We start from the raw sequence: 57,311 nt of genomic DNA on the forward strand, positions 1-57,311 counted from the left end.
ACCAGCTGCCCTGTACCAGCTGCCCTGTACCAGCTGCCCTGTACCAGCTGCCCTGTACCAGCTGCCCTGTACCAGCTGCCCTGTACCAGCTGCCCTGTACCAGCTGCCCTATACCGGTTGTCCTGCACCCGGGCACCCGGGCACCCCGGGCAGCCGGAGAGCCGTGGATCAGAAGGGTGGTGGTTCGTCGGCTGGAGGTTGGGGTGGCGTGGTGGGTTGGATGATGGGTCCGCGGGCGGGTGGGACGGTGGTGTGGCGGTGCCCGGTCGGCGTAGTCAGGGTGATGGAGCCGTCGGGGTGGTTGGTGGTGGTCCAGCCCCAGGCCGGGGTGTCCTTGATGACGTGATGGTACTCGCAGTACGGCGCCATCCCCGCCAGGCTCGTCGTCCCCGACCGGGCGAACGGGGTGCCATGGTCACGGTCGCATTCCCGCGACGTCCGGTTGCAGCCCGGCCAGGCGCAGACCGGATGCCGGGCCAGCAGGGTCTCGGTGACCAGGGTGCCGGGGTCGTGGCGGGTGGTGGAGGCCTCCAGCACGGCGCCGTTGATGGGATCGGTGAGGAGCCGGCGCCAGGTGCCGTCGGCCGCGATCCGCCGCGCCATGTCGGCCGGGATCGGCCCGTAGCCGGTCAGTTCGGCGGGGTCGTCGTCGAGACCGAGCAGGGTCGAGAACGGGACGACGACCTCGATGTGCGGGCGGCGTTTGTGCTGGTCGGGCAGCCGCCGGCCGAGCCAGTCCAGCCCGTTGCGCAGCACGTGCTCGAACAGGTCGGCCACCGCATCAGCCCGCCGCTGATCCACATTCCGCCGATCCTTGTCCCGTTCTGGTTGCGGGTCGTGGTCTGGAGGTGAGCCGGTCGCCCGTGGATCCGGATGGCTGCCCGGGTCGGTGAACGGTCCGGCAGTGCCGCCGCCGGGGGTGGAGGTGGTGGTGTCGGCGCTGGTGGTGCCGGTGCCCGCAGCGGAGGCGGTATCTGCGTCGCCGGTGTCCGCGGCGGAGGTAGTGGTTCCGCTGGTGGAGGCGGTGTCTGCGGTGGCGGTGTCTGCGGAGCCGGATCCCGTGGAGGTGGCGGTGGCTGCCGAGCCCGTGCCCGTCGAGCCAGTATCCGTCGAGCCCGCGCCGGTGGCGCCGGTGCCCGTGGAGCCGGTGCCGGTGGAGCCAGGACCCGTGGAGCCATGACCCGGGGCGGACGCGGTGCCGGGGCCGGGGGTGGTGGGGGTGTGGCGTTTGGCGAGGGTGGCCAGGGCCTGGATGACGACCCAGATCTGCTGGATCTTGTCGGCGGTGTTGACGATCCATAGACCGGCCATCCCGTCCGCGAGCGGGACGATCTTGCAGCAGCGCTCGTCAACCGCCTTGCGGTGCCGGTCGGCCTTCTTCTTGGCGTCGTACTTCGCGACCTGGATGCCCAGAGACTTCAACAGGTTCGCATGGGTCTGACCGGCGGCGCGCTTCAGCACATGCGCCTCGACCGCGCGAGCCTGAGCCTCGGTCAGCTCCCGGGTCTTGGTGGAGATCGCGATCGCCTTCGACAGGCTGATCGCGCCGCACCGCAACGCCGAATGGGTCGCGGTCAGGGTGGAGGTCAGGTGCAGCGCGGTGTCGATGTGGTTGCCGACGGTCTCCGGCGACACCTTCAATGCGAGCGCGATCTCGGCCGCCCAGCTGCGTTCGGGGTCCACCGGACGACCGGCCGTGTCGATCTGGCTGGGGCGGGGGATGTCGCTGGACTGGGCCTGGCGCTGCCGCCAGAACGACGCGATCGCCTCCAGCCGGATCGACTCCGACCACGCCGTCTGCCGGGCGGTGGCCTTGATCAACTCGACCAACGCCATCGGCGACAGGGTCGTCGCCCGGACCTGCTCCAACGCCGCGGCCAGCTCGGCGCCAGGAGGCAGGAACACCCACGCCGGCGCATCCAGCTCCAGCAGAAAGCGTTCGGCCTCGTTCTGGTCGGCGAGGGCCCACTCCTGCCACTCGAACGCCTCCACCCGCGACATCCGATAGCAGTCGACGGTGTCGTAGAAGTCGGTCTCGTCGATCAACACCGGACCACCCACCGCCTCCGGGTCGTCGGGTGGGATCAGCAGCCCGGCAGCGTCCAGGGCGTCCAGTTCCGCGGCGAGGTCGTGTTCGCCGTAGCCCGAGTTGACCGTGATCGCGTTCATGTGTCTAGATTAGAACGCATGTTCGATTCAGCCAAATCGGAGGCGGCTCGCGAGAAGGGAGGAACCGCTTGTCCAGGTTGAGGTTTCTTGGCTATTGGTTGCTCGCGGCAAGCATCATGGAGGCTGCTGACAGTGAGCTCAGCGCGGAATTATCCGGCTTTGTCGGCGAGAGGAGATAGCGTGACCGGGGTGAGCAGACTTCCGCGGAGTACGGCCGAAGACCAGGGTTTGTCGAGTGGGGCGCTGGACGCGTTTGTCGCGGCGCTGGATTCGTCGGGCCAGGAGATCCAGACGTTGATGGTGCTGCGGCACGGACACGTCGTGCGCGAGGAGGAGTGGTCGCCGTACCGGCTGGCCGATCCGCATCTGTTGTTCTCGGTGTCGAAGAGCTTCACCTCGATCGGCATCGGGCTGGCGATCGAGGCGGGGTTGCTGTCGCTCGACGACAAGGTGATCTCGTTCTTCCCCGACGAGTTGCCGGATCAGGTCGGCGACAACCTGGCCGCGATGGAGATCCGGCACCTGCTGACGATGACGACCGGGCACGACCAGGACACCGTCGAGCGGCTCAGCAAGGATCGCCGGATGGTCGGGATCTTCCTCGGCCTGGAGGTCGAGCACGAGCCGGGCACGGTGTTCGTCTACAACAGCGGCGCGACGTACATGCTGTCCGCGATCCTGCAGAAGCTGACCGGCGAGCGGTTGCTCGACTTCCTCCGGCCCCGGCTGTTCGAACCACTGGGTGCGACCGAGGCGACCTGGGAGGTGTCGAGGGAAGGCATCACCACCGGCGGCTGGGGTCTGAGCCTGAATACCGAGTCGCTGGCCAGGTTCGGTCAGCTGTTGCTGCAGCGCGGCCAATGGGAAGGTCGGCAGCTGCTGCCGGCCGAGTGGATCGACGCGGCAACCTCGAAGCAGGTCGACAACAGCAACCAGGACAACCCGGACTGGCAGCAGGGGTACGGGTACCAGTTCTGGCGGTCGCGGCACGGCGGCTATCGCGGCGATGGAGCCTTCGGGCAGTACTGCCTGGTCTTCCCCGAGCACGACGCCGCCGTCATCATCACCAGCGCGGGCTTCGACATGCAGGAGACCCTGGATGTCGTCTGGGAGCACTTCCTGCCCGTCCTGGAAGGTGCCGCCCCGACCGAGGCCCGGCAGGTCGGCCCGCTGCTGATCGCCCCGCCGAGCGGCGGCGTACCGAGCGACGTACAAAGCGGCGTACCGAGCGGCGTACAAGGCGGCGTACCGAGCAGCGTACAAGGCGGCGTACCGAGCGGTGGTGCCGGGCGGACCTACCGATTCGAGGAGAACCACGCAGGGCTGACCGCGGTGCGGCTCGACGCCGACGGCACTGGCACGTTCACCTTCGGGCCGGTCGCGGCCGGCGAGTTGGCCGCCAGCGGTTCGCAGGAGATCACCATCGCGCCCGGCAGCTGGGAAGAGCAGGCCTACCTGCTGCGCGAGCCGAAGCAACGCATCGTCACCAACGCATACAGCGAGGGCAGCACCTTCGTCGCGACCATCCGGCTGCTGGAGACGCCGTATGTGATCACCCTCGCCTGCCGCCCGACCGGCGACGCCCTCACCGTGGACCTGAAGTTCAACGTCGCGTTCGGCCCGACGGAGGTCCAGCTGGTCTCGGTGTGATCCAAGTCACGTCACAGACCGGGCCGTCGCCCGTGTCCCCGGGTTGTCACAACGAGACGGAGGATCGAAATGAAGGTCTTGGTTGCAGGAGCGACCGGCGGTCTGGGACAGGCACTGGTACCGAAACTGGTCGCGGCCGGACATGAGGTGACCGGGATGATCCGGTCCGAGTCGGGCGCGCCCGGGGTCCGTGCCCAGGGCGCCGACGTGGTGCTCGCCGACGGCCTCGATGCCGCCGCGGTGAAGGCCGCGGTCACGGGCGTCCAGCCGGAGGTCGTGGTCCACCAGATGACCGCGCTCAGGGGCGGGATCGATTTCAAGCACTTCGACGACAGCTTCGCGGTGACCAACCGGTTGCGCACCGAGGGCCTGGATCATCTGCTCGAGGCTTCGCAGGCAGTCGGCGTACGGCGGATCGTCGTCCAGGGGTACGCCGGCTGGAACCTCCAGCACGGCGGATCGCCGACCAAGACCGAGAGCGACCCGCTGGACCCGAATCCGGTTCCGGTGACCCGGAAGACGATGGAGGGCCTGAAGTACGTGGAGTCGCGCGTCACCAGCGCCACCGGGATCGAAGGCGTCGTACTGCGGTACGCGGCCTTCTACGGTCCGACCGGCGCCATCGGCAAGGGTGGTGAGATTGTGGAGATGATCCGCAAGCGCAGGCTGCCGTTGATCGGTGACGGCAGCGGCGTGTGGTCCTTCATCCACTACGACGACGCGGCCGACGCGACCGTCAAGGCGATCGAGAGTTCGGCCACCGGCGTGTACCAGATCGCCGACGACGACCCGGCGCCCGCGTCGGTCTGGCTGCCCGAGTTCGCCCGCATCCTCGGTGCCAAGCCGCCCTGGCATGTCCCCGCCTGGGTGGGCCGGCTCGCGGTCGGCGATGCCGGGGTCGCCGCCTTCACCCAGATCCGTGGCGTCGACAACAGCCTCGCCAAGCACACCTTCGACTGGCAGCCCGGCTACGCCTCCTGGCGCGAGGGCTTCGGGCACGGCCTCTGAGAGCGCGAGGGCTTTCGGCACGGCCTGTGAAATATGTTGCCTAGAGCAACAAACAGTTTACAGCACTGTTACAAAGATCGTCGGCAGCGGAAACAGCCTGGCCCTGAACTGATGATGACCCGCTGAGATGGCGGGGCGCCCCTAGGGTTCCGCTGCCGGCGACGGCAGGCCTGGTCCGAGAGGGGAGGCGGCGCCAGGCACCACGGCGCCGCTCCACGGCGGGACAAAAGCCCGGGAGGCCTTGATGGCCCGGGCTGCCGTGTGCGTTCCGGGCGACTCTGCGGAGGCCGGAATGACAGCAACCCCCGACCCACTGACCGCGGACGTGACCAGCGCCGATGATCTCGGCGACTTCGGCTATGTCCAGCAACTCTCCCGCCGTGTCGGCACCTATGCTTCGTTCGCCGCCGGCTTCTCGTTCGTCTCGATCCTGACCACGGTGTTCCAGCTCTTCGGGCTGGGCTTCGGCATCGGCGGCACGGCGTTCTTCTGGACCTGGCCGGCCGTGCTCGCAGGGCAGCTGCTGGTGGCGCTTTGCTTCGCCGAGCTGGCGGCTCGCTATCCCCTGTCGGGCGCGATCTACCAGTGGGCCCGGCGCCTCGGCGGTGCCGTCGTCGGCTGGTTCGCGGGCTGGACGATGGTGATCGCGCAGATCGTCACGCTGGCGACCGCGGCCATCGCCCTGCAGGTCATGCTGCCCGCGGTCTGGGACGGTTTCCAGCTCGTCGGCACCGATCCCACCCTCTCCTCGCGGGACGGTGCCGCGAACGCCGTCGTGCTCGGCTGCCTACTTCTCGTCGGTACCACCGTGCTGAACGCAACCAGCGTCCGAGTCACCTCGATCGTGAACTCCGTCGGCGTCACCTGTGAACTCGTCGGCGTCGTCCTGATCGTCATCCTGCTGACCGGTCAGGCCGAACGCGGCCCGTCCGTCGTCCTGCACACGACCAACCTCGACAGCACCACGGGGTACGTCGTACCGCTGCTGATCTCCGCGTTGATGGCGGCCTACGTCCTGGTCGGATTCGACAGTGCGGGCGAGCTTTCCGAGGAGACGCACAAGCCGCGCGCCACCACGCCGAGGACGATCCTCCGCGCGGTGATCGCCTCCGGGATCGGCGGCGCCTTCCTCATCATCGCCGCGTTGATGGCCGCTCCCTCGCTCGACGACGGGACGCTCGCCGCGCAGGGCCTGCCGTACGTGCTCACCAGTCAGCTCGGCACGACGACCGGAAAACTGTTGCTGCTCGATGTCGCGCTGGCGGTCTGCGTCTGCACCCTCGCGATCCAGACGGCGGCCGCCCGGATGATCTTCTCGATGGCCCGCGACAACGTCCTGCCGTTCTCGGCCGAACTGCGCCAAGTGTCCCCACGAACCGGTACGCCGGTCGCGGCGACCGTCGTACCAGGTGTGCTCGCGGCCGTCTGCCTGCTGGTCAACGTCGGCAACGCCGGGTTGTTCCTCGGGCTGGCCAGTGTCTGCATCATGCTGCTCTACGTGGCGTATCTGATGGTCACCACGCCACTGCTGATCCAGCGCCTGAAGGGGAATCCGCCGACGGCCGGAACGGATGAGGATGGCCGCAAGCTCTTCTCGTTGGGCCGATGGGGCCTGGTCGTCAACGTGCTCGCGGTCGCGTACGGGCTCGGGATGGCGATCAACCTGGGCTGGCCGCGCGCCGAGGTGTACGACCCCGCGGGCGAGGGCTGGTATCTGCACTACCTCCCGCTGATCGTGCTCGCGGTCGTCGCGATCGGCGGCCTGCTCGCGTACCGGTTCCAGCGCACCCGGTACCACGAGTCGATCGGACTCACCGTCTCGCCAGCGGCGGTTGTCGAGGGAGCCGGCGCGTGATCCACGACATCCCGGGCGGGGCGGCGTGGTCCGCTCCCGTCCGGGCCGGACGCGTGCTCACCTTGACCGCCCTCGCGGACGGCGCCAACGCCTCGGTACTGATCATCGGCGCGGACCGGCTCGACCGCCTCAACATCCCGGACACGCTGAAGTCGCAGATGTCGGCCTGCATCCGGCCGGCCATGGTGCTGATGTCGGACCGCGGTACTGCGCTGGCGACCGTGCTCGAGTCGAGTCTGGAGTGGCACGACTGCCTGACCGGGTTCGGTCACGACCGGCACCTGGAACGGTTCGGCCCTTCCAGTTACGCGCAGGACGGGAACGGCTGGCGTCGGTCGGCACGGCTCGGCCTGATCAGCGAACTCACCAAACACGGCTTCGGCGAGGGCAACCTCCACGGCTGCATCAACTTCTTCTCGAAGGTCGGGATCAGCGACGACTCCCGCGCATCGCTGGCCTACCTTCCTGACCACTCCGCAGCAGGTGACACTGTTGAGCTGCGGAGCGAACAGGATCTGCTGATCTTCGTCAGCACGGCACCGCATCCGCTGTCGATGGAGCCGTACGCGCCGGCCGGCGTACGAGTGGAAACGGCACTCGCGACCGAAGAGCCGGACCTCAAGCTGCGCGACGAGGGTTACCGGGCGCTGGAGCAGACCAGGGGGTTGCTCACATGACTCTCGACTCGACTGTTCAACCCGGCGACGGCGGGCTCGTACCGGTACCGGCGGGAGGACGGCTGCGGATCGTCGACCTGCACGGCAACCAGGCCGTCGACACGCTCGTCTACGACGCACACGACATCGACAACCGCTACTCGGCCTTCGACACGATCCGCGAACAGGCCGCGGTCTACCTGACCACCGGTTCGACCTTGTTGTCGAGCCGGCTGGACGAGCTCGCCGTGATCACCGACGACACGTGTGGCCGCCACGACACCGTCGGCGGCGCGTGTTCCCAGGAGAGCAACGTGATCCGGTACGGCGAGTTCACCCGGCACCAGCACGCCTGCCGGCAGACCTTCCTGCGGTACGGCGCTCCGGCCGGTATCGGTCAGCGGCAGCTCACCCACAACATCAACTTCTTCATGAATGTCCCCGTCGGCTCCGGCGGTGAGCTGAGATTCGACGACGGCCTGTCCGCACCAGGACGACATGTCGAGCTCACCGCGAGCCGCGATCTGCTCGTGCTGATCAGCAACTGTCCTCAGCTGAACAATCCGTGCAACGGCTGGAACCCGACGCCGATCCAGTTGCTGGGCTGGTGGTGAGAATGGCGACCATCACCGTCGTCGCACCCGGTACCCAGACCACTGTCCAGGACGTGACCGGACGGCCCGGGATGTGGGATGTCGGTGTACCGCCTTCCGGTGCCGCGGACGAGCTGACCTTCGCGCTCCTCACCGCCGCTGTGGGGAATCCCGCGACGGCCGCGGGCCTGGAGTGTGTCCTCATCGGCCCGGTGCTGACCAGCGACACCGATCGACTGATCTGTGTCGGCGGCGCGGCCACCCGGGCCACCATCGACGACCGGCCGATTCGCCCCGGCGAGGTGGTTCGGTGGCCGGCCGGATCGGTCCTCGATGTCGGCCCGCTCGACGGACCCGGCATGCGCGGCTACGTCACGTTCGAGGGTGGTCTGGATGTCGATCGGACGCTGGGCAGCCGGTCGACTTTCGTCCTCGGCGGATTCGGTGGTCACGACGGCCGCCCACTCGCGGCAGGTGATCGGCTCCCGCTGGGCCGGCGCGAGAACCTGCTCAGCCCGACCCCGGTCGAGTTGCCCGTCTTGCGGGACAGCTGGCAACTGCGAGTGATTCCAGGTCCCCACGGCGCACCGGACCACCTCACCACAGAGGGCGTGGAGGCGTTCTTCGCGACCGCTTGGACGGTGGATCACCGGTCCGATCGCACGGGGGTCCGGTTGAGCGGTCCGATCCCGGAATGGGCCCGGACCGACGGTGGCGAGGCTGGTTTGCATCCGTCCAACGTGCACGACTCCGCCTACCCGGTCGGCGGCATCATGCTCTCCGGCGACACCCCGGTCATCGTCGGCAAGGACGGGCCGTCGCTCGGCGGATTCGTCGTACCGGCGGTGGTGATCGAGGCCGATCGGTGGATGCTCGGGCAACTGCGTCCGGGTGACTCCGTTCACCTGGTTCCGGTGACGGTCGAGGATGCCGCCGAGGCGATCCGGGTACGCCGGTTGTGGCTGGCCGACCTTCGTCAGGAGCCCGTGCCGGTCGTGAGTCGGGTCAGCGGACCCGAGCGCCCGGTCGTCCTGGAAAAGGCCGATGCCGGGGCAACCGCACCGGCGTACGAGATCAGGTGTGCCGGTGAGCGGCACCTGCTGGTGGAGGCGGGGCCGGCGGAACTCGATCTGACAGTCCGGGTCTGGATCCACCTGCTGGCCCAGGCGTTGCGGCACGACCTGCCCGACGGTGTGACCGAGATCGTCGAAGGGGTCCGGTCGTTGCTGGTGGCAACTGACTCGGCGCGGCTCGGGCTGGCCTCGTTGGCCGGGCACCTGGTCCGGCTGGCTTCACAGCTGGACGATCCGGCCACCGTAGTGCTGCCCGCTCGTGAGGTGACGTTGCCCATTGCATTCGACCACCCGGAGGCGCACGAGGCGATGCGGCGGTACTCGACGTCGGTCCGGCCGGACGCTCCCTGGTGCCCGGACAACGTGGAGTTCATCCGCCGGGTCAACGATCTGCCGCGCCGGGACGAGGTGTTCGAGATCATCGCCGCGGCGACGTACCTGGTGGTCGGTCTGGGCGATGTCTACCTCGGCGCGCCGGTCGCGGTGCCGGTCGATCCGCGGCACCGGCTGGTGACGACGAAGTACAACCCGGCCCGGACCTGGACCCCGCAGAACGCGGTCGGCATCGGCGGCATCTACCTGTGTGTGTACGGGATGGAAGGGCCGGGCGGCTATCAACTGGTCGGGCGGACCGTCCCGGTGTGGCGGCTGACCCGGCAGGACGAACAACCCTGGCTGCTCCGGCAGTTCGACCTGATCAGATTCACTCCGGTGACCGCGGCGGAACTCGCGCTGGAACGCGCCGAGATCAAGGCGGGACGCGCGGACCTCCGGGTCAGCCCCGCCACCTTCTCGATCGCCGACGTGCACCGGATCGAACAGGAGGCACCTGTGGAACTGGCCGCGGTCCGGGCGAAACGACGAGCCGCCTTCGAGGCCGAGCGGGCGAGGTGGGGAGCATGACCGTCTGGATCAGCCGAGTGGACCCGATCGAACCCGCGCCCGGCCCGCTGTACGGGCTGACGATGGCGCTCAAGGACAACATCGACCTGGCCGGCGTTCCGACCACGGCCGGCGACCCTCGAAATACGGAGCGGGCCACCAGCAACGCCTTCGTGGTCGACCGGCTGATCGAGGCGGGTGCGGTACCGCTGGGGAAGACGAACCTCGACCAGTACGCGACCGGTCTCGTCGGCACCCGGTCGCCGTACGGGGCGTGCCATTCGGTGTACTCCGACCAGCACATCTCGGGCGGTTCGAGTTCGGGCAGCGCGGTCGCGGTCGCCACGGGTGCTGTTGATTTTGCACTCGGGACTGATACCGCCGGGAGTGGTCGGGTGCCGGCCGCGTTCAACGGGCTGGTCGGGATCAAGCCGAGCCGCGGACTCGCGTCCACCAGCGGCGTGGTGCCGGCCTGCCGATCACTGGACTGCGTCACCGTGATGGCGCGCTCGGTCAGTACGGCTCGTCAGGTGTTCGACGTGATGGTCGCGTACGACGCTGAGGACCCTTACGCGCGGCGGGCCTCTTCTCTCCCGCACAGTAAGTCGACTGAGCCCGTGATCGGTGTGCCGGATGCGCCACTGGGGCTCGATCCTCTGCATGAACGGGCGTGGGAGCAGGCGCTCAACCAGGCCAAGCGACTCGGCACAGTGGTGACCGTGGATGTCGGGCCGCTGCTGGAGGCCGCCGATCTCCTGTACTCCGGACCGTGGCTGGCCGAACGCTGGCTGGCTTTCGGCGACAAGATGGACGACGACCCGGCCGTGGATCCGACCGTACGCGCGATCGTCCGGAAGGGCGCTGAGCCGACCGCATCGGACGCGTTCGCGGGGTTCTACCGACTCGCCGAGCTGGCCAGGTCGAGCGAATCACTGTGGTCCCAGCTGGATGCACTGCTGTTGCCGGTTACGGAGATGCATCCGACCTTGGCCGAGGTCGCGGCCGATCCGATCGGCGTGAACAGCCGGCTCGGTCGCTTCACCAACATGGTCAACCTGCTCGATCTCTGCGCTGTCGCCTTCCCCGGTCCGATGCGAGACGACGGGCTGCCGTTCGGCGTACAACTGCTGGCGCCGGCCGGGCATGACGACCTGGTGATCGACCTGGCGGCCACCTGGTGTGGCGAGCCCGTCGATCCGTTGATCGCCGTCGCGGGAGCGCACCTGACCGGCCAGCCGCTCAACCACGAGCTCGTACGGCGTGGCGCGCGGCCGGCGTTCGAGACCAGGACGGCGGGCGACTACCGGATGTACCTGCTGGACGGTCCGATTCCTCGCCCTGGGCTGACTCGGGCGGTTTCGGCGGCCGCAGGGCCTGGTATCGAGGTGGAGGTGTGGAGTCTGCCGGCAGCTGAGTTGGCCGGGTTCGCGGCGACGATCGCGCCTCCGTTGGCGATCGGTCCGCTCGAGCTTTCGGACGGGCGGCAGGTCCTCGGGTTCGTGTGCACCGCCGATGGGGCCGATCCACGGAACGACATCACGGAGTACGGGGGGTGGCGCGCGTACCTCGGCACTACGCTCTAGGTCGTGACCATCTCCGCCGCCGAGCAGGCCGTCCTGGACCGGATCGATGAGACCTGGCTGGTGGAGCTCACCCAGTCGTTGCTCCAGGCAACCGGTCAGAATCCGCCGGGCGACGAGGCGGCGACTGTCGCAGTGCTCAGTGCTGCGGCCGCCGGGCTCGGCCTTGAGGTTGCGGAGAGTGAGGTCGAGCCGGGGCGCGCCAACCTGAGCATCACCTTGCCTGGGGGCGACGGTCCGGGCCTCTTGTTGCTGGGGCACACGGACGTCGTGCCGGTCGGCGAGGGCTGGACGAGGCCGCCCTTCGGCGGTGTGGTCGAGGGCGGGCGGATCTACGGTCGCGGCGCATCCGACATGAAGGGCGGGCTGGCCGCATCGCTCGCCGCGCTGGCCGCGCTGCGTGGTATCGGGCTGGGTGGCGTCGGGCTCAGCGGACCCGTCGAGCTTGCCGCACTCGTCGACGAGGAGGAGACCGGCAAAGGCATCCGCTCGTACGTCGAATCCGCGGGCCGGCCGTTCCTCGGCTGCATCACCGCCGAACCCACGGATCTGCAGACCATCATCGGCGCGCGCGGCGACTCGTACCTCCGCGTGGAAGTGCACGGACGCGCTTGTCACGCGGGCAACCCGGACGGCGGCGCGAACGCGATCTACGGCGCGGCCACCGTGGTCGCGGAGATCGAACGACTCCACGCCGAACTGGCGAAGACCCCACATCCCCTACTCGGTCCGGCGACCTGGAGCGTCGGCCAGATCCAAGGCGGCACCGGCGGTTCGATCGTGCCGGCCGAATGCGTCGTGGTGGCCGATCGGCGGCTGCTCCCGGGCGAATCACCCGCCGCGGTGCTCGACGATCTCCGGCAACTCGTCGCGGGTCTGCGGTTGGAGGATCGCGGCCTGACGGTCGAGCTCGCGATGCCGATGGAGATGCCCGCGTTCGAGACGCCTGCCGATGCCACGCTGGTGCGGATCACGGACGCCGCCCTCGCCGACGCCGGTGGTCCTCGTCTTCCGCTCGGTGGATGGACGGCCGCGTGTGACGGCGGATTCGTGGCCCGCGACCTCGGCGTACCGGTGGTCGTCCTCGGTCCTGGCTCGGTCACCACGCAGGCTCATCGGGCCGACGAATCGGTCGGGGTCGAAGAGCTGCTGATCGCGGCGCGGGTATATGCCCTGACCGCTCTCCGCTTGCTCAGCTGATGCGGCTCAGCTGGTTCGGCGGGGGAAGAAGTCGGAGCCGCTGACGTACTCCATCGCCTTGACGAATTCGGGGTCGACCATCCGGGCGTACGTCTCCTCCTCGGTCAGGTCGTGCAACCGGGTCTGGACCCAGTAAAGGTTGCCGAACGGGTCGCGCACCCGGCCGACCTTGTCGCCGAAGAACAGCTCGGTCACCTCGGTCACGGACGTCCCGCCCGCGGCGACCGCCTGCCGATGGACCTCGTCCGCGTCCTCGACGTACAGCCGCAGGAAGGCCGGCGTCGGCGGCCAGTCGGGCCTCGCGTCGAACATCATCACGATCGCGTTCCCGATCCGCATCTCGGCGTGCCCGACCACACCGTTGTCATCGACGACCCGGGCGATCTCCTCCGCGCCGAACGCGGCCGTCAGCCACTCCATCAACGCGATCGTGTCCTTCGAGATGATCCACGGCGTCACGGTCGTGTAGCCATCTGGGATCGGCATTTTCGGCTCCTCGGTCTCGTTGTTCGACGGTTCCGACTCTAGGAGCAGTAGCGGCCAGGTTCTGTCCGCTACTTACCGAGTTCGCGGGTCCTCGCCGCTCGCCTCTCGAAGACCTCGGTACGCCGCGCCGCGGACGCGGCGAGCGCGCGCTCACGATCGGCAGGCGCGAGGTGATCGACGTACAGCAGCCCGTGGAGATGCTGGGTCTCGTGCACCAGGCAACGCGCGAAGTAGTCGGTCCCATCGAGCGTGATGGGCTCCCCTTCCAGGTCGAACCCGTGCACGGTCGCCCGGGCGGGACGCGGGAGCAGGGCATACGCGCCGGGGACCGAGAGGCATCCCTCGCTGCCGTTCTGGTCGCCGAAGAGGCCGGCGGAAGCCTCGACTCGCGGGTTGAAGACATGGCCGAGATGCCGGGTGCCGTCTTCGTCGGTGAGGTCGTAGACGAACAACCGGGCGTCGACGCCGACCTGGTTCGCGGCGAGGCCGACACCCTCGGCGATCCACATCGTGGCGAACATGTCGTCGATCAGCGTGGCCCACCTGTCCGCACCGAACTCGGTCACCGGCCGGCACGGGTGATGCAGGATCGGCTCGCCGTACTCGGTGATCCGCAGCGGGTTGCCGCGCCGGACCTCGTCGGTGATCTGCGGGAGACGGCGGGCCGGCCGGCCTTGGAGCAGGGTTCGCATGCAGAGATGCTACTTTGCAAAGTTTCTAGTTTGCAAAGTCGTTGCTAGGATCCACGCATGCCCGGACAACGCCGCACCGATCGACGGCACGTCCATGGTCACCCGCTGCGAGACGCACTGCTTGAGCTGATCGACCGCGATGGATCCACGACGTCGACCGTGGCGGCGCAGGAGTTGGGCGAGAGCACGGGATCGTGTTCGTTCCACCTTCGCCGGCTGGAAGCGCTCGGGCTGATTGAGCCGGTCCCCGACGCGGCCGGGCGAATCAAGCCATGGCGACGCGCGATCGAGGCGGAGTCAACGCTCAACCGGGAACTGGAGGACGTCGCCTACGCGACCTGGCTCGGTGAGCGAACCTCCCCCGGCCAGGACTTCGCCTTCAGCGAGGTCGTGTCCCTGACCGAGGGTCAACTCGTCGAACTCCGCGCCCGCCTGCGCCGCGTCGTCCAGGACTACGTCGGCGAGGTCGACGACGACGAGACCACCTCGACCGCAGTGATCATCCGGGCCTTCCCGATGCAGCACTAGCCGGACTCACGTGCAGGCCGGCGGCGAGAAGCTGGGCGAGATGTTGGGCACGCCGAGGAGTGCCGTGCGCGATCTGAGTCCGGCAACTGAACCCGTCGGCGACGATCGCGGTCGACTCCGCAGCCTCCCGAACCGCGGGCAGCAGGACCCGCTCACCGACCGCCTTCGACACGGCGTAATGCTCTCGCTCAAAACCGAAGTTCCCCGCCAGACCACAGCATCCCGAGTCCGGGACGACCGCCTCGATCCCGGCCGCGGCCATCACCGACCGATCGGCATCGAACCCGAGAACCGCATGCTGATGGCAATGCGTCTGCACCAACGCCTCTCCCCCGACGTTCGGCGGCTGCCACCCCGACCGTTGGACGAACTCCGCAAACGTGTACGTCGATCCGGCCGCCGCAGCAGCGAGGTTGTCCCCGGGCAACAGGTCCAGGGCGTCATGGCGTAGGGCCGCAGTACAACTCGGCTCCAGCCCGACGATCGGCGTACCGGCGGCCAGGTGCGGCGCCAAGTTCGCCAGTGAACGCCTCAGCACGCGCTTGGCCATACCCAGTTGGCCAGTGGAGATCCAGGTCAGCCCGCAGCAGACTGGCTTGTCCGGCAGCACAACCTCGTACCCGGCCGCCTCCAGCACCTCGACCGCGGCCCGGCCGATCTCCGGGGCCAGGTGATCCGTGAGCGTATCCGGCCAGAGCACGACCTTGCCGCGACCACCCTCGGCCTGCTTGCCCCTGGCAACGAACCAGGACGTGAAGGTCTGCTCGGCGAACGCCGGAATCTCCCGCTCCGGCGCGATCCCGCCCAGCCGCTTCACCAACGACAGGCGAGCGAGCCGGTTCACGAGCCTTGGCGCCCGCGACGCGATCCGGGACCACAGCGGCAGCCATCCCATCGACCAGTGCGACATCGGCCGAGCCCAGGGGCGACGGGCGTAGTGGTGATGGGTGAACTCGGACTTGTATGTCGCCATGTCCACGTTGACCGGACAGTCCGACAGGCAGCCCTTGCAGGACAAGCAGAGATCCAGCGCGTCCCGTACCTCGGTCGAACGCCAGCCGTCCGTGACGAGCTCCCCTTCGAGCATCTCCCACAACAGATGGGCCCGGCCGCGCGTCGAGTGCAACTCCTCGCGCGTCACCTGGTAGCTCGGGCACATCACCCCGCCCGAACTCTGCCGGCACTTGCCGATCCCGGCACACCGCCGCTGCGCCTGCGCGAAGTCGTGGTTGTCGTCGGCATACGCGAACACGGTCAGCAGCTCGCGATCCTTCGCCGCGCCGACGTGCCGGATCCCCACGTCCAGCGGCGGTGGATCCACGATCACGCCGGGATTCAGCACGCGGCCCGGGTCCCAGATGTCCTTCATCTCCGCGAACAGCCGCACCCCGTCCACGCCGTACATGCGACTGAGCAGTTCGGACCGCGCCCGCCCGTCACCGTGTTCGCCAGACACAGAGCCGCCCAGCGACACGACAAGATCCGTCGCCTGTTCGACGAAGGTCCGGTATGTCGCAAGCCCGCGCTGGCTGAACAAGTCGAAATCGATCCGCATGTGCATGCAGCCCTCGCCGAAATGCCCGTACGACGCTCCGGAGAGCCCGTGTCGGCCGAGTAGCTCATCCAGTCCGTGCAAGTACGCACCGAGTCGCTCGGGTGGAACCGCCGCGTCCTCCCAACCACCCCACGCCTCGGCTCCGTCGGCGCGGCGAGTCGCCAGCCCGGCCGCGTCCGTCCGGCATCGCCACAACACCTTCTGCGCGGCCGGATCGGTCACCAGCGAGGCAGTTGCGGGCGAGCCCGAGTCGCGCAGTTCCTCGAGCATCTTCTGCGCAGCGAGAACGGCATCGGCATGATCCGCCCCACCCACCTCCACCAGCAACCAGGCGCGTCCCGCCGGTAGGCCCGCCTCGATGGCGGCGTCCCGGACCTCGGCGGGTAGCCGATCGACCAGGTCGAGGTTGATCGACTCCATCGTGAGCGGACCGTGCCGCAGGACGACCGGCACACAGTCGGCCGACGAGATCGAGTCGCCGAAGCCGAGCACGCACAACACCTTCGCCGCCGGCAACGGAGTCAGCGCGACCGTCGCCTGCAGCGTCCCGGCGAACCCGCCCTCGCTGCCGCACAGCAGCCGCGCCACGTCGTACCCGTTCTCCGGCAGCAACCGGTGCAACGCGTAGCCCGAGATCTGCCGGCTGAACCGACCGAACCGCCGCCGGATGACCAGCTCGTGCTCGTCGACGAAGGACTGCAGCCGCCGATGCAGGTCTCCTTCCCGTCCTGGCCGTTTGGCCAGTTCGTCTCTGTTGCCGATAGCATCCACCGTGCAGCGGGTGCCGTCGGCCAGGACCAGGTCGAGCGAGCGGACGTTGTCGGACGTGGTGCCCCAGGCAACGGAATGCGCACCGCACGCGTTGTTCGCGATCATCCCGCCGAGCGTCGCGCGACTCCCGGACGACGGATCGGCTCCGAACGCGAGACCGTACGGCCGGGCCGCGGCAAGCAGGTCGGTGAGAACCACACCCGGCTCGACGATCGCAGTACGGGATGTTGGGTCGATGCCGAGGATCCGGTTGACGTTCCTGGATGCGTCGATGACGACACCTCCGATCGCGTTGCCGGCCATGGACGTACCGCCACCGCGCAGCGTCACCGGCGCCCCCGCTCGGGCGGTCAGCGTGACGGCCGTGGCGAGATCCTCCTGGTCCGCGGGTACGACGACCAGGTCGGGCACGGCGCGGTAGTTCGAGCCGTCGGTCGCGTAGAGAGCCCGGCTGCGCGTGTCGTCGCCGACCGGCCCACGCAGAGCCCCTCGAAGCTCCTGCGCGAGCCGGCGGACGTCGTACGAGGCTGGTGTGGACATCGCCGCCAATCTACCTACCGCGACGGAACGGCGTGCTGGTGCTAGTGCTTGACCGGCGCGAAGAGTTCGAGCTGGATGTTGTCCCGGTCGCGGAACACCAGCACCGACGCGTACGGCTCGTCCGCGATCGGTGACTGGGTGAGCGGCTTGTCCGCTGTGTCGGCGCGGATCACCCCATTGGCCTCGAGGTGCTCCTGCCACAGTTCGAGTTCCTCCCGGCTGCCGATGGTGAAGCCGGCGTGATCGAGTCCGGTGGTGGTTTCCGCGGCGAGCCCACCGTCGTTCGTGTCGTGGCGGTGCAGCGCGATCATCAGCTGCTGATCGGCATCGGCGAGGATCCGCCCGACGCCGCCCTGGTGCGGGATGTCCATCACCGGATGGACGTCGAAGACCTCGCCATACCACTGGACGCTGGCGTCCAGGTCGGTCACGGTCAACGCGAGGTGGTGAAGCCTGGCTCGGCCTGCTGTGGACATGGTTGTCCCCCTTTACGAACTGGTCCCCGCGAACTCCGCGAGGAACATCCCGATGACGTCGTCGACGAGCCGGCTCCACCGGTCGCCACCAGGGTCGTTCGAGACCTGCTGGTCGACCAGGCCGGTCGTGACGGCGGTCCAGATGTCGAGGTACCGCGGATCGTGCACGCCGTTGCGTGCGAGGAGCTCGCGAGTGACCTCCAGGGCCTGGACGGCGAGCTCATAGGACTCCGCCGACGGGGTGAACCCGGGGACGGAGTGCTGGAACAGAAGCTGGTAACGCGGTACGTCGGACACGCAGAACTCGACGAAGGCGGCTGTCTCGGTCCGCAGGTCCTGGCGTGGGTCGTCGGTCGCCGGCAACCCGGCCTTGAGGTCGACGAAGCTCTGCGCGGCCTCGGCGAACATCGCGTCGAGGATTGCGTTCTTCGACTCGAAGTAGGCGTAGACGGTCGGCGTGGTGATCCCGGCCCGTTTGGCCAGCTCCCGCAGCGACAACGCGCCCAGCCCGACCTCCCGGACCAGTTCCCAGGCGGCCGCGAGCACCGCGGCCCGGGCACTCTCCCGCCGGGCCTCGTGCCAGGTCCCCCCAGCCGGCTTCTTTAACATAGTTCGGATTATTTGCACACTGTCTAAATCTTGTCAACGACTCGGCCTTGCGCGGGCGGGATTTGCGCTTGAAGCCGTCGGATTTTGACCCTGACACTGTGTCAGGGCCTACACCTGAGGCATGACAGAGAACGAGTTCAGCTCAGCCACCGAGCTCGCCGCGGAGATCCGGCAGGGCAAGGCGTCGTCGCGGGACGTGACGGCGGCTCTGCTCGACCGGATCGCGGCGGACTCGACCATCAACGCCGTTGTCGAGACCCGGGCCGAGTTCGCCCTGGCCGCCGCCGAGACCGCGGATCGCGCCGTCGCGTCCGGCCGCGAGCTCGGCCCACTGCACGGCGTGCCGATGACGGTCAAGGAGGCGATCAACGTCGCCGGGCTGCACACGACCTGGGGCAACCCAGACTTCGCCTCGTATGTGGCCGACGAGGACGCCCTGGTCGTCCGCCGGCTCCAGGACGCGGGCGCGATCGTGATCGGCAAGACCAACGCGCACGAGATGCTCTCCGACTTCGGCCAGACCGACAACGAGATCTACGGCCGGACGAACAACCCCGTCGATCCCACCCGGACGCCGGGCGGCTCGAGTGGTGGGAGCGCCGCCGCGCTGGCCGCCGGACTGACCAATCTGGAGTACGGGTCCGATCTTGCCGGGTCGATCCGGCTGCCGGCGAGCTACTGCGGGGTGTATGGGCTGCGACCGACAGCCGGAGTCGTTCCACTGAAGGGGTTCCAGCCACCCGGACCGCCGGCGCTGGAGACCGAATTCCCCCCGTTGTCGGCGATCGGGCCGATGGCTCGCTCGGCGGCGGATCTGCGGACCGCCTTGACTGTCACGGGTGGTCCCGCGACAGCGCCAGGCGCTTGGCGGTTGCAGCCCTCGCGACACCGCCGGCTGCCGGACTTCCGGATCGGCGTCGTTCTGGACCATCCGTATGCGCCGGTGTCCGGTGACGTGGGTGATGTGTTGTCGGCGTTGGTGGACGACCTGGCTCGCCGTGGCGTGAAGATCTTCGAAGGCTGGCCGGAAGGCGTCGATGCCGGGGCGCAGGCCGAGGCGTTCGGGTTCCAGATGGAGCTGTTCTTCGCCTTGTACGGTTCGGATCCGGACTTCGCGTCGCTCGGCGAGGTGATCGAGCAGGAGCATCGGCGGATGGCGGCTCGGTCGGCCTGGCAACGGTTCTTCGGCGAGGTGGACGCGTTCCTGTGCGCGACGAGTTTTACCGCGGCGTTCCCGCACGACAGCAGATCGTTCGACGAACGGACCATCACCACGACGGCCGGCGAACAGCCCTACGCGGCGCAGGGTTTCTGGATCGCACCCGCTGCGTACACCGGTCTGCCCGCGCTGAGCATGCCGGCCGGCGCCACCGCCGACGGGTTGCCGGTCGGCCTGCAGGTGATCGGCGATATCCACAACGACGACACGATCATCAGCTTCGCCGAGCTGGTAGCTGATTGACTCATCTCAGCTCGGAGGAGCGGGCCAGCACGGAGGGAGCGGGGCATGTTCACCATCGGGGATTTCGCCAGGTACGGCCGGGTGTCGGTGCGGATGCTGCGGCACTACGACGCGATCGGCTTGCTGAGACCTGCCCGCGTCGACCCGACCACGGGCTACCGCCACTACGATGTCGGCCAGCTGTGGGACCTCAACCAGATCGTCGCGCTCAAGGAGCTCGGTTTCTCGCTCGAACAGGTCCGCACGATGCGCGACCAGAAGGTCGGCACCGATGAGGTTCGCACCATGCTCACGGTCCGCCAGAGCGAACTGGAGTCGGAGGTCGCCGAGCGGCGCGAACGCCTCGCCCAGGTCGAGACCCGGCTCCGCGCGCTCCAGATCGGCACGAAGTCCGATGCGTTCGACGTCGTGATCAAGACCTTGGACGCGATCCGCCTGGTCGCCCTGAGCACTACCGCGGCCAGCTTCACCCCCGAAGACATCGGCCCGGTCGTGCACCCCCTCTGCGCCGAGCTTGGCCGCCGGCTGGCCGAATCCACGGTCCGCCCGGTCGGCCGCCTGATCTGCTACTACGAACGAACGCCGGACAACGAGGACGAGGTCCAGGTCCACGCTGCGGTGCCCGCCGACGTCCGGCCGGGCGACGACCTCAACGGCATGGAGGTCACCGATCTCCCCGCGACCCGGGCCGCGACAACCATCCACCGAGGCCCGATGACCGCCGTACTGCCCGCCTGGCAAGCTCTTGGCCGCTGGGTGGACGACAACGGGCACCATCCGAACGGGCCCTCGCGGGAGTTCTACCTCCACTGTCCCGACGACCAGTCCGCCTGGATCACCGAGCTCCAGGAACCCATCGCCTGACCCTCAGCCTTGCTGGCGCGCCAGAGAAGCCAGACCTGCGGTGATGACCTGGATGCCGAATTCGAAGCGTTCGTCTCCGCTGCCGCCGGAGGTGAGGGCGCCGGCCAGGGCGATAGTGATCGGGAACCGCTGGGGGTCCAGCGAGTTGAAGTAGGAGCGGAGTTCGGAGACGAATCCCTCGATATCGTCCTCGGTCCACTCCCAGGTGCGTTGCACGCTCTCCTCGAAGGCGACCGCGGTGACGTACAGCGGGATGAGGTCGACAGCCCAGGCGGCGGCCTGGTCCGGCAGGTTGCCCGCCTTCAAGATCGCGAGGAACCGCTCGGTGCTGAGCATCGCCTGCTCCCCCAGCGGTATCTGCCCGATCGCGGCCCGGGCCACCCCTGGATAGGCGCGCATCACCCGCAGCATCTCGCGCATGGACGCCTTCAGCTGCTCCTGCCAGTTGTCCGGATCTGGCTCCGGGAACTCCATCTCCCGCGCCGCCCGGTTGACGAGCAGGTTGTCGAGCTCCTGCTTGTTCGCGACGTGCGCGTAGAGCGACGCCGGGCCGGTGCCGAGCGCCTGCGCCACCTTGCGCATGGACACCGCCTCGTACCCCTGCTCGACCAGCATCCGCATCGCCGTGTCCACGATCCGCTCCCGGCTGAGCGGCTCGCGCACCGGACGAGCCGGCTTCTCGGGACTGATGGGCTGCCACGGCGACTGGGTCATGCCACCACTGTAGCGAACACCGTACTTGACTGGAACAGTGTTCGCGGTAGAACGGTGTTCGTCCACGAACACCATTCGCCCTTCAGGAGCATCGATGACGACCTCAACCACGACCGCCCCTGCGGTCGAACACCAGCCGCCGCCGGCACCGGCGTACAAGTGGCGATGGATCGTGCTCGGGACCGTGCTGGTCGCCGAGATCATGGATCTGGTCGACGCGACGATCGTCAACATCGCGGCGCCGTCGATCCGTACCGAGCTCGGCGGGTCGACCTCGGCGTTGCAGTGGATGCTGGCCGGGTACACGCTCGCCTTCGCGATCGGGCTGATCAGCTTCGGCCGACTCGGCGACCTGATCGGACGGCGCCGGCTGTTCGTGATCGGCGCGGTCGGATTCACCCTCGCGTCGGCCGCGTGCGGGCTCGCGACCTCACCGGAACTGCTGATCGGCAGCCGGATCGCGCAGGGTCTGCTCGGCGCGGTGATGATCCCGCAGGGCTTCGCGATCCTGAAAGCCGTCTTCCCACCGGACGAGATCGGCAAGGCGTTCGCGCTGTTCGGCCCGGTGATGGGCCTGTCCGCGGTGGCCGGCCCGATCATCGCCGGGGTACTGATCGACGCGAACTGGTTCGACGCCGGCTGGCGGATGATCTTCTGGGTGAACGTGCCGATCGGCTTGGTCGCGATCTTCGGTGCACTGCGGTTCATGCCCGAGGTGAAGACACCCGGCGCCCGCGGTCTCGACCCGGCCGGAGTCGTGCTGGTCAGCCTTGCCTCCGGGCTGCTGATCTATCCGCTGGTCCAAGGCCGTGAACTCGACTGGCCGGTGTGGTCGATCCTGATGATGATCTCGTCCGTCCCGGTGTTCGCGCTGTTCGGCTGGCGCGAGCGGCGGTCCGGGAATCCGGTGATCGACCCGTCGCTGTTCCGCAGCCGCGGGTACGTCGGGGGACTAGGCGTGATCACGTCGTTCTTCCTGGCGATGTCCGGGTTCATGCTGGTGTTCAACCTGTTCACCCAGCTCGGACTGCACTACAGCCCGCTGCGGGCCGGGCTCGCGATGGTGCCGTTCTCCCTCGGCATCGCGATCGGGGCGCCGCTGTCCGGCGGACTGCTCGCGCCGAAGCTCGGCCGGAAGGCGCTCCAGCTCGGGATCGTGGTGATGACGGTCGCGATGGGCGGAGTGTGGTTCACACTGCACCTGACCGGTGAGTCGACCACGATCTGGGACCTGGTCCCCGCCACGCTCGTCGTCGGGATCGGCGCCGGCATGGTGTTCGCGCCACTGTTCGACATCATCCTGGCGTCCATCGATGACCAGGCGGCCGGCTCGGCGTCCGGCGTACTGACCGCGGTTCAGCAGTTCGGCGGCGCGATCGGGGTCGCGGTGATCGGCACGATCTTCTTCCAGCTGCTGCCGGAACACCAGTTCCTCAGCGCGACCAAAACCACCGTCCTGGTGGCTGTCGGCCTGTTCATCGTGAGCCTGATGGTGACGGGCTTCCTGCCGAGGCAGGCCCGCGAAGAGGTGTCAGCTCACTGATGGCATGAGGCTGAGGGCATGACAAAGGCCCGCTCGCCACGGTGCTGGCGAGCGGGCCTTTGCTAGCTCAGTTGAACGAGTCGCCGCAGGCGCAGGAGCCGGTCGCGTTCGGGTTGTCGATCGTGAAGCCCTGCTTCTCGATGGTGTCGACGAAGTCGATCGAGGCGCCCTTCAGGTACGGCGCGCTCATCCGGTCGGTGACGACGTTCACGCCGTCGAACTCGGCCACCACGTCACCGTCGAGCTGACGCTCGTCGAAGAACAGCTGGTACCGCAGGCCGGAGCATCCGCCCGGCTGGACGGCGACACGCAGGGCGAGGTCGTCACGACCTTCCTGGTCCAGCAGCGCTTTCACCTTGGCCGCGGCCCCGTCGGTCAACAGGACTCCGGTGGCCTGGGTTACAGCCTGCTCGGTCTGCGCTTCAGTCATTCCTGACTCCAGTCATCTCTTGAGCGCCCGGCCGCTGGTGGGCAGGAGGCCGCGCGCGGAAGTTCCGCTGTCAACCGGGAGCAACGTCAGCCGTCCCGGATCCATTCCCATGGTCGCACACCAATTCCCCAGTTCAACCATCTGCCTCACTGGCCGGCTAGCGGGCCCAGGTGCGGGCCACCCGTTCGGCGACGGCGGCCAGGGAGCCGTGGGGGTCGGCGAAGGCCTGGGTCTCACCGACGGCGTCGACCAGGGAGTAGGCGGACTCGACACCCATCGTGCGCATCTCGCGGGCGCCGATCAGGACCTTGCCGGCCAGCACCACGCAGGGCCGCATCGCGTCGTTGGCGACCTTGGCGACACCGGCGATGACCTTGCCGTCGCGGGACTGGAAGTCGAAGGCGCCCTCACCGGACAGCACCAGGTCCACCCGGCCGGCCTTCTCCTTGAGCCCGGTGAGGTCGGCGACCAGGTCGATCCCGGACACGCGATCTGCACCGAGTAGCAACAGTGCGTAACCGAGTCCCCCGGCGGCGCCGGCACCCTTGGCGTCGGCGGTCTTGCGGCCGGCCAGTTCGGCGAAGCGGGTGAGCCAGCCGTCGACCTCGGGCTTCCGGTCGTCAGTCAGACCTTTCTGGCTGCCGAACACGTTGGTCGCGCCGCGCAGCCCGAGCATCGGGTTCTCCACGTCGCTCGCGGCCACGAACTCGACCCCGGCCATCCGCTCCCGCGCCGGTTGAAGGTCGACTGCGGTCAGATCGGCCAGTCCCCGAGCGCCCGCGTCGAGACGGCCACCCTCGGCCGTCGCTCCGAGCGCTGCAAGCAGTCCGGCGCCCGCGTCGTTGGTCCCCGAGCCGCCGAGGCCGAGGATGATCCGCTTCGCCCCGGCGTCCACAGCCGCCGCGATCAGCTGGCCGACCCCGTACGTCGTACCGTCCTCGGGCCGTCGCTCCTTCGGCTCGACCAGATGCAGACCGCATGCCTGAGCGGTCTCCACGTACGCCGTCTCGCCGGACACCAGCACCGTCGCCGGGACCTCACCACCGAGCGGTCCACGCACGGTCACGGACAGCAGCGTGCCGTCGACGACCGCGGACAGTACGTCGATGAACCCGGGCCCGCCGTCGGCCATCGGCGCGACCAGGATCTCGGCCTCCGGATCACGCCGGCGCCAGCCCTCCTCGATCGCCGCCGCGGCCTCGACCGCAGTAAGAGTCCCAGCGAACTTGTCCGGAGCAATCAACACGCGCATACCGCCATCCTCCCAAACCACCCCGGCTCCGCGCCGCCGCCCACCACCTGCCTGCCGGACCGGGCTCGTTTGCCCCGGGTGTTTGGGGTGGGTTCCTGCCCGCTCTGAGGCAAAACCCCGCCCCTGTCGCCGCGAAAACCCTCCCCGATTGTCGCCTGGCCCGACTGGGCGGCTGGACGGACCGTTCGGAGCAGCGGGACTGGGGCCGTGACTTTGGGCATCGGTCAGGCGCGGTTCGGGCCGGACGACGACTGGTGGGTGCTCAAGGCGGGGCTGCTACGCCGGACGTCAATCCTTCGCCACGGGCCCGGCGCCGAGAACCCTGAACAACAACGCGGGACCGTGAACAGATACACAACCTGTCCGAGCTCCCGACAACTTGGTCACGGTCTCCGCTCTCGGCCACTCGACCGGGTCCTCGGCCGCGCCAAGGCAAGCCACCACGCAAGCGGCGGCCTTGAATACAAAATCAATTCGGCTGACTAAGCGGCATCGGGACTACGCTGCCACCACATGTGGCCGCAGACCCCCGAAGAAGCTGTCGCCGTCCAGGAGCAACTCCGGCACCTGGTCGACACGACCGGCCCCGGGCCCACCGAACCGCAGTACGTCGCCGGCCTGGACGTGGCGTACGACGGCGACGAGCTCGCCGCCGCGGTGGTCGTCCTCCACAACCTGCAGGAAGTCGACCGGGCTGTCGTCCGCGGCCGGACTACGTTCCCGTATCAGCCAGGCTTGTTCGCGTTCCGGGAGATCCCGGCCTTACTGGATGCGCTCGAGCAACTCCGGACCACACCGGATCTACTCGTCTGTGACGGTCAAGGGCTGGCCCATCCCCGGCGAATCGGCCTGGCCTGCCACCTCGGCGTACTGACCGGGCTGCCGAGCATCGGCGTCGGCAAGACCGCGTTCGTCGGCGAGTGGGCGGAGCCTGGTCCGCGGCGCGGCGACGCAAGCGACCTGTTGCTCGACGGAGAGATCGTCGGAAAGGTCCTGCGCACCCAGAACAAGACCAAGCCGGTCTTCGTCTCAGTAGGCCATCGCCTCAACCTCGCCACAGCAACCAAGCACATCCTCGACCTCACCCCGCATTACCGCCTCCCCGAAACGACCCGCGCCGCCGACCACACCTGCCGCCAAGCGCTGAAAGGAACCCACGGATGACCACGACCCACGAGTACGGCGAGCGGATCGGCACGACAGCTTCACTACGGGCCGGAGCGACCGCAGCAGTACTCGACGGCGATCGCCTGCTACTGACCAGACGCAGCGACAACGGCGAATGGTGTCTTCCCGGCGGCGGTATCGACCCGGGCGAACGGCCGGCCGAGACCGCCGAGCGAGAGGTCTTCGAGGAGACCGGACTGACCGTGCGCGCGACGGATCTGCTGGGCGTGTACTCCAACCCGGACGTCGTGGTCGTCTACGCCGACGGCAACCGGGTCCAGATCCTCGGCGTCCTCTTCCGCGCCGAGATCGTCGACGGTACCGCCGGGTTGTCCGTCGAGGTGACCGAGGTCGGCTGGTTCACCGCCGAGGAGGCAGCCAGGCTCACTGTGATCGCGAACCACGTGCCGCTGCTCCCGACGGCATTCGGGACCGCCGGGCCGTACTTCAACCGGTCAGCGCCGGAATAGCCGTCGTACGACGAGGGCGAGGATCGCGCCGATGAGGTACGGCGCGAGGCGGCGGGCCAAGGCTGGGAGCAGCGTGGAACTCAGCTCCAGCGCGGCCGGCTCCGCGGCCTTCACATCCGCCTGCTCCTCCGCGGCTGGCCCTTCCGCGACTGGCTCTGCCGCTCTTGTTCCCATCTCAATGGTCAGGCAGGTGACGAACTGGTCGAGGAGTTTGTCGCTGACTTCCTGCATCAGGCCGCGGCCGAACTGCGCGGGGCGACCTGTGACCGTCAGGTCCGTCTCGACCTTCACCGCCGTCGACGAACCCTTCTCGGTCAGCCTGGCCGTCACCCGCGCAGACGCCGTACCGTTCCCGCGTCGGTCCTTGCCCTTCGCCTCCACCACCGCGCGATGGGCGACCGGGTCGCGTTCGGCGAACGATCCGGTCCCGGTGTACTGCAACGAGACCGGCCCCAGCTTCACCCGGACAGATCCTTCGAACCCCTCACCGTCGAAGGACGTCAGGGTGGCGCCGGGAAAGCACGGCACTACCCGCTCGAGATCGTTGAACGCCCCCCACGCATCCTCGATCGGGACCGGCACCGTGAACTCATGGTCGAGCTTCATCCAGTACCTGCCGCCGCCAGCACCGCGCGCCGGGTCAACACCGACGCCAAGTGCCGCCGGTAGTCGGCGTCACCGTTCAGATCGGTCGGCGGCGACGTCCCGTCAGCAGCCCGTTCCGCGGCAGCCCGTACTGCGTCCGCGGTGGCCGGCTGCCCGACGAGTGCCTGCTCGACCGCCGTCGCCCGGATCGGCGTCGACCCCATGTTGGTGAGTCCGACCCGCGCCTCCGCGATGGTGTCGCCCTCCAGCCGGACGGCGGCCGCGACCGCCACGATCGACCATTGCTGCGCGACCCGGTTGAACTTCTCGTAGTGCGCACCCCAGCCGGTGTACTTGGGCACCCGGACCTCGACCAGTACCTCGTCCTCGCCGACCGCGGTGGTGAACACGCCCTGGAAGAACTCCGAAGCCCCGACCGTACGCCGCCCGCCGGGACCGGCGATCACGAACGACGCGTCCAGCGCGACCGCAACCGCGGGCAGGTCACCCGCCGGATCCGCATGCGCCAAGGACCCGCCGAACGTCCCGCGATGACGCACTTGAGGATCCGCGATCGTCGCGGTCGCCAGCGAGATCAGCCTCGCATGGTCGAACACCTGCGGATCGATCTGCACCACGCTGTGCGGGGTCATCGCGCCGATCACCAGAGCATCGCCGTCGTCACGGATCCCACGCAGCTCGTCGATCTTGCCGAGGTCGACGAGCGACTCGAACGCGGCAAGCCGGACCCGCAGTACCGCGAACAGGCTCTGACCGCCGGCCAGCACCTTCGCGTCCTCGTGGTCGTGGAGCAACGTCACCGCCTCGTCGACCGAGGTCGGCGCGTAGTACTCGAAACCTGCCGGGATCATGACCTCGTCCCTTCCTGAAGGGCCTTCCAGACCCGGTACGGCGAGCACGGCATCGGGATGTCGGTCACGCCGAGATGGCGGACCGCGTCCACGATCGCGTTCACCACGGCCGGCGTCGACGCGATCGTGCCGGCCTCACCGACCCCCTTCACGCCGAGCTGGTTCGTGGTCGCCGGCGTCTCGGTCCGCGCCGTCACGAAGGCCGGCAGGTCCGCCGCCGACGGAACCAGGTATTCGACGAACGATCCGGTCAGCAACGTGCCCGACTCGTCGTGCACGGCTTCCTCGAAGAGCGCTTGCGCGATCCCCTGGGCCAGGCCGCCGTGCACCTGTCCCTCGACGATCAACGGGTTCACCACCAGGCCGACGTCGTCGACGCTGACGTACGAGCGGATCTTCACCCCACCCGTCTCGGTGTCGACCTCGGTCGCGCACAGGTGAGTCCCGTGCGGGAAGGAGAAGTCGTCCGGATCCAGCGTCGCGTCCGCGTCCAGCGAGCGCTCCACGTCGGATCCGTCGAGCTTGTGTCCCTGGAAGACCGCGAACGCGAGCTCGCCCATGCTCATCCCCGATTCGGTGCCCCGGACCCCGAACCGGCCGCCGGTGAAGTCCAGGTCGTCGACGTTGGCCTCGAGCAACTGGGCCGCGATCGGCTTGGCCTTCTCGATCACCCGGTCGGCCGCGGCCAGGACGGCCATCCCACCGACAGCGAGCGAGCGGGACCCGTACGTGTCCAGCCCGCGAGCCGCGATCTGGGTGTCGCCGTGCAGCACTTCGACGTCCTCGAACGCCACGCCCAGCCGATCGGCGACGAGTTGGCTCCAGGCGGTCTCATGCCCCTGCCCGTGCGGACTCGTCCCGGTGATCACCTCTACCTTCCCGGTCGGCAGCATCCGGACCGAAGCGTGTTCCCAGCCGCCCCCGACGTACCCCATCGAGCCCAGCCAGCGCGACGGCGCCAGTCCGCACATCTCCGTGTACGTCGAGACGCCGATCCCGAGTTGGACCGGATCACCGGACTCCCGGCGTCGGCGTTGCTCGGCGCGCAGCGCGTCGTACCCGAACAGCTCCTTCGCCTTCGCGGTCGCCGCCTCGTAGTTGCCCGAGTCGTACCGCATCCCCGTCACGGTGTCGAACGGGAACTCCTCGTGCTTGATCCAGTTCCGCTCCCGGATCTCCAGTGGGTCGGCGCCCACCTCGGCGGCGAGCTCGTCCATCAGCCGCTCGATCGCGAACGTCGCCTCCGGCCGGCCGGCCCCCCGGTACGCGTCGGTCCAGGTCTTGTTGGTGAAGACGTTCGTGAAGGTCAGCCGGTACGCCGGGAACTTGTAGATGCCGTTGTACATCAGGGCCCCGAGCAACGGGATCGCCGACGTGACCAGGCCGAGGTAGGCACCCATGTCGGCCAGCAGTTCCGCCTTGAAGCCGGTCACCGTACCGTCCTTGGTCGCGGCGAGCGTGACCTTCTGCACCTGGTCCCGGCCGTGGTGGGCCGACATCAGCGACTCGGACCGGGACTCGCTGTACTTGCACGGCTTCCCGGTACGCCGGGCCGCGATGACGGTGAGCACCTCTTCGGGCGTGAACTGCAACTTGCCGCCGAAACCGCCACCGACATCGGGCGCGATCACCCGGATCTTGTGCTCCGGGATCCCGAGCACCAACGCGATGAAGATCCGGACGAAATGCGGGACCTGGGTCGCCGACCAGACGGTGAGCTGCTCGGCGGTCGGGTCGACGACGATCGACCGCGGTTCCATGAACGCGGGGATCAGCCGTTGCTGCCGGATCTCGCGTTCGATCACGATGCCGCTCTCCCGCGCCGTCGCGATCGCCGCGTCGACGTCCTGCCCGGTACCGGATTCGGCCGAGTCGAACGTCCACACCGCGGACACGTTCGTCCCGAGATCCGGATGCGCGAGCACCTCGTCGGCGGCGGACGCCTTCAGATCCAAGGCCGGCGGCAGTTCCTCGTAGTCCACGTCGACCAGTTCGGCGGCGTCGTCGGCCTCGGCGGCGGTCCGGGCCACCACCATGGCAACGATCTCGCCCGCGAACGCGACATGATCGACCGCCATCGACGGGTGGGTCGGCGCCTTCTGCTCGGGTACGACCGCCCAGGCGTTCGGCAGCGCACCCTGCTCGTCGGCCAGGTCGGTGCCGATCAGCACGGCCATCACACCAGGCGCGTTCTCCGCCGCCTCGGTGTCGATCCCCAGGATCCTGGCGTGCGCGAACGGGCTGCGCACCATTGCCAGATGCAACATGCCGGGCAGTACGACGTTGTCGGTCCAGCGGGTCCGGCCGGTGATCAGCCGGGCGTCCTCCTTGCGCTTGCGCGGCGCACCGATCTCGGCGGCCGGGCGTTCTTGTGTCGACGTCACTTCGCACCTCCCGCGGCGGCCTTCACGGCGCGGACGATGTTCTGGTAGCCCGTACAGCGGCAGAGGTTCCCCTCCAGCCCGAGCCGGATCTGGTCCTCGGTCGGGTCCGGGTTCTCGGCCAGCAGGTCGATCGACTGCATGATCATGCCGGGCGTGCAGTAACCGCACTGCAGGGCGTGGTTCTCGTGGAAGGCCTGCTGCATCGGATGCAGCTGGCCGTTCGTCGCCAGCCCCTCGATCGTGGTGACCTCGTGCCCGTCGGCCTGGACCGCCAGCACCGAGCAGGCCTTCACGCTCCGTCCGTCGAGGTGAACCGTGCAAGCGCCGCAGTTACCGGTGTCGCAACCGACTACCGTGCCCGTCTTCCCCAGTTGCTCGCGCAGGTAATGCACCAGCAGCGTGCGCGGCTCCACGTCATCCGTGTAGCTGCTTCCATCGACCTTCACCGTGACCCGGGTCATCCCAGCCTCCAGCCGTGAGCAGTGCCGTCCTCCCTGATCCTGCTACCGGTGTGACGTGGACCACAAGACCGAGCACCTCTCAACGGCCTAGTGGTGGATCGGTCCCGCCTGTCCCGACAAGCGATCCCCGACACCGCCCCAGCGCAGCGCGATGATCTCGGCGGCGATGCTGACCGCGGTCTCCTCCGGCGTCCGCGCGCCCAGATCCAGCCCGATCGGACTGGCCAGCCGGGCCAGCTCGGACTCGGTCAGCCCGGCCTCGCGGAGCCGCTTGAGCCGGTCGTCGTGGGTCCGCCGCGAGCCCATCGCCCCGACGTACGCGACCTCCGGCAGCCGGAGCGCGACCTCGAGCAGCGGTACGTCGAACTTCGGGTCGTGGGTGAGTACGCAGATCGCGGTCCGGCCGTCGATCCGGCCGGCCGCCACCTCGGCCTTCAGGTACCGGTGCGGCCAGTCGACCACCACCTCGTCGGCGGACGGGAACCGGGACGCGGTCGCGAAGACCCCGCGCGCATCGCAGACAGTCACCCGATACCCCAGGAACGAGCCGAGTTTCGCCACCGCCGCCGCGAAGTCGATCGCGCCGAACACCAGCAGCCGCGGCACCGGCGCGTACGACGAGACGAAGACCCGCATCCCCTCGCCCCGGCGCTGCCCCTCCGGCCCGTACTCCAACGTCTCCGTCCGCCCCGCCGCGAGCAACCCGCGCGCGTCATCGGCCACGGCGTCGTCGATCCGATCCGTTCCCAGGCTGCCAACCGTCGGTTCATCAGCGGGTCGCACCACGAGCCGCCGACCAATACGTGCGGTATCGGGATGCGCGACCACGGTGGCCACGGCGACCGGTCGGCCTGCGGCAACGTCGGCCGCCACCTCGCCCAGTTCCGGGTACGACGCCTGGTCGATGCGCTCGACGAAGATGTCCAGGATCCCGCCGCAGGTGAGGCCGACGGCGAATGCCGACTCGTCGCTCACGCCGTACCGCTGGAGCACCGGCTCACCGGACTCGAGGATCTCCTCGCCGAGTTGGTAGACCGCCCCCTCGACGCAACCGCCCGAGACACTGCCGACCGCCTCACCACCGGGGCCGACCAGCATCACCGCGCCCGGCGGCCGCGGCGCCGACTCGAACGTCGCCACAACGGTGCCGACGGCAACCGGTTGCCCCGCGTTCCACCAACCCATCAACTGCTCGAGCACGTCACGCATCGGCCACCACCTTCAGGAGATTCGCGAAGCTGGCCAGGCTGTGTCCCGCGATGAGGTCGTCCACCGACGGCAGCACGGCGACGATCCCCGCCTGGACGGGCAGATAGCCGGGCTTGCCGCGATGTGGATTGAGCCAGACGATCCGGTGCGCCAGCCGCTTCAGCCGGTGCAACTGCGCTCCCAGCAGGGCCGTGTCCCCACGTTCCCACCCGTCGCTGCAGACGACCACAACCGCTCGACGGACCGTCCCCCGCTGCCCCCAACGATCCAGGAACACCTTCAGCACCTCACCGAGCCGGGTGCCGCCCGACCAGTCCGGTACGACGTCCCCGGCCAGCCGTAGCGCGTACTCCGAGTCGCGGTGCCGCAGCGCCGACGTCACCCGGGTCAGCCTGGTCCCGATGGTGAACACCTCCACTTGACGCGGGGCCACCCGGACCATGGTGTGAGCGAGCCGCAGCAGGCTGTCGGCGTACGGGCGCATCGAGCCGGAGACGTCCACGAGCAGGACCACCCGGCGAGGTCGGATCCCGCGTCGCCGGTAGAGCACGCGCGCTGGTTCACCAACGTGGCGCAGTTGGGCCCTGAGGGTCCGTCGCGGGTCGATTTCGCCCGTGTGGGAGGGCCGTCGCCGGGCCGCACGCCGCCTCGGCGCCTGCGGTTTCAGGCTCGCGAACAACCGGAGCAACTCGGCCCGATCGGTGGCGGACAGCTCCGCCACATCCCGATGCCGCAGTACCTCGGTATCGCTGGCCGACACCGCGATCGCGTGGTCCTCCCCCTCGACACCGTTGTCCTCGGCATCAAGCCCGGCCTGTACGACGGTCGGCGCCGCCCGCGTCCGCCGGATCCCCCCGCTCGGCAGGTCGCCGGAGAACCACGCGGCGAACACCTCGTCGTACCGGGGAAAGTCGTCCGGATCGGCACACAGCGACGCCCGGCCGGCCCAGTAGACGTCAGCCGCGACGGCGATGTCGAGGGCGGCCACGGCCCGCAGGAACACCTGCACCCGGTCGGCGGTGATCGCCAGACCCGCGTGCCGCAGCGCGGAGGCGAACCCGGCCAATGAGAGGTCGGGCGACAGGTCCAGGCTGCTAGTCACCTAGCTCGCCAGCAATCGATCTAGGGACTCGCGGACACGTTCGGAGTCCTCGCGATATTTGAGCACGGCCCCCAACGTCGCGGCCGCGGACTGCACGTCCAGGGCGTCCGTACCGAGTGCGTCGATCGCCCGGGCCCAGTCGAGCGTCTCCGCCACGCCGGGCGGCTTGAGCAGGTCGAGTTCGCGCATCCGCTGCACCGATCGGGCGACCTGTTCGGCGAGCCGGCGGGACACTTCGGGCAGCCGGGTCCGGATGATCTCGACCTCGCGCTCCAGGCCGGGGTGGTCGATCCAGTGGTATAGACAGCGGCGTTTGAGCGCGTCGTGTACCTCGCGGGTCCGGTTGGAGGTGAGGACGACGATCGGCGGTACCTCCGCGCGGATCGTGCCCAGTTCGGGGATCGTCACCTCGTGGGTGGAGAGGACTTCGAGCAGGAACGCCTCGAACTCGTCGTCGGCCCGGTCGATCTCGTCCACCAGGAGCACGGCGGGACTCTCACGCAGAGCCCGGAGTACGGGCCGGGCGAGGAGGAACCGCTCGTCGAACAGGGACCGCTCGACCTCCTCGACCTCGGCGCCGCTGCTGGTCGCCTCGACCGTCCGTAGATGCAAGATCTGGCGCGGGAAGTCCCAGTCGTAGAGGGCCTGGGTCGAGTCGATGCCCTCGTAGCACTGCAGCCGGATCAGCTGCAGGTCGAGCGCCTCGGCGATGGCCAGGGCGAGAGCGGTCTTGCCGGTTCCGGGTTCGCCTTCCAGCAGCAGGGGGCGGTCGAGAGCGAGCGCGAGGTAGCCGACCGTGGCCAGGCCCTCGTCGGCGAGGTAACCGGTGCCCCGGAGTCGCGCGGCGAGGTCGGCCGCGGAACCGACGACGTTCATCTGATCAGCATCCGCCCAGCGAGCGCTGCTGCCAAGGAGTGTGAATTTCGCATGCTGGGCAGTGAGGTGTACCACGCGGTCGGACGTGTCCGGCGTGGCACGATGTTGACGTGACGACAATCGCAGACGGTTCGAAGTCCCTTCCCCTGCTGTTCCTGGGCCGCGACTCCGACCCGCACTCGGAGCGTGGCGTGGAGTGCCCGGGCGCGCTGCCCCCGGCCTCCGACCCGAACCTGGTCGAGCGGGCGCTGAAAGCCAAGGCCGCCCTCGGCGACCAGGTGTTCGTGCTGGGCCACCACTACCAGCGCGACGAGGTGATCCAGTTCGCCGATGTCACCGGCGACTCGTTCAAGCTCGCCCGGGACGCGGCGGCCCGCCCGGACGCGCCGTACATCGTGTTCTGCGGTGTGCACTTCATGGCCGAGTCCGCGGACATCCTGACCAACGAGAACCAGACGGTGATCCTGCCGGACCTCGCCGCCGGCTGCTCGATGGCTGACATGGCCCGGATCCAGCAGGTCGAGGCGGCCTGGGACGCCCTCGCCGACGCCGGTGTCGCCGATGTCACCGTGCCGGTCACGTACATGAACTCCAGCGCCGACATCAAGGCGTTCTGCGGCCGCAACGGCGGAGCGGTCTGTACTTCGAGCAACGCGGATGTCGCGCTCGAGTGGGCTTTCCAGCAGGGCGAGAAGGTGCTCTTCCTGCCCGACCAGCACCTCGGCCGCAACACCGCCGTCCTGAAGATGGGCATCAGCCTCGACGAGTGCGTCGTCTACGACCCGCACAAGCCGGGCGGCGGCCTGTCCCCTGAGCAGCTGGCGAACGCGAAGATGATCCTCTGGCGCGGGCACTGCTCGGTCCACGGCCGCTTCACCGCGGCCGCTGTGGATGACGTCCGCGCCCGCGTCCCCGGCGTACAGGTGCTCGTGCACCCTGAGTGCCAGCACGAGGTCGTCACCAAGGCGGACCTGGTCGGCTCGACGGAGTACATCATCCAGACCCTCGACGAGGCCGCGCCCGGGACGTCGTGGGCGGTCGGCACCGAGCTCAACCTGGTCCAGCGTCTCGCGAAGAAGCACGCCGACAAGAACATCGTCTTCCTGGACAAGACGGTCTGCTACTGCGCGACGATGAACCGCATCGACCTGCCCCACTTCGTCTGGGCGCTCGAGAACCTGGTCGCCGGCACCGTGGTCAACCCGATCAAGGTCGACGCCGACACGGAGCACTACGCCAAGATCGCTCTCGACCGCATGCTCGCCCTGCCGGGACTCAGCCACTCAGGAATGGCCGCCCGCGACTGACCCGCGGTTTCTCTGTCTACTGGGGGACGTGCGCGGTGGCGTACCAGGCGGCGAGGAGGGCTGGTAGGCGGTCGGGGCCCCAGCGATCTACCGGAGTGATGCGGCCGCGGAGGCCGGCGAGGCCGCGGGCGAGTTCGCCGACCACGTCGCCGCGCCAGGAGACGACGGCGCCTTCGTCAGGCCCGACGATGACGGACGGCCCGCCGCGATCGATGCACACCACCGGGCAGCCACTGGCGAGCGCCTCGGTCACCGCCCAACCGGCTGCCTCCCGCATTGCGGGCGCAAGCAAAGCATCGGCGCGCAACATCGCCGCGAGGACCTCCTCGCGCGGCAGTTGACCGGTGAACTCCACCCGATCCCGGATGCCGAGGCGCTCGGCCAGCCGCTCGGCGCGACGCCAGTCCGGCCCGTCACCGATCACCCTCAGCTCCCAGTTCGCCGCCTCGGGCCGAGCCATGGTGCTGATCGCCAGCATCACGCCCTTCCACGGGATCAGCCGGCCGACGAAGAGGGCCGTCTTCGCGCCCGGCGAGTACGGCTCGTACGGACCGGCCGCACTCGCGAACCGCCGGATCGCCACATTCGGCTGGACGACGATTTCGCGCGCCGCCTGGCCGAACGTCTCCGCGACATCGTTGTTCTGGGCAACCACCAGGTCGGCCGTCTGAGCGAGCCGGCGACCCACGAGTTTGCGGGCCACTCCGGTCCAGCCGCGGCGTACCAGCTCACCCACCAGACCACGCCCGCCCAGCCAGTGCGCCAGCGACAACGGCACCGCGGTGGACCCACCGATCGGACCCCAGATCACCTTCGCAGACGAATGCTGCACGACTCCGGCGGGCATCCAGTCGACCGCGAAGGTGAGGTGGTGGATCACGTCGAACGAGTGCTCCGCGTCCAGCCGGCGAGCGGTCCGCCCGGCCAGCCGCTGCCAGAGCGGGTAGTACCAGTAGACGTCGGCGTGCCGACGCCGCAGCCTGAGCAACCACTTCGGCAGCTCCAGCGGTACGACGGTCAGCGACGGGATCGGCCGGATCGCCAGTTCCTCGGTGAGCTCGTGCGCGAACTTGCCGCGGGTCAGCAGCCAGACATCGTGATCCCGCGCGGCCGCCTTCGCCCAGGCCCAGCCGGCGCCCGGTTCGGAGCCACCCTGCGGACGGCACGCGTACGCGCTGAGCAGGACCTTCGGCCGGCCGGCCATCAGGGCCCCTCCAGCAGCCGGCGGAGATCCGTGCTCGACGTGGACGCGGTGTACGGGAAGTAGTGCACGCTCGCACCGACCTCGCCGAGCAGCTTCTCCAGCCGGGTGCCCTTCTCGGTGCCCTTCCAGTCGTCACCTTTGAAGAGCACGTCGTACCGCAACTGCTTCCACATCTCGAACTTGTCGCTGGACCAGTCGCTGACCACCTCGTCGACCAGGCCGATCGCGCGGACCACCTCCATCCGCTCGTCGTGCGGGACCACCGGCGGCCGGCCCTTGATCTGGGCCACCACCTCGTCCTTGACCACACCGGCGATCAGGTAGTCGCAGTGCTCGCGGGCGCGACGCAGGATGTTCAGGTGTCCGATGTGGAACATGTCGTAGACGCCCGGCGCGTACCCGGTCACTCCCATCAGCGGACCACCTCCTTCGCCGGCCGGAGCGCTGCCGTCTCGCCGTACCACTTGGCGATCGCGGCCAGCAGGAAGACCAGGTTGGCCGCCAGCATCAGCCCGTACAGTACGGCGAACAGCGACGGCAGGCCAAGGGTCAGGAACACCAGGCAGAGGATGCCGTAGTCGGTCGGTGCGATCAGCAACGACTTCAGCACCGAATCGCCGCGGACATTGGACGTCGTGCCACCATGCCGCCGGCGCAGCTGGTCGATCAGGATCAGCCCGAAGAACATCACCGCGGACACGCACAAATAGCCGAGCGGGACCAGCAGCACGAACTCGTTGCTGAAGGCATCGAACCGGTAGAACGAGACCAGCACCGCGCTATGCAGCAGCACGATCTTCACGCAGTCGATCATGTGGTCGAGCCATTCACCGAGCGGCGACCCGCCACCCCGCAACCGGGCGAGCTGTCCGTCGGCCGAGTCGAGCGCATACCCGAGCACAAGGAACGCGGTGACCACCAGGGCCAACGGCAGGCTCGGCTCGACCGTCGCGATCAGCACGATGCCAATCAACGAGCAGAACCCGCTCGCCAGGCTCACCTGGTTCGGCGTACGGCCGAGCTGGAACGCGCCCGCCGCAAGATACCGCCCGAGCCGCCGGTTGACGAACCGCGAGTACGCCGGGGTGCCGGCGGATGGTTTCTGGGCGCGGACCAGTTCCGCGACGACTTCGCCGTAGGAGCGGGCGGTCATGCGACGGAACTGCGCGACTGCCGCGGGCCGATCGCGGCGCGCAGGATCTGGCTGCGGGAACCTCGTCCGGCGGCCAGGGTGCTGATCAGCCCGGCGGGAATCCCGTCCAGCTCGTCAGCACCGAGCACACCGTCGGTCCCGTCAGCGGCGAACACCGTCCGTACCCCCAGCACGCCGGTCAGCCACTCGGGCTCGACGTCTTCCACCACAACCGTTTCGTCCACACAGCGCAGGTGCTCGATGATCTGGGCCCGTTCGAGGAGCGGAACGAAGGGCCGGTCACCCCAGGCGTCCTCGGCCCAGTCGTCGGACAGCACGCCGACGATCAACCGGTCGCACTGCTGCCGGGCACGTTCGAGCACGTCCAGGTGACCGACATGGAACAGGTCGAAGACACCGGTCAGATACCCGATGCGTTGCGGCACCATGCGCTCCCCCACTCGCCGACCTTACACCGAGTAGTCACGCTCCGCCTAGCAGCCACTACGTTCAGCCAGGCACGGCGCGCCCGGTCAGGCGCGGGCCGGGTGCCGGGCGATCGCATCGGCATAGATCCTCTCCGTGGCGGCCAGGTCCCGCTCCGGGGTGAAGCGCTCGAGATAGACCTGCCGGGCTCGTTCCCCGCAGGCTATCGAAGTCGTAGGGTCCGTGATCAACTCGATCGCCTTCCGCAATCCAGCCGAATCACCGGGTTCGGTCAACGCTCCGGTCTCCCCGTCATCCACCAACTCGGCCAGCGCTCCGATCCGGGACGCGACCACCGGTACGCCGTGCGCGAACGCCTCCACAACCACAAGGCCGAACGTCTCATAAGACCGCGCCGGTACGACGACGGCGCGCGCGGACCGTAGTACTTCCATGCATTCCTCCCACGGCAGCGCGCCGAGCACCTTTATCGACGGATCCCGCGCGGCTCGGGCATCGGCCTCACCCCTCAGCGGGCCGTCACCGATGATGATCAACTCCCCCAGCGAAGAGTCCCACGCCTGGAGCAGATCGGCGAAACCCTTCTCCTCGGTCAGCCGGCCGAGGAACACGACCCCGTCACCCGCGCCCTCGCGAACCCTGCCGGAGAAGGGAACGGCATGCGGCTTGACCACGATCTGCCCGCCGTCGAACCCGCCGGCGACGTAGCGCGAGCGGACGAACTCCGATGGCGCGACCAACGTGGTGACGTATCGCTGCCAGGTCCGGAGGCTCTTGTGCACCGTGATCCCGGTGACGAGCGGGATGGTCTGCACCTTCGACTCGCGGTAGCAGCCGTGCACCGCACCGCGCCACGGAATCCGGCCGACGCAGGCTTCACACGGACCACCGTCGCGCTGCAGTACGCCGTTGGCGCACATCAGGCGGAAGTTGTGCAGTGTGGCCACGACCGGGAGACCCAGCTTGTGCGCGGCCCGCAGTACCGACGGACTGAGGAGCGGGAAGGTGTTGTGCACGTGCACGATGTCGGGCCGCCGCTCGTGCAATCGGAGTGTTAAATCGCGTTCGTCGCCGAATGACCAAACGGAGCGGAACGGTAACAGAGCGCGATCTTTTCGGCCGAAGCGCGCGATTTCGTCGCTGTTTTGCACGTATTGGTCGACCTCATGTCCTGAGTTACGCAATAAAACAGCCGTTTGATCCACTACCGTGTTCTCGCCACTGGGTTGACCCGATCGATACCGGTTGTGAAGGATGGCGACCCGCATGAGCACCACCCTAGGCCGTCGGTCAGAGGTTTCCGCGGTGGTGACGACTGGTACGTGAGGCGCACCGGGGGACGTGGTACCGCGTGCCGCGAAACACCCCGGAGGGTGCTTTGAGGAAGTTCATGTCGGCGAAGCCGGCGTTGTTCGCCACCATCGCGGTCGTGGTGGTTGGCGCAGCAGTCGCTTACCCCGTGAACTCCCATCAGAAGAACGCGGCATCCACCGAGAAGTCACGCACCAAAGACGACAATGCGGCCGCCGGGACCGGCTTCCTTCCTTCGCCTTCGCCGTCGCTGCCGCCGGGCACTGTGTCCAGCAAGCCGCCGACCGTCGCACCGTCGGCCAAGCCCACCACCCCTGGCCCGAAGAAGAAGCCGACCGCCGCCAAGCCGACCACTGATTCCGGGACCACCAAGCCTGTCGTCACCAGTGACAGCGCGGGCCCGAGCGTCGCCGGTCCGTGCAGCGGCGTCTCGATCAAGCCCGGACAGAACGCGCAGTCCGTCGTCAACGCACACCCATCCGGCACCACCTTCTGCTTCGCCGCCGGCCTGCACCGGATCAGCGAGACGATCCGCCCGAAGGCCAACCAGACAATCGCGAGCGCCAAGCGCGCAGTACTGACCGGCTCGACCCCGCTGACCAGTTGGAGCAAGTCGGGTGCGGCCTGGGTGACCCGCGGTGCCCTGCCGCCGGCGTACGGGAAGGCCGGGCAGTGTGAGGACAACACGGCCAACATCTGCAGCCTGCGCGAGCAGCTGTTCCTGGACGGCGACCACCTGACCCGGGTGGCGTCGCTCGGCGCGGTCAAGGCCGGCACCTTCTACGCCGACTACGCCGCCGACGCGATCTACCTCGGCAGCAACCCGTCCGGGCACTCGGTGGAGATGTCGAAGACGGCGACCGCGATCGCGTCGAACCAGCCCGGCGTCACCGTCCGCGGTCTCACCATCGAGCACTTCGCCAGCCCCGCCCAGGCCGGCGCGCTGGTCTCCGGTCCGGGCTGGAAGGTGAAGGCGAACGAGGTCCGGTGGAACAAGTCCGTCGGCCTGATGCTGGTGAACGCCGACAACGCGCGGATCGAGCGCAACCTGGTCCACCACAACGGCCAGCTCGGCCTCGGCCAGTACAGCTCTGCACAGGCGAACGTCACCTCGAATGTGATCACCTCGAACAACACCGACGGCTTCTGGATCGCCGACTGGGAGTCCGGCGGGATGAAGTCGACCCGGTCGTCGGGTGTGGTCAGCGGCAACCTGATCCGGGCCAACAAGGGCATCGGGATCTGGGCCGACGTGGCCGACGACGGGCGGCTGATCAGCAACAACAAGATCGTCGACAACGCGGCGGACGGGATCCGGTTCGAGATCAGCCGCAACGGCGTGATCGAGAAGAACACGGTCACCGGCAACGGGTTCGGCACCGGCCGCGGCTCAGGTTCGTCGCTGTGGGACGGCGGCGGGATCAACGTCAACACGTCGACGAACGTCCAGGTCCGCAACAACGTTGTCACCGGCAACGTCAACGGCATCTCCATCCAGTCCCGCACCCGCGGCGACGGACCGTGGGGGCGCTACCTGCTCCGCAACGTGCGCGTCACCGGCAACACGGTCGGGATGCCCGGCGGCACCCAGGCCACCGGGCTGGTGCAGAACTCGGGCGCCGAGGTGCCGGTCGGCCAGCTGATCTTCAGCGGCAACCGGTACGAGCTGGACCAGCTGGCGGCGCAGCGCTTCGCCAAGGCCGGTACGAAGCTCACCGCCGAGGGCTGGCGCCAGGCCGGTTACGACACGATCGGCAGCTTCACGGCGAGCTGAGGGCAACCTGCCCGGCAAGCTGAGGGCCTAGGGCAAGGATTCCTCACGGAGCGCGATCTCGGCCACGCAGCGCGACCGAATTGGGTGCGCACGGCAAACAAATGTCCGACACTGGCCGTCGGCAACGAACTTTGCGTGTTGCCATGACTGCGTCAGGTAGTAATCTTTCCCGGGTAAGCCGCACCAGGGGGGTGCAGAACCTGTACCTCTACGCCCCGGAGGGCCGCGGTGAAGAAGTCATCGACCGTCATCTCCGTCACGGCACTAGTCCTGACGGCACCTCTCGTAAGCTCGGCGCCCGCCGCTGCGACGGCGTACGAACCGGATCCACCGACACCGGTCGCGCCGCCCGCGATCGCGCTTCCCCCGCTTCCCACCAACATGCCGACGCTTTCCAACGTGGATGCCCTGCGCATCGGTCCGTCCAGTGTCGTGCCCTGCATCGGTGTGGAGATCCGCCCCGGCCAGGAAGCCGCCGACGTGGTCGCCAACTACCCGACCGGTACGACGTTCTGCTTCGCCGCGGGCCTGCACCGGATCACCCGCATGATCGTCCCGAAGGCGAACCAGATCATCGGCAGCGACGAGGACGCCGTACTGACCGGGTCGGTCCCGCTCACCGGCTGGACCGCGACCGGCGGCGACTGGGTCGTGAAGGGCGTGCTCCCGGCGGCGTACGGGCGAACCGGCCAATGCGAGGACAACATCGCCAACGTCTGCTATCTGCGTGAACAGTTGTTCCTCGACGGCAGACACCTGACCCGCGTCGCCACCCGGGAAAAGGTTGTCCCCGGCACCTTCTTCGGCGACTACGCGGCGAACGCCGTCTTCCTCGGCGACAACCCGGCCGGCCGGTCCGTCGAGATGTCCAAGACCCCGACCGCGATCCAGTCCACGGCCACCGGCGTCACCGTACGCGGCCTCACCATCGAGCACTTCGCCACCGCGCCCCAGGCCGGCGCGATCGTCCTCGGCCCGAAGTGGAAGGTCGTTGCCAACGACATCCGCTGGAACCACGCGGTCGGCGCGATGCTCGTCAACGCCGACGGCGCCGCCCTGGAACGCAACCTGATCCAGCACAACGGCCAGCTCGGCATCGGCCAGTACAGCACCGTCAACGGCACCATCTCCGACAATCAGGTCAGCAACAACAACACCGACGGCTTCTGGATCGCCGACTGGGAGTCCGGCGGGATCAAGACCACCTGGTCCACCGGCGGTACGGTGACCGGCAACCTGATCCAGGGCAACCTCGGCGTCGGCCTCTGGAGCGACGCGTACGACGACGGCCGCACCTTCAGCGACAACCAGATCGTCGACAACGCCGCCGACGGGATCCGCTACGAGATCGGCCGCAACGGCGTGATCGAGAACAACACCATCACCGGCAACGGCCTCGGTACCGGCCGCGGCTCCGGTACGTCGCTGTGGGACGGCGGCGGTATCAACGTGAACACGTCGACGAATGTCCAGGTCCGCAACAACGTTGTCACCGGCAACGTCAACGGCATCTCTATCCAGTCCCGCACCCGCGGCAGTGGTCCCTGGGGCCTCAACGTCCTCCGCGACGTGTCCGTCACCGGCAACAAGGTCACCATGAAACAAGGCACCGCCGCCACCGGCATGGTGCAGAACTCCGGCTCCCCCATCCCCACCGGCGAGGTGGTCCTCAGCACCAACACCTACGTCCTGGACAGCCTCATGACCAACCGCTTCCAGAAGTTCGGCCAATGGTTCACCGCCCCCCAATGGCAAAAGGCCGGCCTCGACGCCAACAGCAAATTCACCACCAAATAGCCCACCCACCCCCACACGCCGCCCACCCCCAACCCGCGGGCCACGCCTCGACCCAAGGCCCGTCTGACGGTTCTCTGCAGACGCGAGCGGTAGCCTGCTGCTGTCGACGGAGGGCAGCAGGTGGACGACCACGATGACAGCCTGCACCGGGCAAGGCAGGCGTCCGCGGCACAGGAATGGCGCGGCGCCGCTGACTCATTTGACGCGGTCGCGCCGGATCGACTGACCGCCAATGACCTCGCCGCCTACGCCGACGCGGTGTGGTGGCTGGGGCGGATCGAGGACGCCCTGAGACTCGACGCTGCGGCGTGCGACGCCCTTGTTGCCGAATCGCGTCCGGCCGATGCCGCGGGGGTTGCTTTCCGTCTCGGGGTCTTCCACGTCGGGAGAGGCGACGAGCCGCTGGGTATGGGTTGGTTGAGCCGTTCCAAGCATCTGCTCGAGGGTGTCCGGGAGTGCCGGGTGCATGGGCTCCTGCTGCTGTTGACGGGCGTGGAGGCCAACCTGGTGGCCGGCCAGCCTGCTGTGGCGGTGGATGCAGCCCGGCAGATCCGTGACCTCGGCCGACGGCTGAACGAGCCGGACCTGGTGGCTCTGGGGCTGAATGGCGAAGGGCGCGCGCTCATCAAGTCGGGCGCGGTCGCAGACGGGTTGGCGCTGCTCGACGAGGCGATGGTGACTGTCCGGGAGGGCAGGCTGGATCCGTTCATGACGGGTGTCCTCTACTGCCATACCATCGCGGCCTGTCATGAGGTCTGTGACGTTCGTCGGATGACTCGGTGGACGGAACTGGCCGAGAGGTGGCTGACTACCGTGCCCGCCGAAGTAACGTTCGGCGCCATGTGTGCGGTGCACCGAGCGCAGCTCCAACTGCTGCGCGGCGCGTGGGACGAGGCTGAGTTCGGAGCGCTGCATGTGGTTGCGAGCCTCGACGTCAATCGGCTCGACTATGCCGCACAGGCCTGGTACGTCGTTGCCGAGGTTCGCCGGTTGCGCGGTGAGGCCGGCGCTGCCGAGGCGTACGCCGAAGCGCACGCCCGCGGATACGACCCGCAGCCGGGGCGGGCGTTGCTTCGGCTTGCCGATGGTGACGCCGAGGGTGCGTTGGCGTCGGTGCTCTCGGCAGTGGCCGCGGCAGGTCCCGATCCGCTGCTCCGCGCCCCGCTGTGTGCGGCGCTGGTCGAGATCGCGATCGCCGCCGGACATCCGCAGGACGCTGCAGCTGCCGCGTCCGAGCTCGCGAAGACGGCATCCACCTTCGCCACCTCAGGACTCGAGGCGATGGCGGCAACCGCGCGCGGTGCGGTGTTGCTGGCTGAGGGCAACGTCGCGGAGGCACTGCCAGTGCTGCGCGACGCCTGCCGGCGCTGGTACGAACTCGGGTCTGTCTACGATGCCGCCGGTACCTGCGTCCGGCTCGCCGAGGCCTACCGGGCGTTCGGCGACGCGGCTTCCGCAGACGCGGAGCTGGCGCGGGCGACGGCAGTCTATGAGCGGTTGGGTGCGCACCGACCGATGCGCGAGTTGCCCGATGGCCTGACCCCGCGTGAGTGCGAAGTGCTCACGCTGGTGGCCGACGGACGCTCCAACCGCGAGATCGGTGCTGCGCTGTTCATCAGTGACCGGACGGTTGCCCGGCACCTGACGAACATCTACAACAAGATCGGTGTCACCTCGCGCACCCATGCTGCCCGCTACGCCATCGACCATCAGCTGACAGTGGCTCGCTGACGCGTCAGCGGCTACGCATAACCGCGTAGTCGCGCAGAGGCAAGTTGGTCAATCGAGCCGATGCCCGATCGCAGCCGCGCTACCTAGCTTCTTGGTAGATGCGCCGAACACCGGCGCCCGACTCGAGGAGTGAGTGACGATGGCTGGACGGGTTCAGGTTGCCATTTCGGCAGACGGCACCGAGATCGTCGGACGAGTCCGCGGACAGGGGCCGCCCTTGGTTCTGGTCCACGGAGGATGGGGCGACGGCGAGGTTGCCTACGAGGCGCTGGTGCCCCACCTCGCCGACCGCTTCACCTGCTACACGCCGAGCACACGCGGCCGCGGCCTGTCCGGCGACAGCCCGGACCACTCGGTGCACCGCCTGGTACAGGATGTCGTCGCGTTCATCGACACAATCGGTGAGGCGGTGTACCTGGTGGGCTGGTCGGGCATTGAGCCGCCGCTCGGTGCGGCGGCCCAGAGCAGTGCGGTGTCCGCCGTGGCCCTCTTCGAGGGCTACGTCCCGACCGTGGCGGAAGGTGACGACCTCGCCAGCCTTGGTGCAACCATCGAACGCACTGCTGCGGCAGCGGCCGACGGGCGCCTCGCCGACGCGGCTCGCGCCTTCGCGCCCTTCGTCCTGACCGGCGCGGACATTGCCGCCCTGGATGAGGACTTCTTCGAGCGATGGGGACGCAGCGTCCCGGCCATGCTCCAGTACTTCCAGCAAAACCTGTCAAGGGAGGGATCCCGGCCGTACGACCCCGACCAGCTTGCGAAGATCTCGGCACCGGTGGTCGCCCTGTGGAGCAGGGAGACGACCAGGAGCACCTTTGTCTCGAATTCGGCTCTGTACCTGGCCCAGCACGTCGCTGACGGACAGGTGCGTGAACTAGCCGGTGGCGGGCACTTTGCACCGCTGGCCGCACCTGAGCTCCTTGCCAAGGAGCTGATCTCCTTCTTCGAGTCAGTCAGGTAGGTACAGCACGCTTTATGTGCTCAGCTTGGCTACGTGTTCGATGAGGAGGGCGCGGAAGAGTTCGTTGTCCCGGAGGTCGGCACCGAACACGGTGTCGACCCCGAGCAGCGCGTCCACCACGGACTTGGGCTGAGCAGCACCCTGGAGTGATGCCTTCAGTCGCGCGGCCTGCGGGTCATCAAGGTGATCAACCCGTGCGACGTACACCATCCAGGCGGCGACCGCCAAAGACGCCAGCCGCGGTTCAGCCCCCGCCGCCAGCCGATCGCGCACGGTCCCCAGCATCCGGACCGGCAACTTCACCGATCCGTCCATCGCGACCTGCGCGGTCCGATGCTTGAGCGCCGGATTGGCGAACCGCTCCAGCACACTCTCCCCGTACGCCGCCAGATCCAGCCCCGTCGGCGGCGTCAGCGTCGGCACCACGTCCGCACTAATCAACTCCCGCGCCAACCCGGCGAGTTCCTCATCGCGCACGGTCTCCGCGATCGTATCGTATCCCCGCAGAGCCCCGAGATACGCAAGCATCGAGTGCGTCGCATTGAGCATCCTGAGCTTGGCCTGCTCCCACGGCGCCACATCGGCCGTGAACACCGCCCCGCCCCGCTCCCACGCCGGCCGCTCGGCAGCGAACTCGTCCTCGATCACCCACTGAATGAACGGCTCCGCCACCACCACCGCTTCATCCCGTACGCCGAGGAGCCGCGCGGCCTCGTCCCGATCGGTCTCGGTGGTCGCCGGCACGATGCGATCCACCATGCTCGCGGGGAACCTCGCAACCGCCAACTGCTCGGCCAGCCCCTTCAACGCCGGAGCCGCATGCTCCGCGGCGGCGTTCGCGTAGTCCTCCATCAGCCGCCGGAGAAACGGGCCATTGGCAACGAGGTTGTCGCAGGACACCACCGTGAGCGGCCCGGCTCCACTCGTCGCACGACCGGCCAGCCCGGCAGCGAGCTGACCCACCACGGTCCGCGGCGGCCGCCCGGTCAGATCCGCCCGGATCTCCGGATCGTCCAGGTCCAGACCTCCACCTCCACCACCAGCACTGCCACCGCTGCCACCGCTGCCACCACCGGCACCGGCACCGGCACCGGCACCGGCCGCGCGATAGCCCTTCTCCGTAACGGTGAGGGTGACCACTGCGACCCGCGGATCCGCGATCCGCGCGACCACCGCATCCGGCTCCTCCGGCGCGGTCAGCACCTCGCGGATGCTCCCGATCACCTCGATCGACGGATCACCTGACCCGCGCGTCAGGACGGAGTACAGGCCGTCCTGTGGCGCGAGCTGATCGCGAATGGTGGCCGACCGCTGACTCACCCCGATGATCCCCCACCGGGTGTCACCCGTGACCTGCGCGGCCCGCTCGGTGATGACAGCCTGGTGGGCCCGATGGAACGCGCCCAGCCCGAGATGCACGATGCCAACGGTCAGCTCGCCTGGATCGACCGCCGGCTTGATCGGCAGGTTGGTCAGGCTCAGTCGGGGATTCACCATTGCGTCCATCCTCGAGTCGGAAGAGAGGTCGGGTGGCAGGCAAAGTTCATCGGACCAACGGCCCCGTTGAGTCGTTCATCGGGCAGACCGGTGCAGTCGTTCATCGGGCCGCCACCCCCGTGGAGTCGCGGACCATCAGCTCGCCAGTCAGCGATCGATGGTTCGTCTTGGCTTCCGCACGCGCTCGATCCGGCTGGGAACCGGGCGAGTCGCCACCGGGCTCGGGCGTCGGCGCGACCGCCTCATCGAGCAGGCTGAGCAGCAACTCGACCGCAAGCCGGCCAGCCTGTTGCTTCGGGAGCCGGACGGTGGTCAGCGTCGGCCGCACCATCGTGGCCGCCTCGATGTCGTCGATACCAACCACACTGATGTCCGCCGGCACCGACAGGCCGCGCAGGTGCAGCCGACCGAGCAGACCGAACGCGACCAGGTCGTTGTACGCGATCACCGCGGTCGCACCGGTCGCGACGACCTGGTCCGCCGCTGCCATGCCACCGTCGTAGTACGGCGGGAAGTGCCCGACCTGGACCAGCTCGACACCTTGCGAGGCGGCGGCCGCGGCCAGCCCGCTCCCCCGCTGCTCGCTCGACCACGAGCTCACCGGACCACCGACCCACGCGATCCGCTGGTGGCCGAGGGCAACGAGATGCGCGACCGCCTGGCGCATCCCGTCCTGGTGGTCGAACACCACCGCCGGGATGTCGTCGAACAGGCGGTTGACCAGGACCACGGTGGTCTCGGCGGCGATCCGTTTCAGCTCGTCGGCATTCGCCCGGGGCGAACACAGGATCAGCCCGTCGACCTGCTTCGCCAGCGCGCGGACCAGGTTGATCTCGGCCAGGTCGTTCTCATCGGTATCCGCGACGAACACGGCCACGTCGGCCGCCCGGGCCCGCGACTGCACGCCCTTCACCACGCTCGGGAAGAAGGGATTGGCGAGATCGGGCAGGACCAGCCCGATGTTCCCGGTCCGGCCGGTGATGAGGCCACGGGCCGCCTTGTTCGGCGCATACCCGAGGCTGGCGGCCGCCGACTGGACCTTCGCCCTGGTGGTGGCGTTGACCAGGTCTGGCACGGACAGCGCGCGGGACACGGTCGACGTGGACACACCCGCCAGGCGGGCGACATCACGGATGGTCGCGGCCATGTCCACCTCCCGGGTCGAGATCGATGCGACGAGTCTGCAATCGGTTGTAGTCACATGTCAATTCAGGCCCGAGTTGCGCTGTGAGACAAGGACTGCAATCCTTTGTAGAGTCGTTGCAGCCGAGCCTTGGAGGAACGATGCCGAAGGCCCTTCAGCCCCACCCGGACCGCGCCCTGCCCGCCGGCGAAGCTCGCGATCTCGCGCGCCGTATCCACGAGTCGACCCGGTCCCTACCCCTGCTCTGCCTGCACGGACATGTCGATGCGAACCTCTTCGCCGCCGACGAGCCCTTCGGCAACCCGGCCGACCTGCTGGTGGTCCCCGATCACTACGTGACCCGGATGCTGATCTCCCAGGGCGTCGCACCAGACCGCCTCGGCCTCCCCCGCCGGGATGGCACGCGCACGGCGGAACCACGTGAGATCTGGCGCGAGTTCTGCTCCCATTGGCACCTGTTCCGGGGGACGCCAAGCCGTTACTGGCTCGAGCACGAGTTCGCCGAGGTGCTCGGTCTGACGGTGGCGCCGTCCGCCGAGACTGCCGACGACCTTTACGACGAGATCTCGGCGCGGCTGGCACAGCCGGAGTTCCGCCCACGCGCGTTGCTCGACACCTTCGGCATCGAGGTCATCTCCACGACCGACGCGGCGACCGACGACCTGGCCCCGCACGCGAAGGTCGGCGCAGATCTGCCCGGCCGGGTGATCCCGACCTTCCGCCCCGACGCGGTGGTTCACCTCGACCGGCCGGGTTGGGGCGACCTGATCGGCGAACTCGGCAGGCTCGCCGGCACCGACACCTCGTCGTACGCCGGTTATCTGGACGCATTGCGCAAGCGGCGGCAGGCGTTCCTGGCCGCAGGCGCTCGGGCGACCGATCACGGGCACTACAGCGCGGCGGCGATCCCGTTGGCCGATGCGGAGGCTGAGCGGATCTACGCGAGCGCGCTGAAGGGTGAGGTGACAACCGAGGACGCGGCCGCTTTCGCGGGTCACATGTTGTTCCAGATGGCCGCGATGTCGGCGGACGACGGCCTGGTGATGCAACTCCATCCCGGCGTACTGCGTGACCACCATGCCGGCATCCATGCGACGTACGGGCCGGATCAGGGGCACGACATCCCGGTGGCGACGGAGTTCACGCGTTCGCTGCGTCCGGTGCTGGAGCGATTCGGGTACTCGGAAGGGTTCCGGATGGTGTTGTTCACCGTCGACGAGACCACGTACTCGCGGGAGCTCGCGCCGCTGGCCGGGGTCTATCCGAGTGTGCGTCTCGGTGCGCCGTGGTGGTTCCTCGACAGTCCGGACGGGATGCGGCGGTTCCGTGAGCTGGTGACGGAGACGGCGGGCTTCTACAACACGTCCGGCTTCGTCGACGACACTCGCGCCTTCCTGTCGATCCCCGCGCGACACGACCTCGCCCGCCGGATCGACGCCGGCTACCTCGCGAACCTCGTCCTCGAACACCGCCTCGACGAGGACGACGCCTTCGAGGTCGCCACCGATCTCGCCTACAACCTCGCCAAGACCACCTACCTGACCTGACCCAACCGTTCGCTCAGGAGGTCACGAGGTAGTCGGCGAGGGCGTGAGCGGGCTCGACGGGATTACGCTTGATCGGCATCAGTCGGCTAGTGACGGGTCGGGCAGATGGCGGGTAATGGTGGCGCCGCGCAACGGCTTGCGCTCATCGTCGCCACGTCGGCGTACGAGGACGACGGGCTCGCTCAGCTCGTGTCGCCCGCGCACGACGCCGCCGCGCTGGCCGGTGTGCTGGCCGACCCGGCAATCGGCGGGTTTGCGGTGACTTCCGTCCTGGATGCTCCATCCGGGCAGATCTCCCAGACCATCGAGGACTTCGCGGCGGAACGCGACCGTGGTGATCTACTGCTGCTGTACCTGTCCTGCCACGGACTGAAGGACGAGCAAGGCCGGCTCTACTTCGCCGCGCGCGACACAAGGCGCGACCGGCTGCGGTCGACGGCAGTCCCGGCGGGGTTCGTCAATGACGTTCTGTTCGACTGCAGATCGCGCTGCAAGGTTCTGCTGCTGGACTGCTGTTATAGCGGCGCCTTCGCCAGGGGCCTGTCGGTCAAGGCCGACCCGTCCGTACATACCTCGGACCACTTCGACGCTCGCGGTCTGGTGGTGCTGACGGCATCCGATGCGACGCAGTACGCCTTCGAGGGGGACAACCTGGTCGGCCGCGCCACTCCGTCGATCTTCACCTCCAGCGTGACTCGTGGACTCCAGACCGGTGCCGCCGACATCGACGGTGATGGGCTGGTCTCGGTCGATGACATGTACGAGTACGCGCGTAGGCAGCTCGCCGAGCAACCTGGCCTGCAGACCCCGCGCAAGTGGGAGTTCGACGTGGCCGGCACGATCGTCCTGGCCAGATCCCCGGCGGCGACGGAGCCCACGAACCCGAAGGCACGGCCAGAGGTGCGTCCAGCGGGACTCCCGGTGGTTCTGGCTGCTGACCCAGTGGCTGCGGCGGCAGGATCGACTCGGGTTCGGGAGAGACAGTGGTGGTTGGGGGCGCTGCTGTTCCTCGTCACCGCAGTCGTTCTCAATGCGTTGCTGACGTGGTGGATTTTCGATTTCGTGTACTTCTTGGGCGTGACAGACACGCGGCCGTCCAAAAACACGGGACGGGTTGCCGGGGGCTTGGGCGGCGCCGTGTGGGCGGCCGCCTACGCCGTGGTGGACGCGGGTCGGAGCTCGCCAGCCCATTGGCACGACCTGCACCTGCGCTGGCTGGCCACCCTGCGGCACGTATTCCAGCCCTCTGGCTTGCGCGAGTTTCTGCGGGCGGTCTGCGCCGCAGTACCGCTGAATGTCGGACTTACAGTCCTGCTGTCCATCGGCGTCGGCGTCCTCGGATATCACTCCCTTGGCGGCTCGCAGGGTCGAGACAATCTCTTCCCCCTCACCTACATAGTGCTGACGGGACTTGCCGTCGGCATCTATCTGGTAGGCGAACAGCGCGGACGAAATCCCGGGCGTGAACCCCGGGATGGCCGTAGTCTTCGCGGGTGATCGAGCTGCCGTCTTCCTTCCTGGCGATGCCCCGATGGTGGAACGAGGGCGAGGAGTGGCTGACGGCGCTACCGATGGCCGCCCAGGAACAGTGCGAGCGGTGGGATCTGCGGCTGGACGGCGAGCTGGCGCACGGTTCGAACGCGATCGTCCTGCCGGTGCGTCGGCACGGTGAACCGCTGGCTCTGCGGATGTCGCCGCCCGGTCGGGATGTCACCGAACAGATCCACGCACTGCGTTGGTGGGATGGCCGCGGCATGGTGCGGCTACTGGAGGCCGACCCCGATCGCGGGGCGATGCTGCTCGAACGCCTCGGTAGTTCTCTGGCCGAGGTTCCGCTCGATGAAGCGGTTGGCATCCTGGGTGGTCTGATGCGTCGGCTGGCGGTTCCGGCGGACCCGATGTCCTTGTCCACCGCGGAGATCGTGACCGAACGCGGCGCGGAGTTGGAGCGGGACTGGGAAACGTCGGGACGTCCCTTCGACGTGGCGTGGCTGCGTGAGGTCGAACAACTCGTCCCCACCTTGGCGATCACCGATGGGAACTTGGCGGTCAACGGCGACATCCATGCGGACCAGGTACTCCGGGGTACTCGCGAGCCGTGGCTGGTGGTGGATCCCGTACTGCGTCGCGGCGATATCGAGTACGACCTGGCAAGGATTCTGTGGATGAGTGTCGATTTGGTGGCGACCGGCGACGAACTGGTCGAGCACTTCGGCACGCTGGTCGAGACGGCTGAACTCGATCGGGACCGCGCCCGGGACTGGGTCATGTTCCGCACCGTCGATTACTGGCTCTGGGGCCTGAACGCCGGATTGACCTACGACCCGGTCCGTTGCGATCGGGTCGTTCGTCTGTTCCTTTAGGTACATCTGCGAGAGGGCGGCGGGACGTGCGGGTGACGATGGCGAGCGTTGCGAAACGGGTTGGGAGGCAGCCTTCTCGGGGTCTTGTCACTCGTGCGGGATCGCAGTCTTTCGGCGGTGCTCGCTGACGCTATCGGGCAGGTGACGGACGAGCATCGGGACACCTGCGACGTCGCCAACGTCATCAGTCCGTCGGCGACCGTGGCCATCTTGCGTGTGTCCGACGGCCTCGTCGACTACCTGGTACTTGGTGACTCCACCCTCGTGCTCGACAGGACAGTCGGTACGCCGGTCGTCTCCGATCCCCGGGAGGTGCGCGGCGCGGTGGCGGCGGACGATGCGACGGTCGCGCACTGCACCGACCTTGGCGGGGCCTCGGGCTGAGGCGCTACGCCGCGCAGAACTCGTTGCCTTCGGGGTCTTGCATGACCCACCAGTGGCCGGCTGGTCCGTGGTCGAACTCGCGGACGCGGGTTGCGCCCAGGCCTTCCAGGCGCTCGACCAGGTTGTCCAGGCCGTCGGGTTCGCTGTGGATGTCGACGTGGAGGCGGTTCTTGCCGGACTTGCTCTCCGGTACGTCCTGGAACAACAGCCGTCGGCCGCGACCGACGCCGCTGGTCTGGTCGTACGGGTCCTCGGGGTGGCGGATCCCGGCGTAGCCACGGAAGATCTTGCGGCCGCCATGTTCGATGACCGCGTCCGCGCCGATGTGGCCGGCGGCGAGCAGTTGATCGATGAGCCCGCTGGGGTCTTCCACCTCGTACTCCAGGGCGGCGGCCCAGAAGTCCGCGAGGGCGGGCGCGTTCTTGGTGTCGATGACAAGTTTCCAACCCATGACCATGTAACCAGTTATATAAGTTACACGGGCGCCGTCGCAACCCGTCGGGTCTGCGGCGATCGTCGCGGGTGGGCTGGGTTGGTCATAGAGTTGGGCGACTTCGGCCGGGGTACTGCTTGGGGGTTGGATGCATCGCGGGACAGCTTCAGCGGGTGTTGTGCGAGCGGTCGCTGGAGGGTGGACAGGTCGGCGCGTGGTTGGCCGGCGGCGGGTTGTCGGTCGAGGCCGGATGGTTGGCCGGCGGCGGGTTGTTGGTCGGGGGTGGGGTGCGGTCGCTGGGGTGTTGGTGGTGGTTTTGGTGGCGGGCTGTAGTGGTGGGGAGCGGGCTGCTGAGGGTGATGGGGCCGGAGGTGGCGTGGTTGGGGTGCCTACGGCTCCGCCGGTGGCGGCGGGGGTTGAGTTGGGGGCGACTGGGTCTTCTACGGTTTCGGGGTGTGAGGGTGTGGGGATTGCGGCGGGGCAGGATCCCCAGGGGGTGATCGATGCGCATTCGGAGGGGACGACGTTCTGCTTCGGCGAGGGGGTGCATCGGATCGGGCGTGCGATTCGGCCGACCAAGGGGTCCACGTTGGCCAGTGGTGAGGGGGCTGTGCTCAGTGGGGCGGTTGCGCTGACGGGGTGGGTGCGGGATGGCGGGTTGTGGGTGGTTCGCGGGGTGCTGCCGGCGGCGTACAAGTTGAAGGGGCAATGCGAGGATCTGGCGACGAAGCCGTGTCAGGTGGGTGAGCAGGTGTTTGCTGATGGCAAGCATCTGACCCGGGTGATGTCGCGGGACGCAGTGCGGGCTGGGACGTTCTTCGGGGATTATGCGGCGAATGCGGTGTACGTCGCTGACGATCCGCGCGGAAGCCGGCTGGAGATGTCCAGGACGAACACGGCGATCGAAGTGTCTGCGTCTGATGTCACCGTTCGGGGGTTGACCATTGAGCACTTCGCGAGCAAGCCGCAGGGTGGGGCATTGCAGGTTGGGCATGGGTGGAAGGTGAGCGGGAACGACGTTCGCTGGAACCACGCCGTCGGGATCATGGTCATCGACGGGGACGGGGCCGAGGTACGGCGTAACACCGTTGCGGACAACGGGCAGCTCGGGATCGGGCAGTACCGGTCGGCGGGGGTGCGGATCGTGGAGAACCTGGTGACCCGGAACAACACCGACGGGTTCTGGATCGCCGACTGGGAGTCCGGTGGGATCAAGTCGACACGATCGTCCGGCGAGGTGTCCGGGAACGACATCGTGGCGAATCGCGGGATCGGGATGTGGAGCGATATCGCTGAGTACGACCGGAGGATCGTGGCGAACCGGATCCGGGACAACGCGGCGGACGGGATCCGGTACGAGATCAGTTACCAGGCGACGATCGAGCAGAACGTGGTCGAGGGCAACGGGTTCGGGACCGGTCGTGGGTCCGGGCCGAGCCTGTGGGACGGCGGCGGGATCAACGTGAACACGTCGGCCGGGGTACGGGTGGTCGGCAATCTGGTCCGTGGGAATCGGAACGGGATCTCGATCCAGTCGCGGACGCGGGGTGAGGGGCCGCGGGGGCGTTATGTACTGCGGGACGTCGTGGTCGAGGGCAACCAGGTGATGATGGACGGTGGGACCGCGAGCACAGGGGTGGTGGAGAACAAGGGGTCTCCCACCGGGGAGGGGTCGGTCGACTTCCGTCGCAACAGCTATCGGATCGGTGATCGGTCGGCGCAGCGGTTCGCGTTCAAGGGCGCGACGCTCACGTGGGCCGAGTGGCAGGCAGCCGGCTTCGACGCCGACAGCGTCAGCAGCTGAACCCAGTACTAGCCGGGTTAGGGGCCGCCTAGCCAGGAGAGGCCGGGTGGTGGCCCGATACGGCGTGCGGTGCTCGGGTCATACGGTTCGCGCGAGGCGCTCGGTTCGTCCGGGTCGCGCGGCGGGTTGGGGTCGTCCGGGCCGGGTGCAGCGCAGTCCGGGCCGGGTGCAGCGCTGTCCGGGTCGGGTGCAGCGCTGTCCGGGTCGGGTGCAGCGTTGTGCGGGTCGGTGGCCGGGGCGGGGTGGGTGTTGCTGGGGTGCTGGTCGGTGGGGGCTTCGATTGCGGGGAACCAGGCGGTTGGGGGTTCGTCCGCTGGCTGGCGGGGCGTGGGGCTGGGAGCCGGCTGGTCCGAGGGCGGCTCGTCGCCGGCGAAGGGCGACGAGGGGTGTGACGGCGAGGGCGGCGTTGGGTCGCTGGTTGCGGGGAACCAGGCGGTTGCGTTGTCGTCGGCGGGGGGTGGTTCGGCGTCGCGAGGACCGGCCGGCGCGGCAGACGGCCGCGTGGCAGACGACCGCGTGGCTGAGGGCGGGGTGGTGGAGGGCGGAGTGGTGGGGAATGTGGGGAGGAAGCGGGGTGGCGGCTTGGGGTCGTGGGGTTTGGGTCTGGGTCTGAGGCGGTCGGAGTCGCAGATGGCGGCGGCTACCAGGAGGTGCAGGGTCATGGAGCTCAGGTCGGAGAGGCCACTTTCGTTCAGGGAGGCGGCGGTTACATAGCCCAAAAGGAGGGCGCCGCAGGCTTTGACGTACGGGGTGGGGGCGCGCAGGACCGAGATCCAGGCGACGATCATGGCGATGGCGACGATGGTGACGGCTAGCAGGCCGGTCTCCCAGTAGAGGCCGAGCCAGCTGTTGTCGATCGCCATCACGTCGATGTCGCCCTCGCCGCGGCGGAGCAGGACGCGCTTGTTGCCGAGTCCGTGGCCGATGATGGCGGTCTGGAGGGAGACGTCCTCGTCGACGACCGCCCGCCAACTGGTGGTGCGGCCGCTGAGTGAACTGATCTGCTGGGTGCCCTGACCGCGGAGCAACCAGGTGTGCAGGGTGGGCACGGTCATGAAGAGCAGGCCTGCCAGCCCTGGTACGCCGAGGGCGAGGAACCGGCCGAACCAGGTCTTGCGGGTGAGCAGCAGCGCCAGGAACAGGCCGAAGCCGATCGCGGCGGCGGCGGTCCGGGTGCGGCTGAGGGTGATCAAGGTCAGGCCGAGGCCGATGAACGCGGCGGCGGGGATGACGGCGAGCTTGCGGGCGAGCAGGGCGAGGATCGCGAGGCCGAGCAGGATCGCGCCGACCTCGCCGACCCGGGGCGGCAGCATCGGGATGATGACGCCCTGCAGCCGGAAGCCGGCGCCGAACGAGCTGAGTGGGCGCCACGCCTGGCTCGGGGCATAGCCGACACTCAGCACGACGGTTGCCGCGAGCAACAGATGGGCCCAGAGATGGGCCCGGATCAGTCGTTCCGGGGTCTGCATCAGCGGTCGCCACAGCATGAAGAGCAGCACCAGGCAGAGCAGCAGGCGGGCCAGCCGGAGCAGCGGGCCGAGCGGGTCGGCGAGGAGGAAGCAGGTCGCCGTGGCGAAGAGGACGTAGATGACGTACAGCAACGTGGTCGGGCTGATCCGGGTGCGGAATCCCGGTTTGGTGGCGGCGAGGACGACCAGGAAGATCGCGCCGAGGAGGGCGCCCTTCAGCACGCTGTTGGTCGAGCCGGTCGTCCCCTGCGGAGAGGCGACGCGGGAGGACCAGGGCTGGACACCGAGCACCAGCAGGCACCAGAGCATCAGCCAGAACCAGGCCGGCTTCTCGCTCGGCCGCTCCGCCTCGGTCGTCCCCGGCACCGATGGCGCGGTCAACACAGACCCGGCCATCGTCAGCGGATCGGGGGTGGTGGTGCGTGGAGCGGTTCGGGCGCGACGATGTTGACCGGGATGCCCAGGGTTTCGTCGTGCTGGGAGGCGCCGATCAGTACTACGCCAAGGACGGGCGCACCGGCGAACGCGAGAGCACCCGTGAGGCGGGTGACGTCCATGTCCTTGTCGTGTCCGACCTGGACCACCAGGATCGACGCGTCGACCGCTGCCGCGAGTGGGGTGATCCCGTGCCGGCCGACCGAGGCGGGACCGTGGATGACGACCGAGTACCCCGGCGGGAAGTCCGCCACGATGCCCGGGACCAGCGACGGGCCGACGGCAACCGCGGTCTCCTCCTGGTTCAGCCCGGGCGGCAGGACGTACAGGTCAGCCACCGTGCCAGGGCGGAGCAGCTTGCGGGCCCGGGCCGCGCGGGTCGCGGGCGGTTCGACGACGAGATCGGTCAGGCCCTCGTAGTCGTCGACCTGGGAGAGAACCGGGCTGCCCAGCAGGTCCGCGAGGATCATCACCGTCTCCCGGCCGTCCCGCGCGCTCGCCTCGGCCATCGCCAGGGCGATACCGGCCGAGTTCGGTGTCGGCGAGGCGGACACGACCAGCAGCGCTCCCCCGCTGGCCGCGATACCGCGCGGGTTGAGCTCGCGGCGGGCCAGTGCGCCACTGGCCTCGGCGCCGAGCGCGGTCAGTTCGTACAGCGGCAGTTGCGGAGCGGCGCGGCGGCCGAAGCGGCGGCGGCCGACGGAGGCGGTGATGACCGGTGCGCCGGCTGCCTTGGCGGCCTGGTCGCGGGTCAGGACGTACGGGCTCAGATGGGTGCTGAGCAGCGCCAGGCCGAAGCCCATCACAAGGCCGAGGATCGCGCCGACCAAGATGTCCCGGGCGACCTTGGGCGACGA

50 protein-coding genes and 1 riboswitch (1 of these 51 only partly in view) are annotated in these 57,311 nt (G+C 68.5%); of the genes, 24 read left to right on the forward strand and 26 right to left on the reverse strand.

Translation table 11 applies throughout. The features are described 5' to 3' along the window. Positions 1–168: 168 nt before the first annotated feature. Positions 169–2,169 (reverse strand): HNH endonuclease signature motif containing protein, encoded by a 2,001-nt coding sequence (locus EV643_RS30940; RefSeq protein WP_133803714.1) that lies wholly within the window; start codon positions 2,167–2,169, stop codon positions 169–171. A gap of 189 nt (positions 2,170–2,358) precedes the next feature. On the opposite strand from EV643_RS30940, the gene EV643_RS30945 reads away from it, so the two are divergent. From EV643_RS30945 to EV643_RS30980, 8 genes are all read left to right on the forward strand, one after another. Continuing rightward, entirely contained in the window at positions 2,359–3,819 is a 1,461-nt protein-coding gene (locus EV643_RS30945; protein ID WP_238165909.1) for a serine hydrolase domain-containing protein, read from the forward strand. 69 nt (positions 3,820–3,888) lie between these two features. Beyond that, on the forward strand, positions 3,889–4,827 hold the full coding sequence (locus EV643_RS30950) for an NAD-dependent epimerase/dehydratase family protein (RefSeq protein ID WP_133803716.1): 939 nt from the start codon (positions 3,889–3,891) through the stop codon (positions 4,825–4,827). A 130-nt stretch (positions 4,828–4,957) separates the two neighbouring features. Continuing rightward, positions 4,958–5,067, forward strand: a riboswitch (guanidine-I (ykkC/yxkD leader). 52 nt (positions 5,068–5,119) lie between these two features. Further along, positions 5,120–6,682, forward strand: coding sequence for an amino acid permease (locus EV643_RS30955; RefSeq protein WP_133803717.1), 1,563 nt, complete (start codon positions 5,120–5,122; stop codon positions 6,680–6,682). Further along, on the forward strand, positions 6,679–7,359 hold the full coding sequence (locus EV643_RS30960) for a DUF1989 domain-containing protein (RefSeq protein WP_133803718.1): 681 nt from the start codon (positions 6,679–6,681) through the stop codon (positions 7,357–7,359). Before EV643_RS30955 ends, EV643_RS30960 begins: the two co-directional genes overlap by 4 nt. Continuing rightward, entirely contained in the window at positions 7,356–7,952 is a 597-nt protein-coding gene (locus EV643_RS30965; RefSeq protein WP_133803719.1) for a DUF1989 domain-containing protein, read from the forward strand. The genes EV643_RS30960 and EV643_RS30965 overlap by 4 nt, the downstream gene beginning before the upstream one ends. Positions 7,953–7,954: 2 nt before the next feature. Beyond that, positions 7,955–9,907, forward strand: coding sequence for a 5-oxoprolinase/urea amidolyase family protein (locus tag EV643_RS30970; RefSeq protein ID WP_133803720.1), 1,953 nt, complete (start codon positions 7,955–7,957; stop codon positions 9,905–9,907). Next, on the forward strand, positions 9,904–11,469 hold the full coding sequence (locus EV643_RS30975) for an allophanate hydrolase (protein ID WP_133803721.1): 1,566 nt from the start codon (positions 9,904–9,906) through the stop codon (positions 11,467–11,469). The genes EV643_RS30970 and EV643_RS30975 overlap by 4 nt, the downstream gene beginning before the upstream one ends. Before the next feature lie 3 nt (positions 11,470–11,472). Then, positions 11,473–12,666, forward strand: coding sequence for a M20 family metallopeptidase (locus tag EV643_RS30980; RefSeq protein WP_133803722.1), 1,194 nt, complete (start codon positions 11,473–11,475; stop codon positions 12,664–12,666). Between the two features lie 6 nt (positions 12,667–12,672). On the opposite strand, the gene EV643_RS30985 is transcribed toward EV643_RS30980, so the two are convergent. Beyond that, the gene (locus EV643_RS30985) at positions 12,673–13,152 is read right to left on the reverse strand and encodes a VOC family protein (RefSeq protein ID WP_133803723.1); all 480 of its coding nucleotides are present in this window, start codon (positions 13,150–13,152) and stop codon (positions 12,673–12,675) included. A gap of 68 nt (positions 13,153–13,220) precedes the next feature. Beyond that, positions 13,221–13,844 carry a peptide deformylase gene (gene def / locus EV643_RS30990; RefSeq protein WP_133803724.1) on the reverse strand — a complete coding sequence of 208 codons (624 nt, stop codon included), beginning with the start codon at positions 13,842–13,844 and terminating at the stop codon, positions 13,221–13,223. Positions 13,845–13,901: 57 nt separating this feature from the next. Between def and EV643_RS30995 the strand changes: the two genes are divergently transcribed. After that, positions 13,902–14,372, forward strand: a complete 471-nt coding sequence (locus EV643_RS30995) for a winged helix-turn-helix domain-containing protein (RefSeq protein ID WP_133803725.1) — start codon at positions 13,902–13,904, stop codon at positions 14,370–14,372. Here EV643_RS30995 and EV643_RS31000 read toward each other — a convergent pair. From EV643_RS31000 to EV643_RS31010, 3 genes are read right to left on the reverse strand one after another with little or no spacing between them, the layout of a single operon-like run. Beyond that, positions 14,344–17,238, reverse strand: a complete 2,895-nt coding sequence (locus EV643_RS31000) for an FAD-binding and (Fe-S)-binding domain-containing protein (RefSeq protein ID WP_133803726.1) — start codon at positions 17,236–17,238, stop codon at positions 14,344–14,346. The two genes, EV643_RS30995 and EV643_RS31000, sit on opposite strands and share 29 nt — an antisense overlap. 41 nt (positions 17,239–17,279) lie before the next feature. Then, a complete protein-coding gene (locus EV643_RS31005; protein WP_133803727.1) occupies positions 17,280–17,714 on the reverse strand; it encodes a VOC family protein in 435 nt (144 codons plus the stop codon). A 12-nt stretch (positions 17,715–17,726) separates the two neighbouring features. Continuing rightward, positions 17,727–18,323: a TetR/AcrR family transcriptional regulator gene (locus EV643_RS31010; RefSeq protein ID WP_133803728.1), complete on the reverse strand. Its 597-nt coding sequence runs from the start codon at positions 18,321–18,323 to the stop codon at positions 17,727–17,729. A gap of 121 nt (positions 18,324–18,444) precedes the next feature. Here EV643_RS31010 and EV643_RS31015 point away from each other — a divergent pair, with 121 nt between their 5' ends. Next, positions 18,445–19,785, forward strand: a complete 1,341-nt coding sequence (locus tag EV643_RS31015; RefSeq protein ID WP_133803729.1) for an amidase family protein — start codon at positions 18,445–18,447, stop codon at positions 19,783–19,785. 45 nt (positions 19,786–19,830) lie between these two features. Further along, positions 19,831–20,649, forward strand: coding sequence for a MerR family transcriptional regulator (locus EV643_RS31020; protein ID WP_133803730.1), 819 nt, complete (start codon positions 19,831–19,833; stop codon positions 20,647–20,649). 3 nt (positions 20,650–20,652) lie between these two features. Here EV643_RS31020 and EV643_RS31025 read toward each other — a convergent pair whose 3' ends face one another. Further along, positions 20,653–21,363, reverse strand: coding sequence for a TetR/AcrR family transcriptional regulator (locus tag EV643_RS31025; protein ID WP_166665638.1), 711 nt, complete (start codon positions 21,361–21,363; stop codon positions 20,653–20,655). A gap of 94 nt (positions 21,364–21,457) precedes the next feature. Between EV643_RS31025 and EV643_RS31030 the strand changes: the two genes are divergently transcribed. Next, entirely contained in the window at positions 21,458–22,906 is a 1,449-nt protein-coding gene (locus EV643_RS31030) for an MFS transporter (protein WP_133803732.1), read from the forward strand. 67 nt (positions 22,907–22,973) lie between these two features. On the opposite strand, the gene erpA is transcribed toward EV643_RS31030, so the two are convergent. Both erpA and EV643_RS31040 read right to left on the reverse strand, forming a co-directional pair. Then, a complete protein-coding gene (gene erpA, locus EV643_RS31035) occupies positions 22,974–23,336 on the reverse strand; it encodes an iron-sulfur cluster insertion protein ErpA (RefSeq protein WP_133803733.1) in 363 nt (120 codons plus the stop codon). Between the two features lie 157 nt (positions 23,337–23,493). Then, positions 23,494–24,588 (reverse strand): glycerate kinase family protein, encoded by a 1,095-nt coding sequence (locus EV643_RS31040; protein ID WP_133803734.1) that lies wholly within the window; start codon positions 24,586–24,588, stop codon positions 23,494–23,496. 513 nt (positions 24,589–25,101) lie between these two features. On the opposite strand from EV643_RS31040, the gene EV643_RS31045 reads away from it, so the two are divergent. Further along, positions 25,102–25,752, forward strand: coding sequence for an endonuclease V (locus tag EV643_RS31045; protein WP_133803735.1), 651 nt, complete (start codon positions 25,102–25,104; stop codon positions 25,750–25,752). After that, positions 25,749–26,225 (forward strand): NUDIX domain-containing protein, encoded by a 477-nt coding sequence (locus EV643_RS31050; protein WP_133803736.1) that lies wholly within the window; start codon positions 25,749–25,751, stop codon positions 26,223–26,225. Before EV643_RS31045 ends, EV643_RS31050 begins: the two co-directional genes overlap by 4 nt. Here the strand turns inward: EV643_RS31050 and EV643_RS31055 are convergent. The 7 genes from EV643_RS31055 to EV643_RS31085 form a co-directional block, all read right to left on the reverse strand. Then, a complete protein-coding gene (locus tag EV643_RS31055) occupies positions 26,211–26,831 on the reverse strand; it encodes an SRPBCC family protein (protein ID WP_133803737.1) in 621 nt (206 codons plus the stop codon). The genes EV643_RS31050 and EV643_RS31055 overlap by 15 nt on opposite strands. Beyond that, a complete protein-coding gene (locus tag EV643_RS31060) occupies positions 26,828–27,682 on the reverse strand; it encodes an FAD binding domain-containing protein (RefSeq protein WP_133803738.1) in 855 nt (284 codons plus the stop codon). The genes EV643_RS31055 and EV643_RS31060 overlap by 4 nt, the downstream gene beginning before the upstream one ends. Continuing rightward, positions 27,679–30,066 (reverse strand): xanthine dehydrogenase family protein molybdopterin-binding subunit, encoded by a 2,388-nt coding sequence (locus EV643_RS31065; RefSeq protein WP_133803739.1) that lies wholly within the window; start codon positions 30,064–30,066, stop codon positions 27,679–27,681. Before EV643_RS31065 ends, EV643_RS31060 begins: the two co-directional genes overlap by 4 nt. Continuing rightward, complete coding sequence (locus EV643_RS31070) at positions 30,063–30,527, reverse strand: (2Fe-2S)-binding protein (protein WP_133803740.1); 465 nt, start codon at positions 30,525–30,527, stop codon at positions 30,063–30,065. Before EV643_RS31070 ends, EV643_RS31065 begins: the two co-directional genes overlap by 4 nt. A gap of 87 nt (positions 30,528–30,614) precedes the next feature. Next, a complete protein-coding gene (locus EV643_RS31075) occupies positions 30,615–31,736 on the reverse strand; it encodes an XdhC family protein (RefSeq protein WP_133803741.1) in 1,122 nt (373 codons plus the stop codon). Beyond that, entirely contained in the window at positions 31,729–32,838 is a 1,110-nt protein-coding gene (locus tag EV643_RS31080; RefSeq protein WP_133803742.1) for a vWA domain-containing protein, read from the reverse strand. The genes EV643_RS31075 and EV643_RS31080 overlap by 8 nt, the downstream gene beginning before the upstream one ends. After that, positions 32,839–33,714 (reverse strand): AAA family ATPase, encoded by an 876-nt coding sequence (locus tag EV643_RS31085; protein WP_133803743.1) that lies wholly within the window; start codon positions 33,712–33,714, stop codon positions 32,839–32,841. It lies immediately after the preceding gene. A 110-nt stretch (positions 33,715–33,824) separates the two neighbouring features. On the opposite strand from EV643_RS31085, the gene nadA reads away from it, so the two are divergent. Then, positions 33,825–35,021, forward strand: coding sequence for a quinolinate synthase NadA (nadA, locus tag EV643_RS31090; protein WP_133803744.1), 1,197 nt, complete (start codon positions 33,825–33,827; stop codon positions 35,019–35,021). A 16-nt stretch (positions 35,022–35,037) separates the two neighbouring features. Here nadA and EV643_RS31095 read toward each other — a convergent pair whose 3' ends face one another. The 5 genes from EV643_RS31095 to EV643_RS31115 all read right to left on the reverse strand — a co-directional run bounded on the left by EV643_RS31095 (position 35,038) and on the right by EV643_RS31115 (position 39,072). Continuing rightward, positions 35,038–36,225, reverse strand: coding sequence for a glycosyltransferase (locus EV643_RS31095; protein ID WP_133803745.1), 1,188 nt, complete (start codon positions 36,223–36,225; stop codon positions 35,038–35,040). After that, on the reverse strand, positions 36,225–36,638 hold the full coding sequence (locus tag EV643_RS31100) for an FAD synthase family protein (RefSeq protein WP_133803746.1): 414 nt from the start codon (positions 36,636–36,638) through the stop codon (positions 36,225–36,227). Before EV643_RS31100 ends, EV643_RS31095 begins: the two co-directional genes overlap by 1 nt. After that, positions 36,638–37,378, reverse strand: a complete 741-nt coding sequence (locus EV643_RS31105; RefSeq protein ID WP_133803747.1) for a CDP-alcohol phosphatidyltransferase family protein — start codon at positions 37,376–37,378, stop codon at positions 36,638–36,640. The genes EV643_RS31100 and EV643_RS31105 overlap by 1 nt, the downstream gene beginning before the upstream one ends. Continuing rightward, positions 37,375–37,818 carry an adenylyltransferase/cytidyltransferase family protein gene (locus EV643_RS31110; protein ID WP_238165910.1) on the reverse strand — a complete coding sequence of 148 codons (444 nt, stop codon included), beginning with the start codon at positions 37,816–37,818 and terminating at the stop codon, positions 37,375–37,377. Before EV643_RS31110 ends, EV643_RS31105 begins: the two co-directional genes overlap by 4 nt. Positions 37,819–37,890: 72 nt before the next feature. Then, on the reverse strand, positions 37,891–39,072 hold the full coding sequence (locus tag EV643_RS31115; protein ID WP_133803748.1) for a glycosyltransferase: 1,182 nt from the start codon (positions 39,070–39,072) through the stop codon (positions 37,891–37,893). Positions 39,073–39,194: 122 nt separating this feature from the next. On the opposite strand from EV643_RS31115, the gene EV643_RS31120 reads away from it, so the two are divergent. The 4 genes from EV643_RS31120 to EV643_RS31135 all read left to right on the forward strand — a co-directional run bounded on the left by EV643_RS31120 (position 39,195) and on the right by EV643_RS31135 (position 45,378). Continuing rightward, on the forward strand, positions 39,195–40,889 hold the full coding sequence (locus EV643_RS31120; protein ID WP_238165911.1) for a right-handed parallel beta-helix repeat-containing protein: 1,695 nt from the start codon (positions 39,195–39,197) through the stop codon (positions 40,887–40,889). A gap of 228 nt (positions 40,890–41,117) precedes the next feature. After that, positions 41,118–42,686: a right-handed parallel beta-helix repeat-containing protein gene (locus EV643_RS31125; protein WP_238165912.1), complete on the forward strand. Its 1,569-nt coding sequence runs from the start codon at positions 41,118–41,120 to the stop codon at positions 42,684–42,686. Between the two features lie 120 nt (positions 42,687–42,806). Further along, positions 42,807–44,417, forward strand: coding sequence for a LuxR family transcriptional regulator (locus EV643_RS46750; RefSeq protein ID WP_133803749.1), 1,611 nt, complete (start codon positions 42,807–42,809; stop codon positions 44,415–44,417). 139 nt (positions 44,418–44,556) lie between these two features. Beyond that, a complete protein-coding gene (locus tag EV643_RS31135) occupies positions 44,557–45,378 on the forward strand; it encodes an alpha/beta fold hydrolase (RefSeq protein ID WP_133803750.1) in 822 nt (273 codons plus the stop codon). Between the two features lie 12 nt (positions 45,379–45,390). Here the strand turns inward: EV643_RS31135 and EV643_RS31140 are convergent, their stop codons facing one another. Both EV643_RS31140 and EV643_RS31145 read right to left on the reverse strand, forming a co-directional pair. Further along, the gene (locus tag EV643_RS31140; RefSeq protein WP_133803751.1) at positions 45,391–46,875 is read right to left on the reverse strand and encodes a mannitol dehydrogenase family protein; all 1,485 of its coding nucleotides are present in this window, start codon (positions 46,873–46,875) and stop codon (positions 45,391–45,393) included. Positions 46,876–46,975: 100 nt separating this feature from the next. Continuing rightward, complete coding sequence (locus tag EV643_RS31145) at positions 46,976–48,022, reverse strand: LacI family DNA-binding transcriptional regulator (protein ID WP_133803752.1); 1,047 nt, start codon at positions 48,020–48,022, stop codon at positions 46,976–46,978. 137 nt (positions 48,023–48,159) lie between these two features. Between EV643_RS31145 and uxaC the strand changes: the two genes are divergently transcribed. The 4 genes from uxaC to EV643_RS31165 all read left to right on the forward strand — a co-directional run bounded on the left by uxaC (position 48,160) and on the right by EV643_RS31165 (position 52,313). Continuing rightward, on the forward strand, positions 48,160–49,566 hold the full coding sequence (uxaC, locus tag EV643_RS31150; protein ID WP_133803753.1) for a glucuronate isomerase: 1,407 nt from the start codon (positions 48,160–48,162) through the stop codon (positions 49,564–49,566). 105 nt (positions 49,567–49,671) lie between these two features. Beyond that, positions 49,672–51,063, forward strand: coding sequence for a caspase family protein (locus EV643_RS31155; protein WP_133803754.1), 1,392 nt, complete (start codon positions 49,672–49,674; stop codon positions 51,061–51,063). Continuing rightward, complete coding sequence (locus tag EV643_RS31160) at positions 51,060–51,929, forward strand: aminoglycoside phosphotransferase family protein (RefSeq protein WP_133803755.1); 870 nt, start codon at positions 51,060–51,062, stop codon at positions 51,927–51,929. Before EV643_RS31155 ends, EV643_RS31160 begins: the two co-directional genes overlap by 4 nt. 117 nt (positions 51,930–52,046) lie before the next feature. Further along, a complete protein-coding gene (locus EV643_RS31165; RefSeq protein WP_133803756.1) occupies positions 52,047–52,313 on the forward strand; it encodes a hypothetical protein in 267 nt (88 codons plus the stop codon). A 4-nt stretch (positions 52,314–52,317) separates the two neighbouring features. On the opposite strand, the gene EV643_RS31170 is transcribed toward EV643_RS31165, so the two are convergent. Beyond that, positions 52,318–52,764 (reverse strand): VOC family protein, encoded by a 447-nt coding sequence (locus EV643_RS31170; RefSeq protein WP_238165913.1) that lies wholly within the window; start codon positions 52,762–52,764, stop codon positions 52,318–52,320. Between the two features lie 478 nt (positions 52,765–53,242). Between EV643_RS31170 and EV643_RS31175 the strand changes: the two genes are divergently transcribed. Further along, positions 53,243–54,550 (forward strand): right-handed parallel beta-helix repeat-containing protein, encoded by a 1,308-nt coding sequence (locus tag EV643_RS31175; RefSeq protein WP_238165914.1) that lies wholly within the window; start codon positions 53,243–53,245, stop codon positions 54,548–54,550. Between the two features lie 17 nt (positions 54,551–54,567). On the opposite strand, the gene EV643_RS46010 is transcribed toward EV643_RS31175, so the two are convergent. Then, a complete protein-coding gene (locus EV643_RS46010; protein WP_238165915.1) occupies positions 54,568–56,415 on the reverse strand; it encodes a hypothetical protein in 1,848 nt (615 codons plus the stop codon). Positions 56,416–56,417: 2 nt separating this feature from the next. After that, on the reverse strand, positions 56,418–57,311 hold the 3' portion of the coding sequence (locus tag EV643_RS31185) for a Wzz/FepE/Etk N-terminal domain-containing protein (protein WP_133803759.1). The gene runs 735 nt beyond the window's last position; the window shows 894 of its 1,629 coding nt (coding positions 736–1,629); its start codon lies off the right edge, out of view; its stop codon occupies positions 56,418–56,420.

The sequence above is a fragment of the Kribbella caucasensis genome (genome assembly GCF_004361855.1).
Classification (GTDB): domain Bacteria; phylum Actinomycetota; class Actinomycetes; order Propionibacteriales; family Kribbellaceae; genus Kribbella; species Kribbella caucasensis.

Bases quoted from the DNA above. Each gene is read 5' to 3' on its own strand.
- EV643_RS30940 (WP_133803714.1), bottom strand. From the start codon at position 2,169: ATGAACGCGATCACGGTCAACTCGGGCTACGGCGAACACGACCTCGCC.
- EV643_RS30970 (WP_133803720.1), top strand. From the start codon at position 7,955: ATGGCGACCATCACCGTCGTCGCACCCGGTACCCAGACCACTGTCCAG.
- EV643_RS30965 (WP_133803719.1), top strand. From the start codon at position 7,356: ATGACTCTCGACTCGACTGTTCAACCCGGCGACGGCGGGCTCGTACCG.
- EV643_RS30975 (WP_133803721.1), top strand. From the start codon at position 9,904: ATGACCGTCTGGATCAGCCGAGTGGACCCGATCGAACCCGCGCCCGGC.
- EV643_RS31045 (WP_133803735.1), top strand. From the start codon at position 25,102: ATGTGGCCGCAGACCCCCGAAGAAGCTGTCGCCGTCCAGGAGCAACTC.
- EV643_RS30985 (WP_133803723.1), bottom strand. From the start codon at position 13,152: ATGCCGATCCCAGATGGCTACACGACCGTGACGCCGTGGATCATCTCG.
- EV643_RS30995 (WP_133803725.1), top strand. From the start codon at position 13,902: ATGCCCGGACAACGCCGCACCGATCGACGGCACGTCCATGGTCACCCG.
- EV643_RS31060 (WP_133803738.1), bottom strand. From the start codon at position 27,682: ATGATCCCGGCAGGTTTCGAGTACTACGCGCCGACCTCGGTCGACGAG.
- EV643_RS31095 (WP_133803745.1), bottom strand. From the start codon at position 36,225: ATGGCCGGCCGGCCGAAGGTCCTGCTCAGCGCGTACGCGTGCCGTCCG.
- EV643_RS30955 (WP_133803717.1), top strand. From the start codon at position 5,120: ATGACAGCAACCCCCGACCCACTGACCGCGGACGTGACCAGCGCCGAT.
- EV643_RS31020 (WP_133803730.1), top strand. From the start codon at position 19,831: ATGTTCACCATCGGGGATTTCGCCAGGTACGGCCGGGTGTCGGTGCGG.
- EV643_RS31155 (WP_133803754.1), top strand. From the start codon at position 49,672: ATGGCGGGTAATGGTGGCGCCGCGCAACGGCTTGCGCTCATCGTCGCC.
- EV643_RS31120 (WP_238165911.1), top strand. From the start codon at position 39,195: ATGTCGGCGAAGCCGGCGTTGTTCGCCACCATCGCGGTCGTGGTGGTT.
- EV643_RS31100 (WP_133803746.1), bottom strand. From the start codon at position 36,638: ATGGGAGTGACCGGGTACGCGCCGGGCGTCTACGACATGTTCCACATC.
- EV643_RS46010 (WP_238165915.1), bottom strand. From the start codon at position 56,415: ATGGCCGGGTCTGTGTTGACCGCGCCATCGGTGCCGGGGACGACCGAG.
- EV643_RS31015 (WP_133803729.1), top strand. From the start codon at position 18,445: ATGACAGAGAACGAGTTCAGCTCAGCCACCGAGCTCGCCGCGGAGATC.
- EV643_RS31135 (WP_133803750.1), top strand. From the start codon at position 44,557: ATGGCTGGACGGGTTCAGGTTGCCATTTCGGCAGACGGCACCGAGATC.
- EV643_RS31145 (WP_133803752.1), bottom strand. From the start codon at position 48,022: ATGGCCGCGACCATCCGTGATGTCGCCCGCCTGGCGGGTGTGTCCACG.
- EV643_RS31025 (WP_166665638.1), bottom strand. From the start codon at position 21,363: ATGACCCAGTCGCCGTGGCAGCCCATCAGTCCCGAGAAGCCGGCTCGT.
- EV643_RS31040 (WP_133803734.1), bottom strand. From the start codon at position 24,588: ATGCGCGTGTTGATTGCTCCGGACAAGTTCGCTGGGACTCTTACTGCG.
- def (WP_133803724.1), bottom strand. From the start codon at position 13,844: ATGCGAACCCTGCTCCAAGGCCGGCCGGCCCGCCGTCTCCCGCAGATC.
- erpA (WP_133803733.1), bottom strand. From the start codon at position 23,336: ATGACTGAAGCGCAGACCGAGCAGGCTGTAACCCAGGCCACCGGAGTC.
- uxaC (WP_133803753.1), top strand. From the start codon at position 48,160: ATGCCGAAGGCCCTTCAGCCCCACCCGGACCGCGCCCTGCCCGCCGGC.
- EV643_RS31055 (WP_133803737.1), bottom strand. From the start codon at position 26,831: ATGAAGCTCGACCATGAGTTCACGGTGCCGGTCCCGATCGAGGATGCG.
- EV643_RS31070 (WP_133803740.1), bottom strand. From the start codon at position 30,527: ATGACCCGGGTCACGGTGAAGGTCGATGGAAGCAGCTACACGGATGAC.
- EV643_RS30950 (WP_133803716.1), top strand. From the start codon at position 3,889: ATGAAGGTCTTGGTTGCAGGAGCGACCGGCGGTCTGGGACAGGCACTG.
- EV643_RS31030 (WP_133803732.1), top strand. From the start codon at position 21,458: ATGACGACCTCAACCACGACCGCCCCTGCGGTCGAACACCAGCCGCCG.
- EV643_RS31005 (WP_133803727.1), bottom strand. From the start codon at position 17,714: ATGTCCACAGCAGGCCGAGCCAGGCTTCACCACCTCGCGTTGACCGTG.
- EV643_RS31115 (WP_133803748.1), bottom strand. From the start codon at position 39,072: ATGCGGGTCGCCATCCTTCACAACCGGTATCGATCGGGTCAACCCAGT.
- EV643_RS31170 (WP_238165913.1), bottom strand. From the start codon at position 52,764: ATGGGTTGGAAACTTGTCATCGACACCAAGAACGCGCCCGCCCTCGCG.
- EV643_RS31085 (WP_133803743.1), bottom strand. From the start codon at position 33,714: ATGAACGTCGTCGGTTCCGCGGCCGACCTCGCCGCGCGACTCCGGGGC.
- EV643_RS31010 (WP_133803728.1), bottom strand. From the start codon at position 18,323: ATGTTAAAGAAGCCGGCTGGGGGGACCTGGCACGAGGCCCGGCGGGAG.
- EV643_RS31050 (WP_133803736.1), top strand. From the start codon at position 25,749: ATGACCACGACCCACGAGTACGGCGAGCGGATCGGCACGACAGCTTCA.
- EV643_RS31075 (WP_133803741.1), bottom strand. From the start codon at position 31,736: ATGCGTGACGTGCTCGAGCAGTTGATGGGTTGGTGGAACGCGGGGCAA.
- EV643_RS31140 (WP_133803751.1), bottom strand. From the start codon at position 46,875: ATGGTGAATCCCCGACTGAGCCTGACCAACCTGCCGATCAAGCCGGCG.
- EV643_RS31105 (WP_133803747.1), bottom strand. From the start codon at position 37,378: ATGACCGCCCGCTCCTACGGCGAAGTCGTCGCGGAACTGGTCCGCGCC.
- EV643_RS31000 (WP_133803726.1), bottom strand. From the start codon at position 17,238: ATGTCCACACCAGCCTCGTACGACGTCCGCCGGCTCGCGCAGGAGCTT.